The following is a 54951-nucleotide window of genomic DNA, read 5'->3' on the forward strand; positions in this document are numbered from 1 at the left end:
CCGGGCAATGACCTCCATCCGCCCCATCTCCTGACCTCCTTCTGGACTCCAGAAGGAGACCACCACAGGTCAGGACATCAACGGCTACGCGACAGTCGGCAACACGCGGCTAACCGGACGGTTACGCAAACGTGGACCGGTAGACGATCGAGCTTTTTGACGTTCGGCTGATCGTTGGATCGGTTAGATAACGCTCGCAAACCTCGGCGAACGTTAAGCTGCACGACGTAAAAGAGGTGCGGCAAACCGGGCTAGGTTTCGCGATGACGACCCGGTCTTGAACGGTAGCCGCGCCACCTGCTTGCCGAAGAGCATCAAACTGCCTTTCGATGTCGCAAGCAATTTCCCTGACTGATCGTCTGGCCACAGCGAGAGAGGCTGTCTTCAACGATCGATTTATCCGGGGCTTGCCAACGATGGCGATCAGGTCAGCCGGAACGCGCGTTCGATACTGATAAACCGCACCTCGACGCCACAAGCCGCACGGCAGTCGATTGGGCGACACCTCGGGGCTACAGTTTGCCTTGCCATTTTGTGCGCGATTAGAGTCGTTTAACCCATGGTCCGCAAAGGTGATGGGCGACACCAGCGGGCTACAATCGGCACGAGGCTGTTGCTCAAGCAGTTGTTTTTTTGATGTTTTCGGGGAGATGGTGCCGCTTACAGGACTCGAACCTGTGACCCCCGCATTACGAATGCGATGCTCTACCAGCTGAGCTAAAGCGGCACGTGATCGATCGAACCGGCTGGTGTCCGGTCGAGGTGGGCGCGCTTAACAGGTCGTTGGGGGGCTGGCAAGCGTCTTTGCGATCTTTACTCGGGGTTAACTATAGGTCGGCATGACCATGGCATGGCCAGGAAGACCGTCACGAACAGCCCGTCGCGCCCCGAAACCCCCATCGGCGGGGATCGGTCGGAGGATCGAGGCGAGGATGCGCTGCTCGACCTGGGAGTCGTCGAACGGCGATTGCATGCGCGGGCCTATCATCACTGGGCCTCGTTGCTCGGGGATGCGCGTTTTCCGGTGATCGGATCGCTCGAGTCCGATGCGATCGGGGATTTCGCGGCCAATTCCGTCCTTCTGGACTTTCGGGGCGATCGGCGCGATCCCGCCATCGCTTATATCGGCCAGGCGCTTCGCGAGGAATGCGGCATGGCGGGGGTGGCGAAGCGGGTGTCCGATGTGCCCGAACGGTCGCTGCTCGCCAGGATGACGGGGCACTGCGACCAGATTTTGCGGGATCAGGCCCCGGCCGGGTTCGAGGCGGAGTTCGTGAACGAGCGGGGGCGCACCACCCTCTATCGTGGGATTCTGCTGCCCTATTCGTCCGATGGGTTGATGATCGACTTCGTGCACGGCGTGGTCAGCTGGAAGGAACTGGCGGACCCGCTCTTGCAGGCGACGCTCGATTCGGCCCTGTTGCGATCGGCGAGCCGCCGGGCGGAGTCGGTGGCGCAGGAGCCGGCCGCGGCCTTGTGGAATTCCGCGACTGCCAAGCCGACTGCGGAACCCAGCGTGATCGGTCATGTCGATTTCGCGGTCGATGCCGCACCGGGTACGCCGGTGGTGCTGGTCGGCCATGTCGATGCTGCGGGCGGCGTGGCGATCACCGGTTCGGTGACGGGCGATCCACGGCTGGCCGAAAGGGTATTGCGCGCTACGCGCTGATAATTGCGCTGCGGCGTAATATCTTTTCTCTTGCGGCAAAGGGTTGAGCGGGGCGGAACGCGGGCCTAGGACTTGCACCCATGGCACCGAATATGTCGCATCCGATGGCCGACGCGATTGCCGCACGGCTGACCCAGGGCGCCCTTCCGGCGGAATTGCAGGGGTTCGGCCCCGCGGAGGTGGCTGCCGCGGCGGCCTTCGTCGCGGGTGTGGCCCGGCGGCGCGCGCCGGGCGAGCCGTCGATCGCGCTGGAGCCGATCTCGGGCGACGACACGCATCGCCGGATGCGGCTGGCCATCGTCAATGACGACATGCCCTTCCTGGTTGATTCGATCGCGGCGATGGTCGGTGCGGACGGGATCGCGATCGACCGGGTGATCCACCCCGTCCTGCCCGTGACCCGCGATGCGGAGGGCGAGCTTCAGGCGATCGGCACCGGCGGCCGGTCCGAATCCTTCATCTATCTGGAAATGGAACGCGCCGATGCGCGCGACCGGCGCGGGCTGGTCGACGATCTGCGCGCGGTGCTGGCCGATGTCCGCGCCGCCGTGGCCGACTGGTCGGGGTTGCAGGACGCGCTGGCCGCCGATGCGACGACGCTGGGCGAGAAGAATGGCGAGGGCGCAGCGCTGCTCCTGTGGTTCCTAGGCGGCAAGCTGACGCTGCTGGGCCATGAGAAATGGTTCGAGGACGGCCGTGACGCACCCGCGCTGGGCGTGGCGCGGACGCCGCACAAGGTGCCGCTGCTCGCTGACACCTCGCGTCAGCGGGCGCTGGACTATTTCGCGCAAGGTGGGGCGGCGCCGTTGCTGCTCAAGTCCAACGCGATCTCGACCGTGCATCGTTCGGTACCGCTCGACCTGGTGCTGGTGCCGGTGATGGAGGAGGGCCGCGTCGCTGGCCTGTCGATCCATGCGGGTCTGTGGACCAGCGCCGCGCTCGCCAGCCCGCCGCATGAGGTGCCGGTGCTGCGCACGCGGCTCGCCGCGCTTCAGGCCAAGTTCGGCTTCGACCCGCGTGGCCATACCGGCAAGGCACTGACCCATGCGCTGACCGCGTTGCCGCATGATCTGGTCACGGCCTTCCCGGCCGAGGCGCTGGAGCAGCTGGCGCTGACCGCCATGTCGCTGGCCGACCGGCCGCGGCCCGAGCTGGTGCTGATCCGGTCGGTGTTGCAGCGGCATCTGTTCGCCTTTGTCTGGCTGCCGCGCGACGAACTGACCACCGCGCGGCGCGTCGCGATCGGCGACATGCTGGGCGAGGCGGCGAACGGCTCGTTGCTCAACTGGTCGATCGCGCTGGAGGACGGCGTCGTCGCGCTGATCCGCTATACGATCGACCTGCGCCAGGACGGCCGCCTGCCCGATACGGCGGCGCTGTCCGAGCGGCTGCGCAAGATGGTGCGCGGCTGGATGCCCGATGTCGAGGCGGCGCTTGCCGAGCAGGTGCCCGCGCCCCGTGCGGCGCGCTTGGCCCTGCGCTGGGCCAATGGCTTCCCGACCAATTACCGCAATGTCAGCGACGCGGCCGAAGCCGCCGCCGACATTCTGCGTCTCGCGTCGCTGGAGAATGAGGGGAGCCGCTCGGTGCGCCTGTTCCCGGTCCAGCTGGGGCAGGATCGCCAGCTGAAAATCTACAAGCTGAACGGCGCGCTGCCCTTGTCGGACGCGGTGCCGGTGCTGGAGAATTTCGGCTTCCGCGTGATCGGCGAGCTGCCGACCCGGTTGCGCGACGATGCCGATCCCTTCGTCCACGACTTCATCGTCGAGACCGAGGCGACGACCGAGCCCAAGGGCGCGGCGGTGCTGGAGGGGGCGATCGCCGCCGTGCTGGAGGGCAAGGCGGAGAATGATGCGTTCAACCGGCTGATCGTCGATGTGGGGTTGAGCCCCCAGGCGGTGGTGCTGTTCCGCGCCTGGTTCCGTTATCTGCGTCAGGCGGGGCTGCCTTATGGGCTGACCACCGTGGTCGACGCGCTGCGCCGTGCGCCCAAGCTGGCGACTGCGCTGATCGAGCGGTTCACCGCCGCGCATGATCCGAAGGCGACCGGCGACCTCGCCGCCGCCGATGCCGCGATCGCGGCCGGGCTGGATGCCGTCTCTGCGATCGACGACGACCGTATCCTGCGCAGCTTCCGCGACATGATCGCGGCGACCCTGCGCACCAATGCCTTTGCTGAGGCGGGCAAGGAAGCGCTGGCGTTCAAGCTGGACAGCCACAGGATTCCGGGCCTGCCCGCACCGCTGCCGTGGCGCGAGGTCTGGGTCTATAGCCCCCGCGTCGAGGGTATCCACTTACGCGCCGGACCCGTCGCGCGTGGCGGTCTGCGCTGGTCGGATCGCCGCGACGACTTCCGCACCGAGATTCTGGGCCTGATGAAGGCGCAGCGGGTGAAGAACGCGGTCATCGTGCCCACGGGCGCGAAGGGCGGTTTCTACCCCAAGCAACTCCCGTCGCCCGTTACCGACCGCGACGGCTGGGCGGCCGAGGGCAAGGAAAGCTACCGCGTATTCATCCGCGCGCTGCTGTCGATCACCGACAATATCGTCGAGGGCGCGGTGGTGCATCCGGCGGGCGTGCGCGTGCTGGACGGCGAGGACCCCTATTTCGTGGTCGCCGCCGACAAGGGCACCGCGACCTTCTCCGACGTGGCCAATGCGCTGGCGCTGGAGCGCGGCTTCTGGCTGGGCGACGCCTTTGCCTCCGGGGGCAGCCAGGGTTATGACCATAAGGCGATGGGCATCACCGCCAAGGGCGCCTGGGTCTCGGTCCAGCGCCACTTCGCCGAGCGGGGCGTGGACGTGCAGAGCCAGCCCATCCGCGTCGTCGGCTGCGGCGACATGTCGGGCGACGTGTTCGGCAACGGGATGCTGTTGTCCAAGGCGATCAAGCTGGTCGCGGCGTTCGACCATCGCCATATCTTCCTCGATCCGAATCCCGATCCCGCGACCAGCTGGGACGAGCGGGCGCGGATGTTCGCGCTGCCCCGGTCGAGCTGGGCGGATTACGACACCGGCCTGATCTCGCCCGGAGGCGGCGTCTTCCCGCGTTCGGCCAAGACCATCCCGCTGTCGGACGAAGTCCGCGAGGCGCTGGGCATCACCGCCACCTCGCTCGAACCGGCGGCGCTGATCTCGGCGATCCTCAAGGCCCCGGCCGACCTGCTCTGGTTCGGCGGCATCGGGACCTACATCAAGGCGGCGGCGGAGAATAACGTGCAGGTCGGCGATCCGGCCAACGACCGGCTGCGCGTCGATGCCGAGGATCTGCGCGTCACCGCCATCGGCGAGGGCGCCAATCTGGGCGTCACCCAGGCCGCGCGCATTGCCTTTGCCGAGCGGGGCGGGCGGATCAACACCGACTTCATCGACAATTCGGCGGGCGTCGACTGTTCGGATAACGAGGTCAACATCAAGATCGCGCTGAACCGCGAGATGATCGAGGGCCGTCTGGCAGAGGGCGACCGCAACAGGTTGCTCGCCGCGATGACCGATGACGTGGCGCATATCGTGCTGGAGGATAACCGGCTCCAGACTTTGGGCCTGTCGATCGCCGAGGCGGACGGGGCGGGCGCGATGCCCAGCTATGTCCGCGTGATCGAGATTTTCGAGAGCGCCGGGCGGCTCGACCGCGCGGTCGAGGGGCTGGGCAGCAACGACGTGCTGCTGCGGCGCGGGCAGGACGGGATTCCGCTGACCCGGCCCGAACTGGCGGTGCTGCTGGCGACGGCCAAGCTGACCTTGCAGGACGCGATCGAGACCAGCCCGTTGGCGCTGGACGACGAACTGCGCCCCGATCTCCACGCGGCCTTCCCGCCCGCGATGCGGGAAGCGTTTGGCGAGGCGATCGACCAGCATCGCCTGCGCGGCGAGATCGTCGCGACCAAGCTCGCCAACCGGATCGTCAACCGGATGGGCATCCTCCACCCGTTCGAACTGGCGGAAGAGGAAGGCGCGGCGATGGCCGACATCGCGGCGATGTTCGTGGTGGTCGAGCGGCTGTTCGACCTGGGCGGGCTGTGGACCGCGATCGAGACGGCGGCGATGCCCGAAGCAGCGCGTATCGCCCTGTTCGACGAGGTGGCGCGGGCGACCCGTTCGCAGATCGCCGATTTGCTGCGCGCGATGCCGGCGGGCACCTCGCCCGGCGCGGCGCTGGAGCGGTTGCAGCCGGGGATCGAGCGGCTGGCGGCCGAAACGCCCGCGTTGCTCCGGGACGAGGCCAAGGCGCAGAGCGCGCGGGTGGTCGCCGTGCTCGAAGAGGCGGGGGCTCCGGCCGAACTCGCGGCGCGGGTGGTGCGGGTGTCCGAACTCGACGGTGCGGTGGGGCTGGCCGATCTGGGCCAGCGGCTGACGCTGGACGAGACGCGGTTGACCCATGCCTTTACCCGTCTGGGCCAGGCGCTGGGCCTCGACTGGGCACAGGGGCAGGCGGCGCGGATCAACCCCAGCGATCCGTGGGAGCGCCTGCTCATCGCAGGGCTGGCGCGCGATTTCCAGCAGCAGCGGCTCGACTTCCTCGGCCGGGCGGGCGCGACCGACCCCGAAGCGGCGGTCGAGGCTTGGCTGGAGCGCAATGCCGCGCGGGTCGGCCAGTTCAAGGCGGTGATCGACCGGGCCCGCCTGGCCGCACAGCCCAACGCCGCGATGCTGGCCCAGATTGCGGGCCAGGCGCGGGTGCTGCTGGGGCGGTAAGCGGAAAGGGAACACTGTTCCCCGGCGAAGGCCGGGGTCCAGTTTCTTTGCCGTGTGAGGCGCGCAAAACGCCGCGTGGGAGGCCTCTCCCGCGCGGCGTTTTTGTTCACGCGAAGCCGCGAAGGCGCGAAGAAGGTTGGTTCGCGCGGAGACGCGGAGACGCGGAGTAGAAATTTTATTCGCGCAGAGGCGCAGAGGGCGCAGAGAAGACATGACGCGCGCAGCGCCCTCTATCCTTGAGCGCCCGAGATAAGAGGGCCGCTGGCGCGGCAGGCGAGACACCTCCGCGCCTCCGCGCGAACCAACCTTCTTCTTCTTCGCGGCTTCGCGCGAAAAAATCAGACCGCCGCGCACTTCTCCAGCAACCAGTCGCGATCCGCGCCCTCCAGTTCCGGCGCCAGCACCTCCGCCACCCGCGCATGATACGCGTTGAGCCAGTCCCGCTCCCCCGCCGTCAGCAACTCCGTCACGATCAGCGTCCGCTCGATCGGGCAGAGGGTCAGCGTCTCGAACCCCAGCATGTCCCGGTCTGCGCCCGCAATCTCACGCGGTTCGACCAGCACCAGATTCTCGATGCGGATGCCATACTCGCCCGCCTTGTAATAACCCGGCTCGTTGGACAGCATCATGCCCGCGCGCAGCGGCTCCATCGCGGCGCCGCCGGGATAGTTGGGTGCGGCGATACGTTGCGGCCCCTCATGCACGGACAGGTACGCGCCGACGCCGTGGCCGGTGCCATGCGCATAATCCAGACCGACCTCCCAGAGCGGCCGCCGCGCCAGCGAGTCGAGGTGCCCGCCCAGCGTCCCGTCCGGGAACACCGCCGTCGCCAGCCCGATATGCCCCTTCAGCACGCGGGTGAAGCGGTCGCGCATTTCGTCCGTGGGCGCACCGATCGGCATGACGCGGGTGATGTCGGTGGTGCCGTCCTGATACTGCCCGCCGGAGTCGATCAGGAAGAGCTGCCCCAGCTCGATCGCCGCATTCGATTCCTCGGTGACGTGATAATGCGGGCTCGCGCCATGCGCCCCGGTGGCCGAGATGGTCGAGAAGCTGGTGTCCTTGAGCAGTCCCGTCGCCTCGCGGAACGCCAGTAGTTGCGCGGCGGCGGACAGTTCGGTCTGCCCGCCCTTGGGGCATTCGCTCTCGACCCAGCGCAGGAACTTCACCATCGCCGCGCCGTCCCGGACCGAGGCGGCCCGGTGCCCGGCGACCTCGGCGGGGTTCTTGATCGCCTTGGTCAGCACGACGGGATCGCGAAGCGCCAGCACCTTGGCCCCGCCCGCCTCCAGCGCTTGCGCGATCGCCGCCACCGCGCGCTCGGGATCGGCGACGACGCGCCGCCCCGCAAAGCCGGTCAGATAGCCCTCGAACGCCGCGCGGTCATGTAGCCGCACCGCATTGCCCAGATGCGCGCGAACCTCGGGCGTGATCTTGTCGGGCGCGACGAACAGGTCGGTTTCGCCATCCGCATGGACGATCGCATAGGACAAGGCGACCGGCGTATGCGCGACGTCGGTGCCGCGCACGTTGAGCGTCCAGGCGATCGAGTCCAGCGCCGACAGCACCACCGCATGGGCGCGCTGCTCGGCCAGCCATTCGCCGATCCGCGCGCGCTTGGCCGCCGCGCTCTCGCCCGCCACCGCATCGTCCTGCACCGTCATCACGGCGGGCGAAGGGGCGGGGCGGTCGGTCCAGATCGCGTCGATCGGATTGGCGCCGACCGCGAGCAGTTCCGCGTCGCGATCGGCCAGCGCGGCGGTCATGTCGGTGACCTGCTGGCGGGTGTGCAGCCACGGGTCGTAGCCGATCCGCTGGCCCGCCGCCGTCTCGCGGCCCAGCCAGCCCGCCACGCTGTCCTGCGGCACGGGGATATAGGCATAATCGTCGCCCGACACCTGCTCGCGCACCTGGAGCGTATAGCGGCCGTCGGTGAAGATCGCCGCCTTGTCCGCCAGCACAACCGCGCTGCCTGCCGAACCGCCGAACCCGGTCAGCCAGCCCAGCCGCTGCGCATAGTCGCCGACATATTCGCTCATATGCTCGTCGGTCAGCGGGACGACGAAACCGTCAAGGCCAAGGGATGCCAGTTCGGCACGAAGGGCGGCAAGACGGGCGGAATGGGACATGGGAAGCGGCCTGACAGCAATGGGAAACGGGGCCGGTCTAGCCCTGCGCCCGTACAGCGTCGAGCCTCTCCGGGGGCTTGAGGAATTTGTCAGACGATATACGATCCGCTGCGACGGGCATTTGGGAGGATCGGATGATAATCGACCGGCGGGACATGCTGGTGGGGGCGGGCGCGGCGGCGCTGATCGGGGGCGGTGGCGCGCGGGCGGCCGGGCTGGACGGCTTCCACCCCGGAGAGGTGTGGAACGACACGAAGGGGGTGGCGATCAACGCCCATGGCGGCGGGCTGTTGCGGCACGGCGGACGCTGGTGGTGGCATGGCGAGCACAAGACCGAGGGCGAAGGCGGCAATACCGCGCTGGTCGGCGTCCATGCCTATAGCTCGACCGATCTGGTGAACTGGCGCGACGAAGGGGTCGCGCTGTCCGTGTCCGACGATCCCGCCAGCCCGATCGCGCGCGGCTGTATCCTGGAACGGCCCAAGGTCGTCCATAATCCGCGCACCCGCAAATTCGTGATGTGGTTCCATCTGGAACTCAAGGGGCGGGGATATGGCGCCGCGCAGGCGGGCGTCGCCGTGGCCGACCGGCCGCAGGGGCCGTTCCGCTTCCTGCACGCGGGCCGGGTCAATCCCGGCATCTGGCCCGCCAACGCGACGGCCGAGGACAAGACGCCCGGCACGATCCTGTCGCGCGACTTTCCCGCCGGGCAGATGGCGCGCGACATGACCGTCTTCGTCGACGGCGGCACCGCGTGGCACATCTATGCCTCGGAAGAGAATGCGACGCTGCAGATCGCCCGGCTGGCGCCCGACTGGACCCGGCATGACGGCTATTATGTCCGCGCGCTGCCCGATGGCGGGAACGAGGCGCCCGCGCTCTTCAAGGCGAAGGGGCGCTATTATATGTTCGCATCGGGCCTGACCGGCTGGCGGCCCAATCCGGGGCGGGTCTATGTCGCGGACGCGGTCACGGGGCCGTGGCGCTCGCTGGGCAATCCGGTGCGCGGGAGCGAGATGGACCAGAAGACGACCTTCCACTCGCAATCGACCTTCGTCCTGCCCCTGCCGCCCGAGCGGCCGGGGGGCGAGCCGCGCTTCATCTTCATGGCGGATCGCTGGCGGCCGGAGAATGCGATCGACGGGCGCTATGTCTGGCTGCCGGTGGAATGGGAGGGCGAGACGCCGGTGCTCCACTGGCGGGATCGCTGGACGCTGGCGGACGGGTGGAAGGCCAGGTAACCCCGCCCTCCGTTCAGCCTGAGCGAAGTCGAAGGCCACGGGATTCCCTTCGTGGCCAAGCGCGGAACGTGCGCTTCGACTTCGCTCAGCGTGAACGGGAGGGATGGCATGAGAAAGAGCCGAGCCGCCGCCTCTTCCGGCAGACCCCAACCCTAGCTACATCCGGGTGATGACCGAACCCGTTGCGCTGACTCCGCCCGTTGCCGAAACCCGTGCCCACAGCTTCACCGCGCATGGCATCACCATCGAAGATCCCTATGCCTGGCTGAAGGACCCCGCTTACCCGGAGGTCACCGACAAGGACGTCCTGTCCTATGTCGAGGCGGAGAACGCCTATTTCGAGGCGGTCATGGCCCCGCGCCAGCCGCTGATCGAGCGGCTGTATGAAGAGATGAAGGGGCGGATCAAGGAGGACGAATCCTCCGTGCCGCAAAAGGATGGCGACTGGCTCTACTGGACCGCGTTCGAGACGGGCGGGCAATATCGCAAATGGTGGCGCAAGCCGGTCGCGGGCGGCCCCGACGAGCTGCTGCTCGACGAACCGGCGCTGGCCGAGGGCAAGGAATATTTCCGGCTGGGCGCCTTCTCGATCAGCAACAATGGCCGCTACCTCGCCTATGCGATCGACGACAATGGCTCCGAACGGTTCGAGGTGCGGATCAAGGACCTGACCACCGGCGAACACCTGGCGGAAGTCATTCCCGGCATGTTGTCGGAGATCGTCTGGACAAAGGACGACAGCGGTTTCCTCTACGGCGTGGCCAATGCCCAGTGGCGGACCGACAATGCGCGCTTCCACAAGCTGGGCACGCCGGTCGCGGATGATGTCGAGCTGTTCCACGAGAATGACGAGGGCTACCGCGTCGCCGTCGCCGAGACCTCCGCACGCAACTGGATCGTGATCGCCACCGGCGACCATGTCACCAGCGAGGTGCGACTGGTCCCCTCCGACAATGTCTTCGCCGAACCGATCCTGGTCGCCCCCCGCAAGGAGGGCCGCGAATATGATGTGGACGAGCATGACGGCACGCTGTTCATCCACACCAATGACGTGGACCCGCAATTCCGCCTGTGCACCGCCTCGATCGAGGCACCCGGCGACTGGCACGAGCTGATCGGGCCCAACCCGCATTTCTACATGACCGGGGTGGAATGCTATAAGGACTTCTTCGTGGTCGAGGGGCGCGAGGACGGTTTGGACCGGATCGCCATCCACCGCTACGACTCGCCGACCGTGCCACAGCGGATCGAATTCCCCGAGGCGAGCTACACGGCGGGTCTGGGCGACAATCCCGAGTACGACGTGTCGGTTCTGCGGCTGGGTTACGAATCCATGGTCACGCCGGGCACCGTCTATGATTACGACGTCGCGACCGGCGGCCTGACCGTTCTGAAGGTGCAGGAAATCCCCTCGGGCTATGACGGCGACAAGTACCGGACCGAGCGGCTGAAGATTGCCGCGCGCGACGGGACGATGGTGCCGGTGTCGATCGTGTACCCGAAGGATTTCCCGCGCGACGGATCGGGCAAGCTGTTCCTCTATGCGTACGGCGCCTACGGCTATGCGATCCCGCCGGGCTTCTCCACGGGCCGCATGAGCCTGCTCGATCGCGGCTTCGCCTATGCCATCGCGCATATTCGCGGCGGCGACGATCTGGGCCAGCAATGGTATCTGGACGGCAAGCTCGAAAAGCGCACCAACACCTTCCACGATTTCGTCGATGTCGCGAATGGGCTGATCGCGGGCGGCTGGACCAGCCAGGGGCAGATCGCGATTGCGGGCCGCTCGGCGGGCGGCGAGCTGATGGGCGCGGTGGTCAATTCCGACCCCGAACTCTGGGGCGCGGTGATCGCCGATGTGCCCTTTGTCGACGTGCTCAACACGATGATGGACGCAGAGCTGCCGCTGACGCCGGGCGAATGGCCCGAATGGGGCAATCCGATCGAGGACAAGGCGGCGTTCGAGCTGATCCGTAGCTACAGCCCCTATGACAATGTCCGGCGCCAAGCCTATCCGCCGATGTTCATCTCGGGCGGGCTGAACGATCCGCGCGTCACCTATTGGGAGCCCGCCAAATGGGCCGCCCGGCTGCGCGCGACCAAGACCGACGACCATCTGCTGCTGCTCAAGACCAATATGGGGGCAGGGCATGGCGGCAAGTCGGGCCGGTTCGAGAGCCTTCGTGAAGGCGCGGAGGAACATGCCTTCGTCCTGTGGCAGATGGGAGTGGAATCCTGAGCATCGAGGCGATCGTCGCGCGCTATGGCGTGGCGGCGATCGCGCTGGGCGCGGGGCTGGAGGGGGAGACAGCGGTCGTCACCGGCGGCATCCTAGCGCATCAGGGATTGATCGGCTGGCCCGCCACGCTGGTTGCGGCGGCGGTGGGGTCGTTCCTGGCGGATCAGATCTTCTTCACCATCGGCCGCCGGTCGCGCGACGGGCGCTGGGTGGCCAAGCTGCGCAAGCGACGGGTCTATGCGCGCGTGACGCGGATGATGGAACGCTATCCCGTCGGCTTCATCTTCGCCTTCCGCTTCCTCTATGGCCTGCGCACGATCAGCCCGGTCGCGATCGGGACCAGCCAGGTGTCGACCCGGCTGTTCGTCGCGGTCAACGCCGCATCCGCCGCATGCTGGGCTTCGATCTTCGTCGGCATCGGTTATCTGTTCGGCGAGGCGTTCCAGGAACTGGCGGCGCGCTATCGTCCCAGCCTGCGCCATATCCTGATGGCGGCGGCGCTGGTCATGGTCGCCGCCGCGATCGGCTGGGGCGTCCGCGCGCTGTGGCAAAGGTACAAGGACCCGAACGAACAGGCATGAGCCGCTTTTCGATCCAGATCACCGCAGGCCCCGACCATATCGACGAGCTGGGCCATGTGAACAACGCCGTCTGGGTCCAGTGGATTCAGGAGATCGCCACCGCCCATTGGGAAGCGGTCGCGCCGCCCGAACATGTCGCGGCGCATGTCTGGGTCGTGACGCGGCACGAGATCGACTATCGCGGCAATGTCGTAGCGGGGGAAACGGTGACGGCGGAAACCTGGGTCCCCAACCCGCCCAAGGGCGCGCGGTTCGACCGGCATGTCCGCTTTCTGGATGCCGAGGGGCAGGTGAAGGTGGAGGCGGTGACGACCTGGGCGCTGCTCGACCGCGCCACTGGCCGCCTGCTCCGCGTCACCGCCGAGATCGCCGCGCCCTTCATGGTTTGACCGCAAGAAGCGGGACGCGCGGGGCGCGGGGATCGGCTAGGGTCGGTCCCATGTTGAGCGAATGCACCATGGCCTCGCCGGTCGGCAAACTGACCCTTGTCGCCAGCGAGCGCGGCCTGCGCGCCATCCTGTGGGCCGAGGAACGGGCAGGGCGGGTCCGATTGCCCGAACGGCGCGACGATCCCGCCCATGCCGTGCTGGCCGAGGCGGTGCGCCAGTTGCGCGACTATTTCGAGGGACGGCGCCGCACCTTCGACCTGCCGCTCGATCCCGAGGGCACGGACTTCCAGAAAGCGGTGTGGACCGGCCTGAACGCCATTCCCTATGGCGAGACGCGCAGCTACGCCGCGCTGGCCGCCGCGATCGGGCGGCCGGGGGCCTCGCGTGCGGTGGGGGCGGCGAATGGCCGTAATCCGTTGTCGATCGTGACGCCGTGCCACCGGGTGATCGGCGCGAACGGGACGCTGACCGGCTTTGCGGGCGGGCTGGCGGTCAAGCAATGGCTGCTGGCGCACGAACGCGGCGAGCGGCAACGCGCGCTCGCCTGAGCGATCCACGACGGCCGCACCCGTCCGCGCGGCCGATCGAAGGGCTGCGGGCTTGGCCGGTCAAAGCCTGGGGGCGTATCCGTCCGCCGGCTTCCACCGGGAGAATCGGATATGCGATCGATGCTCTCGCCCGTAGCGGCCGCCCTGCTGACCGCCGCGAGCCCCGCGCCGACGCCGTGCAGCCGCAATCTGGGCGAGGTGCGAATCCGGCAGATCCTGGCGCCCATCCGCGAAAAGGTCGCGCGGCAGGGGGTGAACCCCGATGTGGCGGAGGCGACCTTCCGCGCGATGGTCGAGGGCTTCACCGCCGAGGAGGCGTGGTAGGTCGGGCGCTGAATTCCTTTCCGGCGGATCGACATTCAGCATTGCTTCTTCTTCCCCTCTCCCCTGGACAGGGGAGAGGGTTAGCGAAGCTTGCCAGCCTGCTGGCTAGCGCAGCTTGGGTGAGGGGTTAAGCGAGCCCAAAGGCTCGCGCGCTCACCAAGCGAGCGCCCACCCCTCACCCAGCTCCGACTAAGCCTTTGCTTTCGCAAAGACCAAGTCTGCGCAACCCTCTCCCCTCTGCGAGGGGCGAGGGAGGAAGGGCATCGCTGTGGCCTGCCATCTCCCCGCGCCGGGGAGGAATGAAAAAACAACGAGGCGTCAGTCCTCGTCCCACAGAATGGCGATCGGCGCTTCGATGCCCAGCACCGCATGGACCGGACAGGCCGCCGCCGCCGCTTCGAGCCTTTTGCGCTGGGCCGGGTCATAGTGGCCCGGCACGCGCACAGTCACGGCCAGCGTCGTGATCCGGCGCGGGGCGTTGCCCATCTCCTTGGTGACGGTCGCCGTCGCGCCCGCCAGCTCCAGCCCGGCGACGCGCCCCGCCATCGCCATGATGCTCAGCACGCAACCGCCCAGCGACACCGACAGCAAATCGCTCGGCGAAAAGCCCTCGCCGCTGCCCCCCAGTTCCTGCGAGGCATTGGTGACCAGCACCGCGCCGGAGTCGGGATGCTCGGTCCGGCAGCGCAGGCCACCTTCGTACCGGACCACGAAATCGGTCACGTTCTTACCCGCTGTTGCGCAGCGCGGTGGCGATGCCGTTGATCGACAGCAGGATGCCCTCGCCGATGCGCGGATCGTCCTCGCCCGCGCGGTGGCGCTTCATCAACTCAATCTGGAGCAGGTTCAGCGGCTCGATATAGGGCAGGCGCAGGCGGATCGACGCCTCCAGCGCCGGGTTGTCGGACAGCAGTCGCGTCTGCCCCGTCACGGTCAGCAAGCCGTCGCGTGCGCGGTGCCAGCCGTCATGGATGCGCCCGAAGATCGACTCGCGCAGGCCCTCATCCTCGACCAGCCCGGCATAACGGCGCGCGATGCCGATGTCCGACTTGGCGAGCACCATCTCCATATTCGCCAGCGTCGCGGCGAAGAACGGCCAGTTCTTGGCCATGTCGGCCAGCAGCGCCTTGTCCTCGAAATTCGCGATGGCGGTGCCGACGCCGAACCAGCCGGGCAGCATGACGCGCGCTTGCGCCCAGCTGAACACCCAGGGAATGGCGCGCAGGTCCTCGATCGCGTCGGACTTTTTTCGGCTGGCCGGGCGGCTGCCGATCTTCAGGCCCGCAATCTCCGCGATGGGGGTCATCTGGCGGAAGAAGGTGCGGAAACCCTCGGTGCCATAGACCAGGTCGCGATAGGTCGTGAAGGCGGTCGCCGACATCTCCTCCATCGCGGTGGTGAAGCGCGCATTGTCCGCCGCCGACAGCCGGTCCGGCTCCAGGCTGGCGAGCAGCGTCGCCGATGCCATCGCCTCGAGATTGGTCAATGCGGAATCGCGCGTGCCATATTTGCCCGCAATCACCTCGCCCTGTTCGGTGATTCGGATGCGGCCCTGCACCGTATTGTGCGGCTGGGCACGGATCGCGGCGAAGGCGCTGCCGCCGCCCCGTCCCACCGCGCCCCCGCGCCCGTGGAACAGCTGCATCCGAACGCCCGCTTCCTCGAAGACCGGGCGGAAGGCGCTCGACGCCTTGGACAGCGACCAGGTGGAGGTCAGGTAACCGCCATCCTTGTTCGAGTCCGAATAGCCGATCATCACCTCCTGATGCCCGCGTGCGCGAACGATGGCGGCGATCTCGGGCAGCGCGAAATAGGCGCGCATGATCTCGGGACCCGCCTCCAGATCCTCGATCGTCTCGAACAGGGGGACCGCCATGATCGCGGCAGTGGCGGGTTCGCCGGGACGATAAAGGCCGAATTCCTTCAGCATCAGGTTGATTTCGAGCAGGTCGGACACCGACTTGCCCATCGAGACGATATAGTTGGTCAGGCACTTCGGGCCGTATTTGGCATGCGCATCGGCGGCGGCCTGAACGATGGCGAGTTCGGAGCGGGTCTCGTCCGAATAGTCCGCATAACGGCTGAACAGCGGTCGGGCGTTGGCGAGTTCGCGGCGGAGCAGCGCGATGCGCGCATCCTCGTCCAGCGCCAGATAATCCGCCTCGACCCCAGCCACCTTGAGCAGTTCGGCGACGACGCGTTCATGCACCGCCGAATTCTGCCGCAGGTCGAGCGTGGCGAGGTGGAAGCCGAACGTTTCGACCGCGCGGATCAGCCGCCCGAGCGCGCCGCCGCTCGCCAGCGCGCCGTCGCCGCGCGCCGCCAGCCCGCGCGCGATCGCGACCAGATCGGTGCGCAGCGCCTTGGGATCGGGATAGGGTTCGCCGGTCAGGCGGCCGGGGCGCGGCGCGGGCTTGCCGGTCAGCGCCTGATGCGTCGCGGCGAGCCGCGCATAGATGCCCGACAGCGCGCGGCGATAGGGTTCGTCCGAGCGGCTGAGCGCCTCGTCGCCGCTCGCCTCGGCCAGTGCCAGCACCGCCTCGTCTACCTCGGCATGGCCGGTCGAGATCGACAGCTCGGCCCCCAGCGCGTGGATCGCGTCGCAATAATGGCCCAGCACCGCCTCGGCCGCGCGCGCCAGCGCGGTGGTCAGCGATTCGGCGGTGACGAAGGGATTGCCGTCGCGGTCGCCGCCGATCCACGATCCGGTGCGAAGGAAAGCGGGGACGCGCGTGCCGAACGCCTTGTCCCAGCGCTGATAGAGCGCGGGCAGCACCGGCAGGAAGACGTCGCGCAGATAGGACAGCGCGGTCTCCACCTCGTCGGTGACATAGAGCCGCTCGCGACGCAGCACGCGGGTCTGCCACAAAAGCGCGATCTGGCGACCGATCGCCGCCTCCACATCGTCGCCATCGGGGGTGACGTCGCGGCCCGCATCGCGCATCGCCAGCAATTCGGCGATTCGGTTGCGGTGGTCGATCATGCTCTTGCGGCGCACCTCGGTCGGGTGCGCGGTCAGCACGGGGACAACGAGCGCGCGGGCCAGCAACTCCATCGCCGCCTCTCGGTCGATGCCCTTGGCCGCCAAAGTCTCCAGCACTTCGCCAATATCGGTGCCCGGCTCGCGCGCGATCCCCTGCCGATCCTCGGCCAGATTGGCGAGCATCGAGAACAGCATGAAACCGCGCACGAAATCCAGCGTCTCGTCGAGCGCCAGCCGTTCGAGTTGCAGGTCGACAGAACCGTCCTCGCCCAGCCCGCGATAGCGGTCGACCGACGCACGGCGAATCGCCTCGGTCGCCTCGAACAGCGCGTCTCCACCATAGCGGCGGATCACATCGCCCAGTTGCGAGCCCAGGAAACGGATATCAGCGTTGTTCGCGATGGGAGGCAATTTGTTCATGCGCGCATTGCTGCAACGCAATAGGCCGGGCGTCAACCGATTGCAGATGGCAATGTTCATATAATATCTTGTGCCGTCATGCCCTAAAGTTGCGTTTAAGCGAATCGGTTCGCAGCTTCATCGATCGGGGCAGCGGCAACAGCAAGATTTCCTCACACATTAGCGAAGATATGTAATATCATTAACAATATGGGTTGGCGTGGTTTGCAACTGGCGGAAGCGCGATCGCGCAGGCGCCGGACGACACCACGATCATTAGAGAAAGGTAGGGGCTATGTTTACCGAAGAGCTGGTCCACACGGCGTTACAGACATGGTGCGACAATGTGGTGGCGGTCGGCCGGGTTCATGCCGAAGGCGGCGACGTCGTGGCCTTCGCCTCCCGGATCCTGAGCGACAATTATGATTACGACCATGGCAAGGTGCTGTTCAAACCGACGCTGACTTTCGGCGCGAAGACCTATCGACCGACCAAGGAGGGCGCGCTCGCCTATTTCATCGGCGGCAATGCCGACTTTCCGGACGACAAGGGGTTCAAGCTGAAGCCCTGGGTGAAGGCCTGGTACAGCAAGCTCGACTATATCTTGCACGGCGATCTGGCGATCGTGCAGTGCAACGTCCACTTCATCGGCGAGGATGACAGCCACATCTTCGTGAACAAGAGCTTCGTGTTCAAGCAATGCGAGGATGGGAAGGTGCGGATCATCCTTCACCAGTCGTCGCTGCCCTATCAGCCGTAGCGCGGGGGCGATGACCGCGATCGGCATGGCGCGGCGGGTCGCCATCGGTGGCGATAGCGCGCTGCTCGATCATATCGCGCGGCCCGATACGGCTTTGGCCATCTGGTGGCGTCGGTTGCCCCCGCCGCTTCGGGCGGCGCTGGACGCGCTCGACCTGAACGGTGTCGACAGCCTGTCGGTCGAGACCGATCTCGGTGGGTCGGTCGAGGCCTCCTTGCACGCGGCGGGATATGCGCGGGCGGTGTGCGAGATGCTGGGGGCGGACATCGACCGTCTCGTCCGGCGTCTCGCCGCGCTGAGCGGCGAGGATCGCCTGCGCGTCCGGCTCGCGGTCGGCCACGGAGGGGACGGCTATCAGTTCCACGCCGACCGCCCCCCCCTCGCGCTGCGATGCACCTATATCGGCCCAGGCATCCAATGGTGCTGCGTCGATGGGCTGGACGCGATCTGCGAGGTTCCGACCGGGGCGGTGGGCGTGTTCAAGGGGCGGATGCTGCTGGACCCGCCCATGATCCTTCACCGTGCGCCGCCTGGCGGTGATCGTCGCCTCGTGCTGGCGATCGAGCCGGCGCATGGTGGAGAGTGGGAGCGATCACTGCCGATCCTTCCCAGCGCCGATCCCTGTTGAGGGGAGAGTTGCACGGCGAACGATCCGGCGGCGGCCCTCGTTCGGCTCAGTTCATATTCCCTGGTGCGCCGTTGGTGGCCCCCGTCGCCACCGGGTTGGTCGGCGCGGCGGGGCGTTCGGTGCGCGAGGCTTCGCGTTCCTCAGATGTCACCGTGCCGTCGCGGTTCAGGTCCATCCGGTCGAACCGCGCCAGCATCCCCTCGAAAAATTCGCTTTCGGTGATCTCGCCGTCTTTGTTGCGGTCCAGTCCCCACAGACGCGAATTGGTGGTGGGCATTTCCTCGGCGGTGATGATGTCATTGCCGTCGCGGTCCAGTTCGCGGAAGCGGCGCGCCATCATGCCGCCGAAATCGACACGGCTGGTCACGGATGGCGGAACGAAGCCGGCCTTGGCGGCGGCGCGATCGGCTTCGGCACGATTCTCTTCCTTCTTGCCGCACGCCGCCGTCGCCATCATCGCCACCAGCCCGAGGCCTATCGCCCAATCCCGCATTCCCGACTCCCAACGGTTCGTTACGCTTCCAGCTCAACGTCCCAGTACAGCCAGTCGTGCCATGTTTCATGCAGATAATTGGGCGGGAAGCTGCGGCCATGCTCCTGCAAATGCCAGTTTGTCGGGCGGATCGGCTCGATATGCAGCGGCATTCCGGCCTGTCGCGGCGTGCGTCCGCCCTTCTTCAGATTGCAGGGCGCACAGGCGGTGACGACATTTTCCCAGGTCGTCCGGCCGCCTTGGGCGCGGGGAATGACATGGTCGAAGGTCAGGTCGCGGTGCGATCCGCAATATTGGCAGGAAAAACGGTCGCGCAGGAACAGGTTGAAGCGAGTAAAGGCCGGGAATTGCGACGGCTTCACGAATTGCTTCAGCGCGATGACCGAGGGCAGCTTGACCTTGGCGGTCGGGCTGCGCACCTCGCGCTCATAATGGGCGACGATATCCACCCGGTCGAGGAACACGGCCTTCACCGCGGTCTGCCAGGGCCAGACCGACAGCGGGTAATAGGACAGCGGCGTATAATCCGCATTCAGTACGAGCGCCGGACAACTATCCGGGTGTCGGATCAGGTCGGGATGAAACACAGCTCCTCCCTTCGTGGTACTGCTGCGCCTTTCGCCCAGCAGCGTGACATGGCTATGACAGTCCGGGCTATGACAGCATGGGACGGGAATCGCGGTCAAGGGGGTGGGCGATGAGCGGAGTGGGTCCCGTGACGCGTTTCGCGCCCAGCCCGACCGGGCGGCTGCATCTGGGCCATGCCCTGTCGGCGGTTCGCGCGCATGATCTGGCGCGGCGCGGCGGTGGCCGTTTCCTGCTCAGGATCGAGGATATCGACGGCACGCGCAGCCGCCCCGAACATGTCGAGACGATCTTTCGCGACCTGGAATGGCTGGGGCTGGAATGGGACGATCTGTCCTTCCAGTCCGAACGACTGGATCATTATGCGGCGGCACAGGGGCGGTTGGCGGACCTGCTCTATCCCTGTTTCTGCACGCGCGCCGAAATCGCCGCCAGCCTGTCCGCGCCGCATGGGGCCACGCCGCTCTATCCGGGGACGTGCCGCCATCTGTCGCATCAGGAGCGTGGCGCGCGGATGGGGGACCCGCATGGCTGGCGGATCGACATGGCGCGTGCGGTCGAGCGGGTGGGAGCGCTTTACTGGCATGACGAACGCGCAGGGGCAATCGTCGCCGATCCGCTGAGCCATGGCGACGTCATCCTGGCGCGCAAGGATGCGCCCGCCAGCTATCATCTGGCGGTGACCGTGGACGACGCGGCGCAGGGCGTGACCGACGTGGTGCGCGGCGTCGACCTGTTCGAGGCGACCCATGTCCACCGGCTGCTACAGGCGCTGCTCGGTCTGCCGACGCCGCGCTATCATCACCATCCGCTGATCGTCGGGGCGGATGGACAACGTCTGGCCAAGCGTCACGGCGCGCCCGCGCTGGCGGCGATGCGAGAGGGTGGCGAAGATGGGCGCGCACTGGCGGATGCGCTGCGCCGCAATATGCTTCCCGCTGGATTTCGGCTGGGGGAGGCGTAAGCTTCGGGGATGAGCACTTTCCTCGTCATCCTGCTGATCGCGGCGATGATCGCCACCGTCGTCGCGCTGGTGCGCGGCATCATCTCGTTCCTGCAGGAGGCCACGGCCGAGGCGAAGGGCGAGGGGCCGGCCGCGTCGCAGCTCAAGTCCAACCGGATGATGCAGCAGCGCATCTTCTTCCAGGCGCTGGCGATTACCATCGTCGTGCTGCTGCTGTTCCTGGCAGGGCGGACCTGATCCCTTGGTCAAGCTGACGAAAATCTACACCCGTACCGGCGACGAGGGCACCACCGGCCTGGTCGACGGCTCGCGCCGGTCCAAGGCGGATGCGCGCATGGTCGCGATCGGCGAGGTGGACGAGGCGAACAGCGCGATCGGCGTCGCCTTGCTGGCGATCGACGGGCCGCTGGCCGCGTCGCTGACGCATATCCAGAACGATCTGTTCGATCTGGGCGCCGACCTGGCCACCCCCGGCGACGTCCAGGGCGCCCTGCGTATCCTGCCCGAACAGGTCGTGCGGCTGGAAAAGGAGATCGACGCGATGAATGCGCGCCTGTCGCCGCTCACCAGCTTCATCCTGCCCGGCGGCACCAGCGCGGCCGCGCATCTGCATCTGGCCCGCGCCATCGCCCGGCGAGCGGAACGGGCCAGCGTGGCGCTGGGCGAGGAGGAGGCGATCAATCCGCCTGCGCTCGCCTATCTCAACCGATTGTCGGACTGGCTGTTTGTCGCGGCGCGGGTGATGAACCAAAGCGGCGCATCGGACGTTCTTTGGGTTCCAGGAGGGGTGCGCACGGAACGGTAAAGGGCCGGCCGGGTCCCCCGCTATCCGGGGAGCGCCCTATGCCGACTACAATACCGTCCCCCGTGACGGCCGTGACGCCTGCCGATCATCTGGCGTCCCGCTATCGGTCGGTGCGCGCACTGACGCTCGCCCTTGCCGAGCCTTTGTCCGACGCCGATGCGACCGTGCAGTCGATGCCCGACGCCTCGCCCGCCAAATGGCATATGGCGCATACGACCTGGTTCTTTGAAACCTTCGTGCTGCGCGACCATGTGCCGGGCTATGCGCTCCACGATCCGCGCTTCCCGTTCCTGTTCAACAGCTATTACGAGGCCGAGGGCAAGCGTCATGCGCGCCACCGCCGGGGGATGATCACCCGCCCGACGCTGGACGAGGTGCGCGCCTATCGCGTTCATGTCGATGCGGCGCTGCTCGCCGCGCTGCCCGACCTGCCCGAGGCGGCGCGCGAGCTGGTGGCGCTGGGCTGTCATCATGAGGAACAGCATCAGGAACTGTTCGTCACCGACATCCTCCACCTCTTTTCCGAAAACCCGCTGGAGCCCGCGCTCTATGCGCCCCTGCCCAAGACGCCGGTCGCCATGCCGGGCCCGATCGGCTGGATCGCGGGGCGGACCGGCATCGTGCAGATGGGGCATGACGGACAGGGTTTCGCCTTCGACTGCGAAGGGCCGCGTCACGATGCGCTGCTCCATCCCCATGCGCTGGCGGACCGCACCGTCACCAATGCCGAATGGATGCAGTTCATCGACGATGGCGGCTACCGCGATCCCTGGCTCTGGCTGTCGGACGGCTGGGCCTGGGTGAAGGCGGAAGACGTCGGCGCGCCGCTTTATTGGGAGATGCGCGACGGCGGCTGGACCCGGTTCGGGCTGGACGGGCGGCGCGCGGTCGATCCGGCCGCGCCAGTGACGCATGTCAGCTTCTACGAGGCGGATGCCTTTGCCACATGGGCCGGTGCGCGGCTGCCGACCGAGATGGAATGGGAGGCGGCGGCCTCCAGCTTCGACGCTTCGAGCGGCAATCAGATGGACGCAGCGGGGGCGATCGAGCCCCGCCCCGCCACCGATGGCCCTGCCTTTTTCGGCGATGTCTGGGAATGGACCGGCAGCGCCTATCGCCCCTATCCCGGCTTCCGCGCCGTAGAGGGCGCGGTCGGCGAATATAATGGCAAGTTCATGAACGGGCAGTTCGTCCTGCGCGGCAGCAGTTGCGCGACCCCGCGAGGGCATGGCCGCGCCAGCTACCGCAACTTCTTCTACCCCCATCAACGCTGGCAGTTCACCGGCGTCCGTCTGGCAAAGGACCTGTGACCATGTTGAAGCCTGAGATCGAGGACGGGCAGATGTCCCTGGCCGACCCCGCCTTCCGCGCGGACGTGCTTGCCGGACTGGAGCGTCGCCCGCGCGCCATTCCCGCCCGCTGGTTCTATGACCGGCGCGGTTCGGAATTGTTCGAGGCGATCACCGACCTGCCCGAATATTATCCCACCCGCACCGAAACCGCGATCCTGAAGTCCATGTGCCCCGAACTGGTCGCGCATGTCGGCAAGGGGCGCGCGGTGGTCGAGTTCGGATCGGGTTCCTCTACGAAGACACCCGTTCTGCTCCGCTGCGTCGAGCCTTCGGCCTATATACCGATCGACATTTCCGGCGACTTCCTGCGCGAATCCGCCCGCAATCTGCAACAGGCCTTTCCCGATCTTCCCATCCATCCGCTGGAGGGGGATTTCATGCGTCCGCTGACGCTGCCCGCGATGGTGGCGGACGCGCCGAAGCTGGGCTTCTTCCCCGGTTCGACCATCGGCAACATGACGCCCGCCATGGCGACCGACCTGCTGCGCGCGATGCGCGGATCGCTGGGCGAGGGGGCGATGCTGCTGATCGGGATGGACCGCGCCAAGCCCACCGATATTCTCGTTCCCGCCTATGACGATGCCCAGGGGGTGACGGCGGCCTTCAACCGCAATCTGCTCGACCGGATCAATCGCGAACTCGACGGCACCATCCCGGTCGAGGCCTTCCGTCATCGTGCGGTGTGGAACGACGACCGGTCGCGGATCGAAATGCATCTGTCGGCGGAGCGCGACGTGGACTTCACCGTCGAGGGTCGCCCCTTCGCCATGGCGGCGGGTGAGACCATCCATACCGAGAACAGCCATAAATACGGCCCGCGTGACGCCCGCATCCTGCTGCGCGCCGGCGGGTGGACACCCGTAGCGCAATGGAGCGACCCGGACGAACTGTTCGCGGTCTATCTGGCGGAGGCGCAATCGGTCAGGCTGGCTCCGTAAGCGGCCTGCCTACAATTTTTATGGCAAAAGCATTTATTTAACAAAAGTTGCGTCTTTTTTTTCGGGGTCACGTTTCGCTTCATGGTTCGGCCGAAAACTTTGCATGCGAAGTCTTCGGCCATACCCCTTTATGAGATCTTCTGACGGTAACTCAAATACAGAAGCTCTCATCTTGGTTCCTTACTGGGAGGAGCATGATGACGGAAAGCGCACAATTGCTCGACGCGTTCGACGCGCGGGTCGAGCGCCGCAATCGGCGGCGCGACTTCTTCAAGACGGCGATCGGCGCGGCGGCGGCGGGCGTGACCGCCTTTACCCTGACCAGCCGGGCCGGAGCGCAGGCAGCGATTACCGACACCGATATTCTGAACTTCGCGCTGAACCTCGAATATCTCGAAGCGCAATTCTATGCCTATGCCGCCAACGGCACGGGCCTGCCCGCCAACCAACTGACGGGTACGGGCACGCAGGGTGCGGTGACCGGCGGCGCGCAGGTCAATTTCGCGACCGGCAACAGCGGCGACGCGATCATCGGCCAATATGCGCGCGAGATTGCCGCCGACGAAGCCGCCCATGTCGCCTTCCTGCGCACCGCGCTGAGCAGCGCCGCCGTGGCGCAACCGGCGATCAACATCTCCGGCGATGCCAATGGCCCGTTCACGGCGGCGGCTCGCGCGGCGGGCGTGGTCGGTGCCAACGAGACCTTCAACCCCTATGCCTCGCCCACCGCGTTCCTGCTGGGTGCGTATATCTTCGAGGATGTCGGCGTGACCGCCTATAAGGGGGCGTCGCCCCTGATCAGCAACAAGACCTTCCTTCAGGCCGCTGCGGGCATCCTGGCGGTCGAGGCCTATCATGCCGCGATCGTCCGCACGACGCTTTACGGCCTCGGCTATGACATGACCAACCCGCAGTCCTCGCTGATCACCGCCGCAGGCCGCATCTCGGATGCCCGCGACAGTCTGGACGGCTCGACCGATCTCGACCAGGGGATCGCGCAGACGACCGTCAATGGTCAGCTCGTGTCCAACATCGTGCCGCTCGACAATAACGGCATCGCGTTCAGCCGGACGCCGCAGCAGGTGCTCAACATCGTCTATCTGAACAATGCGGCGGCGACGCTCGGGGGCTTCTTCCCGGCGGGCGTGAACGGCACCCTGCGCGCCAGCGCGGCGAACTAATCCCTTTTTCCTCGTTTCGAGAGGATTATCATCATGAGCGAAGAACGCTTCATTCTCGACGTCATCGACGAAGCCTCGGCCAAGCGCCGGGCCGATCGCCGCCGGTTCATGCGCATGGCCGCCGGGGCGGGGGCCGTGGGCGGGCTGGCGATGCTGGGCGCCTGCAACAATGACGATGACGACGTGATCGTCGTCCCCACCCCGACGCCGACCACCGCCCCGACCGGTTCGGTGACCGATGCCGACGTGCTGAACTTCGCGCTTCAGCTCGAATATCTGGAAGCGCAATTCTACAGCTATGCCGCTTTCAACACGGGCCTTGCCGCGTCGTTCCAGACGGGTACGGGCACGCAAGGCGCGGTCGCGACCGGCACGAGCGGCCAGCCGCGCGGGGTCGCGTTCAAGGACCCGATCGTCGCGCAATATGCGCGCGAGATCGCCCTGGACGAGATCGCGCACGTCAACTTCCTGCGCACCGCGCTCGGCACTTCGGCGGTGGCGCAACCGGCGATCAACCTGTCGGGCGATGCCAATGGCGCCTTCACCGCGGCGGCGCGTGCCGCCGGTGTGATCGGCGCGAACGATACCTTCGACCCTTATGCCTCGGACGAGAATTTCCTGCTCGCGGCCTATATCTTCGAGGATGTCGGTGTGACCGCCTATATGGGCGGCGTCACCCTGTTGAGCAACAAGACCTATGTCGAGGCGGCGGCGGGCATCCATGCGGCAGAGGCCTATCATGCAGGGCTGGTCCGCTCGGTCCTGTATCGCAAGGGGCTGACCACCTCGTCGCTGATCACCGCGGCGGGCCAGATTTCGGATGCACGCGACAGCCTTGATGGCTCGACCGATCTGGATCAGGGGATCGTCGCGACCGTCAATGGGCAGCAGGTGGCGAATATCGTGCCCGCCGATGCCAATGCCATCGCCTTCACCCGCACGCCGCAGCAGGTGCTGAACATCGTGTATCTGAACAAGGCGGCGGTGACCGGCGGCGGCTTCTTCCCCAACGGCCTGAACGGCAACGTCCGGACCAGCGCCGCCAGCGGCTGATCGCCTTTATCCTTCCCAAGGATCCCTGCCCCGGTCGGCCGTCTTCCCCTGCCCGATCGGGGCTTTTTTTGTCGTTCGCCCCGGCGATGGGGCGCTCCGCGCAAAACCGCTTCTTATCCGTCGCAAATCCGCTTATGCAGGGACTATCCCCGGGGGAGCGCTGGCCTGCGCTTGAGAGGGGGGCAAGAGCCCCCGACCCGCTGAACCTGATCCGGCTGACACCGGCGTAGGGAGGGAGCGGCCCCATCTCTCATGGTCCGCTTCCTCCGCATGGAGTGGACTATGGCAGATATTCCCGCAAAGGCTGAAATTGGCGTCACCACCGGCCCCATTCGTGGGTCGAAGAAGATTCATGTCGGACCGCTGGATGTCGCGATGCGCGAAATCCATCTCGACCCGTCCTCGGGCGAGCCGCCGCTTCGCGTCTATGACACGTCCGGCCCGTACACCGATCCGAACGCCCGCATCGACATCATGGCGGGCCTTCCCCAGCGCCGCCGTGCCTGGATCGAGGGGCGCGGCGATGTCGAGGCCTATGACGGCCGCGAAATCCGCCCCGAGGATAATGGCCAGCTCGGCCCCGACCGGTCGGGCGGCGTGCCGCAATTCCCGCGCACCGGGCTGAATCGCCCGCTACGCGCCAAGCCGGGCATGAATGTCAGCCAGATGCACTATGCCCGGCGCGGCATCATCACGCCCGAGATGGAATATGTCGCGACCCGCGAGAATCTGGGCCGCGAGATGCTCAAGGACTATGTCCGCGACGGCGAGAGCTTCGGCGCGAGCATCCCCGATTATGTAACCCCCGAATTCGTCCGCGACGAAGTGGCGCGCGGCCGGGCGATCATCCCCAACAACATCAACCACCCCGAATCCGAGCCGATGGCGATCGGCCGCAATTTCCTGGTCAAGATCAACGCCAATATCGGCAATTCGGCGGTCGCCTCCAATGTGGCGTCCGAAGTCGACAAGCTGGTCTGGTCGATCCGCTGGGGCGCGGACACGGTCATGGACCTGTCGACGGGGCGGAACATCCACGACACGCGCGAATGGATCATCCGCAACTCGCCCGTGCCGATCGGCACGGTTCCCATCTATCAGGCGCTCGAAAAGGTCGGCGGCATCGCCGAGGAACTGACCTGGGAAATCTTCCGCGACACGCTGATCGAACAGGCCGAGCAGGGCGTCGACTATTTCACCATCCATGCGGGCGTGCGCCTGCCCTATATCCCGCTGACCGCCAAGCGCGTCACCGGCATCGTGTCGCGCGGCGGCTCGATCATGGCGAAGTGGTGCCTGGCGCATCACAAGGAGTCGTTCCTCTACGAACGCTTCGACGAGATCACCGAGATCATGAAGGCGTACGACATCGCCTATTCGCTGGGCGACGGCCTGCGCCCCGGCGCGATCGCCGACGCCAATGACGAGGCGCAGTTCGCCGAACTCTACACGCTGGGCGAGCTGACCAAGCGCGCCTGGGAACAGGACGTGCAGGTGATGATCGAGGGCCCCGGCCATGTGCCGATGCACAAGATCAAGCAGAATATGGACAAGCAGCTTGAGGCGTGCGGCGAGGCGCCCTTCTATACGCTCGGGCCGCTGACCACCGACATCGCGCCGGGCTACGACCATATCACCAGCGGGATCGGCGCGGCGATGATCGGGTGGTACGGCACGGCGATGCTCTGCTACGTCACGCCCAAGGAGCATCTGGGCCTGCCCGATCGCGACGACGTGAAGGTCGGGGTGGTGACCTACAAGCTGGCCGCCCATGCCGCCGATCTGGCCAAGGGGCACCCGGCCGCCAAGATGCGCGACGACGCGCTGAGCCGCGCCCGCTTCGAGTTTCGCTGGCGCGACCAGTTCAACCTGTCGCTCGACCCCGACACGGCGGAATCCTACCACGACCAGACTCTCCCGGCGGAGGGCGCCAAGACCGCGCATTTCTGTTCGATGTGCGGCCCGAAATTCTGCTCGATGAAGATTACCCAAGAGGTTCGGGAATTCGCGGCCAAGCAGAACGCCCCGGTCGAAACCTTCGTCGCGGCCGAGGATGCCGAGGCGGGGATGCAGGAGATGAGCGAGAAATTCCGCGAGAAGGGCGGAGAGGTTTACCTTCCGGCAGAGTGAGGCTGTTTGATCAGTCTGGATCAGACAACATTGAATGCCGCTTTTCGGCGGATTGATATTTGGCCGGAAGGGGAACCCCTTTCGGCCAATATCCTATTCCCTTCAAATTCAAAAAGCGCTTTGAACGCCAAAGGTTTGTGCCGAAAACCTTGGTTTTGTCGGTGCCTGGAAAATGAAACCCTTGGCTTTCGAGCCGATCCATCAGCTCACTGCGCGATAGCGGTTTGCCCGCCTCGGCGATAACCGCTTCGGCCGCATCCATCACGTTGTTCAGCTCTGCGCCCGTCAAGCGCTGACGCGTGGACGCAGGTGCTTCCAGGGATAGCTCATAATTAGCGGGCTTTGCGCGATTGAGAGTGTGAGCCTCGAGTCGTAGATAATCCGCAATGAGATTTTCTACGAGTTTGAGTTCCTGGCGGAGTCTCTCTCGGCGTTCATATGCTTGGCGCAGAAGCTCGTCCATGCTCATTCCCTCGCAGCCAATGCCTAATAGGGCCTAAAAGTCACACCTTGCAAGATTTGGACTCGAAAGAGTGTTGACGTGAGTGCTGCGTAATGTATGTATGAGTCGGGTTATCAGATTATTAAGGAGTGCCCGAAAGGTCAACATGGAAGCCCGGCAATGCCGGAGAAGCGAAGAGGGCCGACCTTTCGGCCGGCCTTCCCGATGGCTCAACGTCGATGCGACGCGAAACCTCTGTAGTGGAATACTGAGAATCGCACGCTCCGACGGTTGGGTCAACCCCAATCCAATCACGGAGACGTTCCATGGCCGATCAGGCAATGCGTGACGACGGCAAGACGTATATCTTCCGTCAGTGCATCACGCTTCGGAACGGGAAGCGGATTTGCAAGCCTAACGGGCAAGCATTCCGCATCCCGGTGGACAATAACGAGGACAAGTAAAATGTTGAGTCGACGTCGTATGACGTCGGCTCAATAATGATACCGGCACTGTGCCACTTGCAGCACCTGCTCGTCGCGGCTGCCCGCCACCCGGTACACCAGACGATGTTCATGGCTGATCCGGCGCGACCACCAGCCGGATAGGTTGCCGCACAGCGGTTCGGGCTTGCCGGTCCCCTTGAACGGGTGACGGCGACATTCCTCGATCAGCGCATGGAGCTTGTCGCAGAGTTTGGTGTCGTGTTCCTGCCAATGGCGATAATCGTCCCACGCCGTCGGCCAGAACGTCACTCTCACGGAAAGGGCACACCTTCGTCGCCCGCTTCAAAGCCGCGCACGGCGTCCAGCAAGCGCTCGGCATTCTTGGGCGAGCGCAGCAGGTACAGCGTCTCTTCGATCGACGCCCATTCGCTGGCGGAGATCAGCACAGCCCCTTCGCCCCGCTGGCGGGTGATCGCCACGGGGGCGCGGTCGGCGACGACCTTGTCGATCATCGCCTTCAGATTCTCGCGCGCTTCGGAATAGGAGACAGCCTGCATACGTGTAGAATTGTACAATCACCTGTCCAATGTCAAGGTTCACCGCTTCCGCACAAACTCCGCGCGCAAGACCAACCCCTTGATCCCGTCGAACTTGCAGTCGATTTCCTGTGCATCGCCGGTCAGGCGGATCGACTTGATGAGCGTGCCGCGCTTCAGCGTCTGGCCTGCGCCCTTGACGGTCAGGTCCTTGATCAGCGTCACCTGATCCCCGTCGCTCAGCACATTGCCGACCGAGTCCCGGACGACCACCGCATCATCCTCGCCGACCGAACCGGCCTTGGCGGCGGCGTCGGATGCGCTGATCCATTCGCCGGTCGCTTCGTCATAGACATAGTCTTCGTCGGCCATCGCCGTTGGTCCTTATCATATCTGCGAAATGGCGGCCCCTATGCGCGCTCGCAGAAACTGATGCCATAGCTATTACAGATCAGGACAACGGCGGCAGCGCCCAGTCGATCGGCTCGCGGCCATGTTCAACCAGAAAGGCATTGGCGCGCGAAAAGGGCTTCGACCCGAAAAAGCCGCCGCGTGCCGACAAAGGCGAGGGGTGGACCGAGGTCAGGACGCAGTGCCGCCCCGCGCCCAGTTCGCGAACGAACCCCGCCTTCTTTTGGGCATAGGCGCCCCAGAGGATGAAGACGACCGGCTCGGGCTTGGCGGCGACGGCGCGGATCACCGCGTCGGTGAATCGCTCCCACCCGCGCCCCTGATGCGAGGCGGCCTGGCCCATCCGCACGGTCAGCACCGAGTTGAGCAGCAGCACCCCCTGCCGCGCCCAATGGTCGAGCAGGCCGTGGCCGGGCGGGGCGATGCCCAGGTCGGTCGCCATCTCCTTGTAGATGTTGACCAGGCTGGGTGGCGGGCGAACGCCCGGCTGGACCGAGAAGGCCAGGCCGTGCGCCTGGCCCTCGCCATGATAGGGGTCCTGCCCCAGGATCACGACGCGCACCTCGGGCAGCGGTGTCAGGTCGAGCGCGCGAAACCATTCGGACGGGCGGGGGAAGATGCGCTGGCCACTCTCGCGTTCCTGGGCCAGGAAGGTCTTGAGCGCCTGCATATAGGGCTCGTCGAACTGGTCGCGCAGGACGGCCAGCCAGCTTGGATCCAGACGGATGTCGCTCATCGCTTCCTCTTGCCTCTCGTGCGATTGCCGCGCAACCGGCTTGGCGGATAATCGTTATGCACCCGATACGGTCGTCAACCTGTCGGCCGGGGAGCCTTTTGGAGGATCATGGTCATGAAGCGTTCGACGATCACCCTCGCCGTGATGACGGCCGCATTGCCGCTGGCGGCCTGTGGTTCCTCGACCGAGCCGACCGGTGCCAACACGACCGCCGCCATAAGCAATGGCAGCGTGATGAGCGCCGATGCGCTGGGCGCCAAGATTCGCGCCTTGCCCGAGGGGCAGCGTCGCGGGGTCCTGTTCCGCGCGATCCGCGATGCCGGCCCGAGCGGTGCCGGCTGCCAGTCGGTTACCGCTATGAAGGAAGCGGCGGCGGTCAACGGCAATCCCACTTGGAATGCGGTCTGCGACAACAGCACGCAATGGACGATCGTGCTGACCGCCGATCAGTCGGCCAGCGTAACCGGCCCCGGGCCCGTCACGATCAAGTGAGTGGACTGGCGAGTGATCGACCTGGCGACAGGCTCAGCGATGATGCGCGTCATCATGCGCGCCGGTCGAGCCTCGCCAGCGTCGCCTCGTCGTCAACTCCGCCGAAGAACCGGTCCAACCCGGCGCGGAACGGTGTGGGGTCGTCGGCCACTGCCGCGAACAGCGTCAGCGACGAACGCAGCTTCATCGCATCGATCCCGCCGAACACCGCCTCTGCCGATCCCGGTGCGGCGATGGCGGTGCGAACCGCGTCCAGCAGGCGGGGCCCCAGGATCGGATGCGCCAAATAGGCCTGCGCCTCGCTCGCATCGCGGATCGCATAATGTTGCGCGGTGGCACTGCGGCCCAGCCCGGCGATCTGGGGAAAGATGAACCACATCCAATGGCTCCGTTTTCGTCCCGCACGCAATTCGTCCATGGCAGTGGCGAAGCTGTCCGCCTGGGCCGCGACGAAGCGGTTCAGCGCGGGATCCGGGGCGGGGAAGGCTGTCATGTATTGGCAACCGGCCATGCCGTCGAAGCGTTCCCGCCAAAAGCAATTGATTCAGGAGAGAGAGATGCGCCGTTTCGCCTTCCTTGCCCCTATGGCCCTGCTGGCACCGGCGCTGGCCTTGGCGCTGGCGGCGTGCGGCGGGAAGGCGGAGGAGGCCGATTCGGATGTCGCGCCGGGCAACTTCACGCCCCCCGGCACCGCCCGACCCACGCCGATCGCCGGGGTGGCGCAGGTCAATCCGCTGACCGCCTATATCGGCCATTATCCCAATGACGCCGTGGACGGCGTGACCTTCTTCGACCGGACCGAGGTGGCAAGCGCGCTGCACGATGCCGTGGGGAACCAGCAACTGGTTCAGCGGATCATGTCGCGCGGGGCGGTGACGGTGCCGATCTTCCGCAAGGGCGAGCAGGTGATCGCGGCGCATGGCTGTACCCCGCACGACTGCGCCGACAACAACTGGACGGTCGAGGTCGATACCAAGGCGTCCAGCGCGCGGGTCTGCTATCATGACCGCGAAACGATGGGCGACCGCAGCCAATGGTATATGGGTGGTGCCCCGGTAACCCAGCCCGGGGAATGCCCGCAGGAATGAGGCGGCTATCTCCGAGGTCCTGAAGCTAAGGGGGTGTCACGCCCTCGACGGCGCAACACCCCTCGACCAGCTTCGCCTGTACCTCCCCACGTGGGGGAGGGGGTTTTCAGAAGGTATAGGCCACACCCAGCGCGCTGAGCCACTGGCCGCGCGAACCGGCCTGCGAGACGATCGGGCTGTCGGCGAAATCATTGACCATGCGACCATAGGTCACGCCGCCGACCAGCTTCCAACCCTTCAGCAAATTGCCGGTGATCGAATAGGTGGCGAGCCCGCCGACCGACCAGTCCTTCCACCCCGACCGGGCATTGTAGACCGGCAGGCCGCTCGCCACGCTCTGGTTCGGGTCGATCGAGAAATAGCGGCGGGCATAGCCGCGCCCGGCATGTTCCGCCGTGGCGAACAGGCCGACCGCCGCCTTGGTCGACAGCGGCGTGAAATAGTTGACCGAGGGCTGCCAGATGCCGCTGTCGTGCACGCCGGTCACGTCGTGGCGATAGCTGACCGAAACGGAGAGGCGGTCATAGGGGCTGGTCACCACGCCGACCTTGCCGATGCCGACATAGCCGCCCAGTTCCACCGCCGCGCCGATCTTGCCCAGCGCGCGGACGCGGGGATCGTCGATGCGCGACGGGGCGGTGCGATCGAGATTGACGACGCCGATCGGCCCCGCCTGGAAATCCCAGTCACGGTTGTTCTTGTCGCCGATCAGGTCGACCGACAGGCGGTTGCCGATCAGCGTGATCGTGTGCCCGTCGATATAGGCCAGCGCAGCGGGGGCGGGCGAAAAGGAATAGTCGTTTGACCCCTCATAATCCGGGAGATAGGCCGCACCCAGACCGATGGTGATGGTGTTCTTGCCGAGCTGACCCGCCATTTCGGCGGCGGCGGGATTGGTGGCGACGGTCGTGTCCTGCGCCAGGGCAGGCGCCGCCAGGGACAGCGCGCCCGCGACGGCCAGCGGGGCGATGACGCGCGACGATAGGCGCGAAAATGAACGCAAGACGGAAAACTCCCCGATTGGATTATCCGAAATGGAACGCCAGGGTGAGGATTTCGCTCCGGTTCCGCCGTTCAGAAAATGTAACGCATCCGAATCTGTTGTGTTTCGGCAACAGAATCCAGGGTGAACCGCGCGGCCGTGAAGCGCGGCGGGCCGAAGCGGATCGCCGGATTGCGCGAGAAACCAAAGCCTTCGCGCGGGATGCCGGCCAGCGTGTCCAGCTTGGCATTGCCGTTTTCGTCATGGATGACGGCGGCGGCGTAATCGCCATGCGGCAGGCCGTCGAGGTGCAAGGCCTTCTGCCCCGCCGGTACCGAGCGCGTCATCGCGCGCGCATCATCGACACAGGCGGGGAAATTGTCCGGATCGGCGGTCAGGCAGAGGCGGATCATTCCCTTGGCCGAGCGCATCTGGTCGATGCCGATGTCCAGTCGACTAACCGGTGCGGCGCTCATCAGCGGCAACGCGGCCAGGACCAGCGCCAGCCCCCGCAACGCGGCGCGCCGCCTGCGCATGGGCGCGTTCGAAATCGCCAAGACCCCGGTCGGTCCCGCACAGTCGATCCCAGAAGCGGAAATAGAGTCCATAGTTGCACCCATATTGCTCATGATGCCGTTGGTGATGGCTTGCGGTAATGAGCCACCCCCCCAGGTGCCCCTGCCACATGAAGCGGGGAAAGATTTCCCACCCCATATGGTTGGTGACGCCCATAACGGTCATGATCGTCAGGACCAAGCCGAGTGCGGCGACATGGATCGGAATCACGAAGACCAGTAGCGGAATGGCCACAGCACCGGTCACCGCCTCGATCGGGTGAAAGGCCATGGCGGCCCAGGCGGTGGGCGGACGGCTGGCGTGATGGACGGCATGGGCGCGCTTGAAGATCGCCGGGCGGTGCATCCAGCGATGCGTCCAGTAGAACCACGTATCGTGCGCGATCAGATAGAGCAGCACCGAGACGGGCAGATACCAGAGCGGCCAGGCATGGACATCGGCATAGATTCGCGTCCACCCGCGATTCTGCCAGCCCCAGGCGACGATCCCGGCGGGCACCCCGTAAATGGCGGCGGAGGCGAGGCTCCACCAGATTTCGCGGCGGATCTGCGGGTCGAGCCCGGCATAGAGGTTGGGATGCCGCGCCCTGGTCGCCAGCGCGAACGCGCCAGAGGCGAGCAGATAGCGCACGCCGACGATCAGCGTCATGGCGATGGCGGAAAGGATCAGGGCAAGCGTCACGGGGGCAGTGTAACCCATTGGAGGCGGGGCTTGAACCGCCAACGTCGGGCGCGGGGCCTTTTGTTCGCGCGGCGGCGCGAAGGCGCAGAGAGGTTTGAGCGGGCGTCGGCGTCCGGTGCCTCTTCGTCCGTCGCCCCTGACGCACCGTCGGTGACGAGAAGCGGCCTTCGGTCGGAAATCTCCTCTCCGCACAAGCCATACCGCATGCCGTCCAGGCCAAGCGCGGTCGAAGGACTTCCGTCTTCCTCTCCTGCAAGGGGGCAGCGAAGCTGGCGGAGGGGTGTCACCCTATCGAGAGTGGGATACCCCTCCGTCAGGCCTGCGGCCTGCCATCTCCCCTTCCAGGGAAGGAATGGGCCGAGCGTCGGTCGGCGTCTCACCCCCGCTGGAAAATCCGAATCGGCCGGTCGTGATACACCCCCTCGACCGGCGCCGCATAACCCAGCTTGCCCGCCAGGCCGATCGACGCCGCATTGCCGGGATCGATGATGCAGCAGGTTCGCCTGATGCCTCGCGCATCCGCCCAATTGAGCACCGCGCGCATTGCCTCGGCCGCATAGCCCCGACCATGGGCCGCCGGGACCAGCGTCCACCCCACCTCCGGCACCGTCAGTTCGGGCCTGATCGCACGGCGCGATTCCAGCAGGCCCATATCGCCCAGCACATCGCCCGTCGCCCCGTCGCATACCACCCAGGCGCCATAGCCGAACACCGTCCAGCATCCGACCGACCGAAGCAGTCGAATCCACACATCCTCGCGCGGGCGGGGCTTGCCGCCGATCATGCCGTACACCGCCGGATCGGCCCACATCGCCGCCAGCGCGTCGAGATCGTCGGGATGGTGACCACGCAGGATCAGTCGCTCGGTGGTCAGGGTCGGGGCGGGGCTGGTGAAGGTCATGACGCGAGCGATACTAACCGGCGTCGCGGATCACCGCCAGAAAGGCTTCGCCATAGGCATCCAGCTTGCGCGCACCGATCCCCGACAGCAGCGATAGCGCCGCGCGGCTGGTCGGGCGCTGCGCCGCCATGTCGCGCAGCACCGAATCGTGGAAGATGACATAGGGCGGCACCCCCGCCTCCTGCGCCAGTTCGCGCCGCTTGGTGCGCAGCGCCTCGAACAGCGGATTGTCCGCCGGGTTGGCGGCGACCGGCGCGGCACGACGGCCCTTGCGCTCGCGTTTGGGCGGCACGACCAGCGACAGCCGCGCCTCGCCCTTGATCAGCGCGCGCGCGGCGGGGCCGAACTCCAGCCCGCCATGATGATTGGTGCGCAGCGCATCGCGCAGCAGCAGCGCGCGGTGGACCGGCTTGAGCAGCGCCACCTCGTCGCCGTCGACGATATTCCACACCGACAGCGCCTCATGCCCGTTCATCAGGCTGCGCTCGGTCGACTGGCCGGTCAGCACCTGCTCGATATAGCCCGCGCCGAACATCTGGCCGGTGCGGAACACCGCGGACAGGAATTTCTGCGCGGTCGTCGTTGCATCGACCGCATCGGGCGAGCCCAGGCAATTGTCGCAATTGCCGCAATCCTCGGGCAAATCCTCGCCGAAATGGCGCAACAGGATGCGGCGGCGACACCCGCCCGTCTCGACCAGCGCGCCCAGCGCCGCCAGCCGCGCGCGCTCGCCGGGCTGGCGTTCGGGCTCCACCTCGGCGATGCGCTGGCGGGCGCGGGCGAAGTCCTCCGCGCCCCAGAAGAGATGCGCGACCGACGGATCGCCGTCGCGGCCCGCGCGCCCGGTCTCCTGATAATAGGCCTCGATCGACTTGGGCAGCCCGGCATGCGCGACGAAGCGGACATCGGGCTTGTCGATCCCCATGCCGAAGGCGACGGTGGCGCAGATCACCATATCCTCGCTCGCCACGAAATCGGCCTGGTTCTTGGCGCGGATCGCGGGGTCCAGCCCGGCATGATAGGCGCGCACCGGCCGGCCGGGGCGGGCCAGCGCCTCGGCCAGCTTCTCGGTCGCGGCGCGCGTCTGGGCATAGACGATGCCGGGGCCGGGCGTGTCGGCGACCACCCGCGCGATCTGCAAGTTCACATTGGCCTTGGGACTGATCGCATAGCGGATATTGGGCCGGTCAAAGCCCGAGACGATCATCCCCTCGACCGGAATGCCCAGCTGCTTGGCGATGTCGGCGCGGGTATGCGCGTCGGCGGTCGCGGTCAGCGCGAGCCGGGGCACGTCGGGGAACGCATCCATCAACGGCTCGAGCAGGCGATAATCGGGGCGGAAGTCGTGGCCCCATTCGCTGACGCAATGCGCCTCGTCGATCGCGAACAGGCTGAGCGGTGCCGAGCCCAGCAGCTCGCGGAAATGCCCCGACGACGCGCGTTCGGGGGCGACATAGAGCAGGTCGAGCTGGCCGTCGCGGAAGCGCGCGACCGTCTCGGCGCGATTCTGGTCGACGCTGGTCAATGTGGCGGCGCGGATGCCGACCGCCTCGGCCGCGCGCAACTGGTCGTGCATCAGCGCGATCAGCGGGCTGACCACGACGCAGCATCCGTCCATCATCACGGCGGGAAGCTGGTAGCAGAGCGACTTGCCCGCGCCGGTCGGCATCACCGCCAGAGTCCGCTGGCGGTTCAGGACACGGTCGACCACCTGTTCCTGGACACCCCGGAACTGGCTGTACCCGAAAACTTCGTGGAGCTTGGCAAGGGGGTCGGCGACCATCGCCGTGCATGTAGCGACGCCGGGCGGATGGGGAAAGGGCGCGACGACGCGCGCCGGTCGATCCCGGCTCTCCATCGCGGCCGTTTCGGAAACATCGGCGGCCTTGCGGGTTTGACGCCCCAATCATTCCTGCCTCGTGAAAGGAGAAATTTCATGAACACCGACACGATCGACGGCGCAGCCACCAATTTCGGCGGTCAGGTCAAGGAAGGCCTGGGCGGCGTGCTGGGCGACAAGACCATGCAGGCCGAAGGCAAGGGCGAACAGCTGGGCGGCAAGACCCAGAAGGCTTTCGGCGACGCCAAGACCAGTGTCGACCAGGCGGTGCGTCCGCTGTTCGATCAGGTCCGCGACTTCGTCCGCGAGCGTCCGCTGGCCTCGGCCGCGCTGGGCGGCGTGGTCGGCATCGCGCTGCTCAACACGCTGCGCGGCAAGTAAGCGCTACGGCGGATCGACATTCAGTATTGCTTCTTCTTCCCTCTCCCCTGGACAGGGGAGAGGGTTAGCGAAGCTTGCCAGCCTGCTGGCTAGCGCAGCTTGGGTGAGGGGTTGAGCGAGCCCAAAGGCTCGCGCGCTCGCGGAGCGAGCGCCCACCCCTCACCCAGCTCCGACTAAGCCTTTGCTCTAGCAAAGACCAAGTCTGCGCAACCCTCTCCCCTCTACGAGGGGCGAGGGACGGAGAGGCGTCGCTGAATGTCGATCCGACTTGGTCCGAAGGATGTGACGGGCGATGCGGGGCGACCGCATTGCCTCTTTCGTCATGCGCCGACGGTGCCCGGCGGGCAGCGGCAGGCGGTTCGCCGTAACCCGCTTGCTCCGTCCCGCCCCATCGCCTAGCGCTCATCACCATGAAGCGATTGGCCATTTATTGCGGGTCGGCGACCCCCAGCGACCCCCTCTATATCGAAACGGCGCGGAGCGTCGGGCGCGGGCTGGCGGAGCGGGGGATCGGCGTCGTCTATGGCGGCGGACGGCTGGGCCTGATGGGCGCGGTCGCCGATGCGGCGCTGGCGGCCGGGGGCGAGGTGATCGGCATCATCCCGCAGGCGCTGGTCGATGCCGAGGTCGCGCATCGCGGCCTGACCGAGCTGCACGTCGTGCCCGGCATGCACGAGCGCAAAAAGGCGTTCACCGACCTGTCCGACGGCTTCATCACCATCGCGGGCGGCACCGGCACGATGGACGAGCTGTGGGAGGCACTGAGCTGGGCGCAGCTCGGCTATCATGCCGATCCGGTCGGACTGCTCAACACCGGCGGCTACTACGATCATCTCGTCGCCTTCTGGGACAAGATGGGCGAGGTCGGGTTCCTGCGGCCGCAGCACCGCGACTTGCTGATCGTCGACGATACGCTCGACGGGCTGCTCGACCGGATGGCGGCGCATGTCCCGACCCAGCCGATCGTGCGCATGAACGCGGGCGACCTGTGAGCCAGCCCGCCGCCCCGACCGAGCGGGCGGCGCTGGTGGCGGCGGCCAAGGCCTCGATCGCGCGTGGGTCTAAGAGCTTCGCGGCGGCCAGCCTGTTGTTCGATCCCGACACGCGCGAGCGCGCCTGGCTGCTCTATGCTTGGTGCCGCCGGTGCGACGACATCGCCGATGGGCAGGACCATGGCCATGGCATGACCCGCGTCGCCGATGCACCCGCCCGGCTGGCGGAGCTGACCGAGAAGACCGAGGCGGCGCTGGCAGGGCAGGTCGTCGGCGATCCCGCCTTCGATGCGCTGCGGGTCGTCGCGGCGGAAACGGGGATGCCGCATCGCTGGCCACGCGACCTGATCGCGGGGTTCGCGCTGGATGCCGAGGATTGGCGGCCCGAGACCGAGGAGGATCTCTACCGTTACTGCTATCATGTCGCGGGCGTCGTCGGCTGCATGATGGCGGTGACGATGGGCGTGGCACCCGATGACGAGGCGGTGCTCGACCGTGCCTGCGACCTGGGGATGGCGTTTCAGCTCGCCAATATCGCGCGCGACATCGCCGAGGATGCGGGGGCGGGACGGCATTATCTGCCGCGTGAATGGCTTGCCTATAAGAGTATCTCGCCCGACGCGATCATGGCGCCGTCGCACCGACCGGGCCTGAGCGCATTGGCCCGCCGCCTGACCGACCAGGCGGCCCGGTTCGAGGCGAGCGCGCGGATGGGCACGCCCGCTTTGTCCTATCGGTCGGCCTGGGCGGTCCTGTCGGCGGCGGCGATCTATGGCGCGATCGGGCGCAAGGTGGCGCGGCGTGGCCGGCGGGCCTGGGACAACCGCGTTGGGACCAGCAAGACCGAAAAGCTGCGTTTCATGGTGGCGGCAAGCATGCAGGCTGCGCGGCGGGCCCGGATGACGATCACGCCGCGCGACCCGACGCTATGGACGCGACCGCGTTAATCGTCCTTGCTCCCGTTCAGTTCGGGCGAATGGTAAGGGACGAAGGCAACCAAGCTGTTTAGTGGGGTTGATCCATTGTCTTCGGCTTCGCTCTGGCGAACGGGGAAAAGGGATATATGGCTCAGCCCCGCGACGGCTTGCGCTCGGCCTTCGCCGTTTGCGCGCCCATGCGACGGCAATCCGCGCCGATGACCGGGAAGGGAACATCGGTATTGGCGGCGATCCGGTTGGCCAGGTCGGCGCGGCACTGCGCCATGGTTTCATATCGTGCGGGGACCATGCGGGCCTCGGTGCAATCGATGCTGCCATCGCCGCAGCCCAGGATTGCCATCACATAGAAAATCGGTTCCATTCGACCGCCTCCACTCGATTTTGAAAACGCGGGGGTGCGCCAAGTTGTTCCGATTTTGCGCTTGCCGGGGCTTGGTGGCGCTGTCATGCTCGACCAATACAGTCCGTGGGTGGGAGCATGAGATGGTGTTGAAGGCTTTATTGGCGGCAGGAGCGGCGATGATGGTGGCGCAGTCGGCAATGGCGGCGGACGTGCCGCTGATCGAACGGACCAAGTTGTTCGGCAATCCGACCAAGATCGGCGGGCAACTTTCGCCCGATGGCAAGTGGATCAGCTTCATCGCGCCGCGCGACGGGGTGCTCAACGTCTGGGTCGCGCCGATCGCCACGCCCGACCAGGCCAAGCCGCTGACCGACGAGAAGGCGCGGCCGATCCGCCAGGCCTTCTGGTCGCCCGACTCCAAGTCGATCCTGTTCGTCAACGACAAGGGCGGCGACGAAAATTTCCTGCTCTACGGCGTCAATGTCGCGACCGGCGAGCAAAAGGCGCTGACCCCGTTCGAGAAGACGCGCGTCCAGATCGTCGGCACCAGCGAGACGATCAAGGACCGTATCCTGGTCGGCGTCAACAATCGCGATCCGCGCTGGCATGACGTGTACGAGCTGAACCTGACCAGCGGCGCGCTGACCAAGGTGATGCAGAATGACGGCTATGCCGGGTTCCTGGCCGACGACCAGCTGCACCTGCGCATGGCGGCCAAGGCACGCCCCGATGGCGGTTCCGACTATTACAGGGTCAATGGCACCACCGTCGAGGCGACGCCGGTCGTGCAGTTCGGGCTGGACGATTCGCTGACCACTTCGCCGCTGGGCTTCACGGTGGATGGCAAGACGCTCTACTGGATGGACAGCCGCGGCCGGAACACCGCCGCGCTGATGGCGCAGGACATGGGCAGCGGCAAGATGGCCGTGATCGGCGAAAGCCCCAAGGCCGATGTCGGCGGCGGGCTGTTCAATCCGAAGACCGGTCGGGTCGAGGCCTATTCGGTCAATTACCTCAAGCGCGACTATGTGCCGGTCGGCGACGCGGTGAAGGCCGACCTCGCCTTTCTGAAGGCGCAGAATAAGGGCGAGTTTTCGATCGGGTCGCGCACCGATGCCGATGACAAGTGGATCGTCACCTTCGATCCCGTGACCGCGCCCGCCTCGACCTGGCTGTACGATCGCAAGGGCAAGACGCTGACTCAGCTTTATGTCAGCCGCCCCGAACTGGCCGATGCGCCGTTGGTGCCGATGGAGGCGGTGGAAATCCCGGCGCGCGACGGGCTGACGCTGGTGTCGTACCTGACCAAGCCCAAGGGCGTGACCGGGCCGGTGCCGATGGTGTTGTTCGTCCATGGCGGCCCCTGGGCGCGCGATGGTTACGGCTATAACGGCTATCACCAGTGGCTCGCCAATCGCGGCTATGCGGTGCTGTCGGTCAATTACCGCGGCTCGACCGGCTTTGGTAAGAACTTCATCTCGGCGGGCGACCTGCAATGGGGCCGCAAGATGCATGACGACCTGATCGACGCGGTCGACTGGGCGGTCAAGCAGGGCGTCACCACGCCCGACAGGGTGGCGATCATGGGCGGCTCCTATGGCGGCTATGCGACGCTGGCGGGCCTGACCTTTACGCCGGAGAAATTCGCGTGCGGGGTCGATATCGTCGGTCCGTCGAACCTGTTCACCCTGCTCAAGACGATCCCGCCTTATTGGGAAGCGGGCAAGCAGCAATTCTACAAGCGGATGGGCGACCCCACGACCGAGGAGGGCCGCGCGCTGCTGAAGGAACGCTCGCCGCTGACCTTTGTCGATCGGATCAAAAAGCCGCTGCTGATCGGGCAGGGCGCGAACGACCCGCGCGTCAATGTGGCGGAAAGCGACCAGATCGTCGCGGCCATGGCGGCGAAGAACATCCCCGTCACCTATGTCGTCTTCCCCGACGAAGGCCATGGCTTTGCCCGGCCCGCCAACAACATCGCCTTCAACGCGGTGGCCGAGAATTTCCTCGCCCCCTGCCTGGGCGGCCGTGCCGAGCCGATCGGCGACACGCTGAAGGGCTCTACGGCCGATGTGAAGCATGGCGCGGACTATGTGAAAGGCTTGAAATAAGCCGTCACACCCGTCGCCCCGGCGCAGGCCGGGGCCTCTTTCGACATGGGATGATCGGTCGACGGAGATCCCGGCCTGCGCCGGGATGACGGGTGCACCATTGAACTTCGCCCCCGTTCCGCCGACATGGGGACGACATGCCGCCACTCGACCCCACCGCCGGTACGCCTGACCGGCCTCTGATCCCGACGCTTCGCCGTTTCCTGCCCTATCTCTGGCCCGCCGGAGCGCCTGCTCTGCGCGCGCGGATCGTGGCGGCGATGGCGTTGGTCGTGGTGTCCAAGCTCCTCCAGGTGCTGGGCGCGGCGTATACGCTGAAATATGCCGTCGACCGGATGGCGGGGGGCGATCGCGGCGCGGCGATGCTGATCGTCCTGCTGGTCATCGGCTATGCGGCGGCGCGGTTCGGAACGACGCTGTTCGACAATCTGCGCAATGCGGTGTTCGAGATGGTCGGGCAGGACGCGACCCGGCGGCTGTCCGCCGATGTGTTCCGGCATCTCCACCGGCTGTCGCTGCGCTTCCATCTGGAGCGGCGCACCGGCGCGGTGACCAAGGTGGTCGAGCGCGGGACCAAGAGCATCGACACCATGCTCTACTTCCTGCTGTTCAACATCGCCCCGACGGTGCTGGAATTGGCGCTGGTCCTGACGATCTTCGGAAAGAGTTTCGGGCCGGTGCTGGTCGTCACCACGCTGGCGATGGTGGTCCTGTACATCGTCTTCACCCGCAAGGTAACCGACTGGCGCAACGCTTTGCGCACGAAGATGAACGATCTCGACACCGGCGCGGTCGCCCATGCCGTCGACTCGCTGCTTAACTTCGAGACGGTGAAATATTTCAACGCCGAGGAGCGCGAGGCGAAGCGGTACGAGAATGGCGTCGCCGCCTATGCGCGCGCGGCGACCAAGTCGGAAAACTCGCTCGCCTGGCTGAACGTGGGGCAGGCGGCGATCACCAGCCTGATGCTGGGCTTTGCCATGGCCTGGGTCGTGCGCGAGTGGAGCCGGGGTGCCGCGTCGGCGGGCGACGTGGTGTTCGTCTCTACCCTGTTGTCGCAGCTTTTCCGGCCGCTCGACCTGCTCGGGATGGTCTATCGCACCATCCGGCAGGGGGTGATCGACATGGGGGCGATGTTCGACCTGATCGACACCCCCGCCGAGGTGGTCGACGCCCCCGGCGCGACGCCGCTGGCCGTCACGGGCGGGCATGTCTGCTTCGACCAGGTCGTCTTCGGCTATGAGCCCGATCGCCAGATCCTGAAGGGCTTGACCCTCGACATTCCGGCCGGGACGACGTGCGCGGTCGTCGGGCCATCGGGGGCGGGCAAGTCGACGCTCGCGCGATTGCTCTACCGCTTCTACGATGTGAACCAGGGCGCGATCACCATCGATGGACAGGCGGTGGCGCAGGTGACGCAGGATAGCTTACGGGCCGCGATCGGAATCGTCCCGCAGGACACGGTGCTGTTCAACGACACGATCGGCTATAATATCGGCTATGGCCGCGAAGGCGCCGACCAGGCCGAGGTGGAGCAGGCCGCCAAGGGTGCCGCCATCGCCGACTTCATCGAACGCCAGCCACAGGGTTATGCCACCCGCGTCGGCGAGCGCGGGTTGAAGCTGTCGGGCGGCGAGAAGCAGCGCGTGGCGATCGCGCGCACGCTGCTGAAAGATCCGCCAATCCTGATCCTCGACGAGGCGACCAGCGCGCTCGACAGCCGGACCGAGGCGGATATTCTTGCCACGCTCCAAGCGATCGAGCGCGGGCGCACGACCCTGGTCATCGCGCACCGGCTGTCGACCATCGTCCATGCCGACCAGATCGTCGTTCTCGACGGCGGCCGGGTGGCGGAGCGGGGGACCCATGGCGAATTGCTGGCCTCGGGGGGCCTCTATGCCGAGATGTGGGCCCGCCAGGCCGCCGAGGTGGAATCGGCCGAGGAAGAGGACGCGCTGCTCGCCTAGGCGATGTCAGCGGCAGCTAAGCCGTATCTGATGCGCGGGCTTGTCGAACACGATCGACGAGCAGCGGTCGAGCCGGTCCGCGCCGATCGACAGGCGGTCGCGCTTGATGTCGTGCTTGCCCTTGCCGGTTACCACCACCTCATTGGGGTCGACGGCTTTGTCGGCGTCGGCGATGCTATCCGTCTTGCCATTGTCCGTGGTCCGCACGCCCAATGATCCTATGGTGAGCGGCCCGACGATCAGCGGGGTCGCCAGCGTCATGGTGCGGATCGGGCGCTCGACGCCGAAGGCGATCTCGGTCGTGCGGGTCGACCCGGTCAAAGTGCCGCCATAGGCGCGGGCCAGCCGCACTGCCGCGCCCGCATTGGCCAGGGTGTAGGGATGGTGCGGATCGAAGCGGATGCGCAGCGGCTCTCCCTCTACCATGATGGTTGCGAACCGCTCGGCCCAGCCGCCGAACAAATCGCCTTGGTCGACCATGGGAAAGGCGATCGTGCGTTCCCCGGCGACCGGTTCGCGCAGACGGAAGCGGATAACGGGTTCGGGAAGACTGCCCGGCCCGAAGACTCCCGCAACGCCCGTGGCGAAGGGCTGTGGGGTAAAACCGATCCGCCGCTTCTGTGGCTTTTCCGAGCCGAACGTGACCCGTGCCACGGCGGTGCGACCTGCGATCAGCTTGGGTCCCACGCCATAGCCGACGCCGATCATGCCCGCTTTCATACCCGCCGCTTCGGCGAATTCCTGGGTGATGAGGGGCATGGCCGGAACGCCCGGATCGATGCGGACGATGCGCGTGACGCCGTTGATCGTGATCGGTTCCAGCCCATCCGGCGCGACAACCCGCTCCTGAGGGGGCGAGGACGCCGCGACTCCGAAGGTCGTGAGTGAAAGAATGGCAATCTTGGAAAAGTCAATGGCCACGAACACTTTCTCCCGTCATGTTGCGTATCGGCAACATTGCTGCGGATCGTGGCGCAATAAAGGCCGGATCGGACGAGCACCCGCACAAGGCCTCGGCTTCGCAAATCTTTCCCTTCATCCTGATGGGCGGGCAGCAGGTGGGCCGTCATCGCCGCCCACCATCGGATTAGTGCGGGCGTCTCATGCGCCAATGGACATAGGAAAAGACGATCGGGACCAGTGTGGCCCCGAGCAGCGCCGTCAGCGCGAGCCGCGTCTTGCTATCGTCACCGATCGGCAGCAAGGCGCTCAGGGCGACGACCGCACCCGCCACCGCGAACAACCATCCGCCCAGGCGGTGGGTTGCGATCCAGGTGTCGGTGTCGATGATCGTCCAGGGCGTACGGATGCCGACGAAGAAGCCAGGCCGCGACTTGGGCAGCATATTGCCGACCGCGATCAGGAACAGGCCCAGCGCGATCGGAATCAGGGTGGGGGACGGCGCCCAGCCCAGCACGGGGCCCGCAACCATCGCCTCGACCCCGATGAACAGGGCCAGCAATCCCGCCCAGACGGTACGGAGCAGCGTTGCACTACCCTCGAGATCGCGTTGCAGTGGCTCGATCCGGGGCAGGCTGGCCATGACTGCGGACAGGATGATGACCAGCACCACCGGCAGGAACAGCGCATAGCCCGGCTCGGTGAAGCGATCGGCCTGCCCGGCGGCGTTCCAGTGTGTCGGCAGCAACGTGCCCGGCGCGACCTGCGTCAGCGCCAGCGCGGACACCGCCGCCATGCCCCCCGCCACCATGGCGGACGCGACGATCAACGGACGGAAGGACATGATTTCGCTCCCTTGCTATCGTCTTCGCCCACGCCCAGCCGGGTCATGAAACCCATCAACACCTGCTCCAGCATCGACAGGTTGAGCGTGTAGAATATGCTTGTCCCCTGCTGCTCCGCCTGGATCAGGCCGGCGGCCTTCAGCTTGGCGAAATGCGCCGACATGGTGGGGCGGGACACGTTGAAGGCATCGGCGATCGCACCGGCGGACATACCCCCGCCACGCAGCATCTCCAGGATGCGGCGGCGCGTGGGATGGGCAAGGGCTTCGAACACCGGGTCCATAACCGGTGTTTAGCATAAAGACTAATTAGCGAAAAGGCTAAATAGGGGCCGGATTGCCCGCCCTCCATTCAACCCGAGCGAAGTCGAAGGCTACGCGCTGCGCTCACCCATGAGTGCCCTGCCGAGTCATCCCATGGCCTTCGACTATGCTCAGGCTGAACGGAGGCGGGTTACTTCCGCTCCAGCATCAGCGCCGCCGTCGCCTTGGCGCTTCCGACTACGCCGGGAATCCCTGCGCCCGGATGGGTCCCTGCGCCGACGAAATACAGGTTCGGGATCGAATCGTCGCGATTGTGGACCCGGAAATAGGCGCTCTGGGTCAGGATCGGCTCGAGCGAGAAGGCCGAGCCCATATGCGCGTTCAGGTCGGTGGCGAAGTCCGATGGCGCATAATGGAATTTGGTCACGATCCGTTCGTGGATGTCGGGGATCAGGCGGCGACCCACTTCATCCAGGATGCGCTTTTCCAGGATCGGCCCGACCTCGTCCCAGTTCATCGGGAACTTGCCCATGTGCGGCACGGGGGCCAGCGCATAGAAGGTCGAATGCCCCTCGGGCGCCAGGCTGGGATCGGTGACGGTCGGGTGGTGGAGATAGAGCGAGAAATCCTCGGACAGCACGCCGGTATCGTAGATGTCGGTCAGCAGGCCCTTATAGCGCGGACCGAACAGGATCATGTGATGCGGGATGCCCGGCCATGCGCCCTTGATCCCGAAATGAACGACGAACAGAGAGGGCGAATAGCGCTTGCGCTCCAGCGCATTGACCGTCCGGCGGGCCGAGCGATTGTCGGCCAGCAGATCGCGATAGCTGTGCATGATGTCGGCATTGGTCGCCACCGCATCCGCCTGGATGGTCAGGCCGCTCTTCGTCACCACGCCGGTCGCGCGGTCGCCCAGCGTCTCGATCCGGGTGACCGGATCGCCCAAGCGCAGCACGCCGCCGATCCGCTCGAACTGCGCGACCATCCCGGCGACCAGCCGGTTGGTGCCGCCGCGCGCGAACCAGACGCCGCCGTCACGCTCCAGCTTGTGGATCAGCGCATAGATCGCGCTGGTCGTCATCGGATTGCCGCCGACGAGCAGGGTGTGGAAGGACAGCGCCTGGCGCAGCTTTTCCGACTGCACGAATTTGGAGACCATGGCGTAGACCGAATTCCACGCCTGATACTTCATCAGCGACGGCGCGGCCTTGATCATCGACGCGAAGTCGAGGAACGCGACATGGCCGAGCTTTTCGTAACCCTCCCGATACACCCCCGCCGCATAGTCGAGGAACTTGCCATAGCCCCCAATGTCGTCCGGGTTCAGCTTGGCGATCTCGGAACGGAGCTGGGTATCGTCGTTGCTATAGTCGAAATTGGTCCCGTCGACCCAGTTGAGCCGGTAGAAGGGGGTCACTGGATCGAGTTGCACATCCTCCGACATGCTGCGCCCGGTCAGGCCCCAAAGCTCTTCCAGACAGGCGGGATCGGTGATGACGGTGGGGCCGGCATCGAAGGTGAAGCCGTCGCGTTCCCAATAATAAGCACGCCCGCCGGGCTTGTCCCGCGCCTCGACGATGGTGGTCTGCACGCCCGCCGATTGCAGGCGGATGGCCAGGGCGAGCCCGCCAAAGCCCGATCCGATGACGACCGCGCTCTTCATGACCGACCTCGCAGCGCGGCAATGGCGCGCAGGATCGGCACAGGCGGTCGCCCGGTCAAAATTCGTGCCTTGTCGGCCATGGTGGATTGCCCCGCATAGAATCGCCCGATCAGGTCGGGCGCAAGTCGATAGAAACGCTCGAGCACGCGGTATCGCTCATCGGGCTCTGCCGCCTTGAACAACATCGTGTCGAGCATACGATAAAAGCCGCGCGCATCCCAGGCGTCGCGCGCCATGCGATAGGTCGCGTCGTGCAGGTCGGGCCCGGCGAAATCGCGCCGCCGGGCCAGCATCGCCGCCATGCGGATCGCATCGGGCAGCGAATAGCCGGTGGTCGGGTGGAACAGACCGGCGCGCATCCCGGCCTTGGGCGTCTTGGCCCCGCCGCTGCGCCAGTAACCGTCGAAATCGCCGCCCATCGCGACCGGCAACACGCCCGCTTCCTCGCGCACCACCTCCGCGGTCTGCCAGTCGCGCGCCTCGGCATAGCGTTCGATTCGCTGCACGATGGCGCGGCGGTTGAGCTCGGACGAGGTGGAGTAATAGGTATCCTCGACGAAGATCCGATCCTCGGCAAAGGGCAGGGTGTAGACGAAGCGATAGCCGTCGAGTTGCTTGACGGTCGCATCCATCACCACCGGCCGCTCGCTGCCATGCGGACGGTCCAGGCGGAGTTCCTGGCCGACGAACTTCTGCCATCCGCAGGACAGCGAGGACAGGTCGCCCGCACCGCGCGCGTCGATCACCCCGGTTGCCTCCACCCGGTCGCCATCGGCGAAGACGGCGGCGGTCGCCGACACGGCCAGCACCTTGCGGCCCAGGATCAGCGCCTGCGGGGGCAGGACGCGTCGCACCTCGGCGTCGAGGCGGTGGCTTTCGATCGAGTAATAGGTCTGGTTGAGCGTGCGCGAATGGGCCGGGAAGGCCACGTCATAAGCACGCCAGCCATGGGCGACGAGCCGCTCGACGATCCAGCGATCGTCCTTGGTCACGTCGCTGCCGAAAAACGACCAGATATGGTTGCCGCCGATCGTCTCGCCCGCGTCGACGAGGCGGACGTCGAGCGAGGGGTGGCGCGCCTTGAGCGCCAGCGCGATCAGGCCACCGGCCAGGCCTGCGCCAATGATCGCGACATCGCAGGAGATTTTGGCAGCCATCGCCGCATCGCTACCGTAAAGCGCAGGATAGGCAAAGCCCAGTCGCCATTACAGAAGAACCGCCGTGTCGGGCGCGTCGCCGGTCGCAAAGCCGCCGGTGATTCGCCAGGTCGCCAGATCGATCATCGCGATCCGGTCATCCTCCAGCGCCGCGTAAATGGTCGAGGCCCCGGCGGGCAGGTTCAGACCCGGCGCGGCGGCGGGCAGCGGCAGTCGCGCCTCCTCGGCCAAGGTCGCGGGGGAATGGCGGGTCAGGCTCTTGTCCTTGCTATTGGACACGATCAGGCGGCCATCGGGCTGGACGATTACCCGCACCGCTTCGCCGCGAAGGGTGGTGCGGGCGCGCGGCTGGAGCGTGATCGCGTCGAGCGCGTGGAGCACCCCGGCCGGGCGATCGATGACATAGAGCGTCCGTTCATCCGGGCTGAGCGCCAGTCCTTCGGGTGCGGTGCCGATATGCTGCTTGACGGGGGCGAAGCTGGCATCGTCGGGGTTCACCATGATGACCATGCCGCTCATCGTGTCGGCGATATAGGCGCGGCTGCCATCGCCCTTCACCACGAAATAATGGCTGCGCGCGCCGCCGACCGGGATCATCCGGTCGGGGCTTTCGGCGGTGGCAGGCTGATCGAACCGGGCAAGCAGGCTGTCGCTCTCTGACAGGGCGTAGAGCCGTCCCCGGGCGTCCATCCGCATCCCGTGCCAGCGGCGATGCGGCGACAGGTCGATGGTGCGCGCCAGCTTGCGATTCGCCAGGTCGATCACCCAAAGCTGATGGCCGCCATCGCCGCCGAACTGCCAGCCCTTCACGCCATAGCCGCCGACATAGGCGAAGCGACCTGCCGGATCGGCCACCATCTCGTGCGGCTGCGGCCCCAGCGCGACGGTGCCGGTGCGGCGGCCATCGGGCAGGCTGTAGAAGGCGACGCGCCCGGCCCCTTTTTCCACCACCGCCAACGTCGCGGGGCCGGTGGCCGCCGCCTGCGCCCGACGCCAGGCCAGCGGCAGCGCGGTGGCCGCGCCCAGGGCGGCCAGACCCCAAAGACCCTGGCGGCGATCGATCAACGGCATGGGGCGGGCATCCTCGACGATAAACTAGCTGCATGCCAGACGTGGCGCCGCGCCCGTTGTTCCGCGCCATCGGTGGCGGGGCATCCCCGATCATGTCTTTTCGTCGCGATGGGGCCTTGCACCGGTTGCGGTGAAACGGCCCATTGAATAGGTGAATGGCATGATCCGCCCAATCAATGAAAGCGTCGCCGTCGCCCCCCAGATCCGGCCAGAGGATGTCGCCGCGATCAAGGCGGCGGGCTATTCGGCCATCGTCAACAACCGCCCCGACCATGAGGAGCCCGGCCAACCGACCGGCGATTCGATTCGCGCGGCGGCCGAGGATCAGGGGCTGGCCTATACCGCCATTCCCGTGACCCCCGGCGGCTTCAGCCACGAGATGGTCGACCAGATGACCCAGGCGCTGGTCGAGGCCAAGGGGCCGGTGCTGGCTTATTGCCGGTCGGGCACGCGAAGCTGCAATTTGTGGGCGCTGGCGGCGGCGAAGGCCGGACGCAATCCCGAGTTGATCGTGATGCAGGCCGAAGGGGCGGGATATGACCTGTCCGGCCTGCGTCCCACGCTGGAAACGCTGGCAGGCGCGCGGGGATGACCCTGCCGATCACCGGCGCGCTGTCAGGATGGGCGCTGGGCGGCGTAGGCGCCGGCGTGGTGCTGGGCATCGTCGCGATCGGCTGGCTGCTCCTGCGCCGCCGCGACCGCCGGGTCGGCTCGCCCGAAGAGGTGGCCGCCGCTGCCGAGGCCGCGCTGTCGGGCTTTGCCGTGGCGGGGGCGGTGGTCGGTGCGGACGGGCAGGGCGCGCTGGCGGTGGCGGCCGATGGCCGGGTCGCCGCGATCAAGCTGCGCGGTCGCCGGATCGAGGTGCGCGAACTTCCCTGGACGCGGATCCGCTCGACCGCCGAGGGCATCGTCGCCGAGGTCGAGGGACGTTTCGGCCCGGTGATGCTGGCGGGCGTCGATGTGCTGGATATTCGACGCCTGCGGGCGTGAATGCCATGTTTTCCTCCCCGCAAGGGGAGGAATGGTCGGCTCAGTCCCGCAACGCCCGTTCGCCCTCGTACATATAGTCGCGGGTCACCGGCACCGACATCCGCCCGCGCGTCAGCTGCACCTGATAGTTGCACAGCCCGCCATTGCGGAACGCCGCACCCGCGCCTGCGAGATAGAACAGCCACATGCGATAGAAGCGCTCGTCATAGAGCGCGACGATCCGGTCCTTCGCCGCCACCGTCCGGTCGTACCAGATGTCGAGCGTCCAGCCATAATGGCAGCGCAGCACCTCGACATCGGTCAGGAACATGCGCAGCCCTTCCTGCGCCCGGACGATCTCCGACAAAGCGGGGTTGTAGCCGCCGGGGAAGATATATTTGGTCGTCCAGTCGTCGGTGACGCCCGGCCCGCTCAACCGCCCGATCGTGTGGAGCAGCATCACGCCGTCCTCGGTCAACAGGTCGCGGCATTTGCGGAAGAAGGTGCGATATTGCGGCGGCCCGACATGCTCGAACATGCCCACCGAGACGATGCGGTCGAACCGTCCTTCCACCCGGCGATAGTCGATCAGTTCGAACTTCACCTTGTCGGCGACGCCCAGTGCCTCCGCCCGCGCCCGCGCGACCTTCAACTGCTCCTCGGACAGGGTGACGCCCAGCACTTCGGCCCCGCACATCTGGTGCAGATATAGCGCCATGCCCCCCCAGCCGCAGCCGATGTCGAGCACCTTCATCCCCGGCTCGATCGCCAGCTTGGCGGCGATATGCGCCTTCTTGTCGCGCTGTGCCCGCTCCAGATCATTGGCCGGGTCGGTGAAATAGGCGCAGCTATATTGCTTGTCGGTGTCGAGGAAGAGTTCGTACAGCGTGCCCGACAGGTCGTAGTGATGGGCGACGTTCTTCTTCGACCGGCGCTCCATGTTGATCCGGTCGATCCGATGCTTGATCGCGCCCGCCGCTCGCACCAGCCGGGACGGGTTGAGATTGGCACGGCCCGCTTCCCATTTGTCGTTGGCGGTCAGCAGTTCGACCAGATCGCGGACGTCGCCCTTCTCGACGACCAGGCGGCCGTCCATGAAGGACTCGCCGGCCGCCAGCGCGGGGTTGCGGACGATCTGCCCGGCGACCCGCGCATCGGTGAAGCGGATCGCGACATCGGGATAGCCCGGTTCGGACGTACCGAATTCGCGGACCGTGCCGTCATGATGGGTGAGGGTCAGGCGGCCCTTGCGGACCGCGCGCGACAGAAAGAGATCGATCAGCGCCATATGGCACCGACTAGTGCCTTAAATCCCGGCATACCAGTCATAATCGACATGGTCTTCCCAATAACCGCCCTTGCCCAAACCTATGTTGGACAGAGTTTCGACCGCATCGATCCGCATCAGGTATTTGGCGTGCTTGTACCCCAGTTGCCGCTCCACCCGCAGGCGCAGGGGGGCGCCGTGGCCGACATCCAGCATCCGCCCGTTCATCCCCCACGCCAGGATCGTCTGCGGGTGAAAGGCGTCGATCAGATCGAGCGATTCGTAATAGGGCTGGCCGCCATAGAGATCGGCGCAGGTGAAGACGACATAGCGCGCCCGGCTGCTGATATTCGCGGCCTTCAGGATATTGCCCAGCATCGGACCCATCCACTCGCCAATCGCGCTCCACCCCTCGACACAGTCGTGGCGGGTGATCTGGCGGCGTGCGGGGAATTCGCCGATCTGCCGAAGCGAGAGGGAAAGGGGGGTGCCGACCAGCCCGCCGACCTTCAACCGCCAATCTTCGAAACGGTTGGACAGCAGCGCGCCATATTCGGGCGTGCCCGGATGGCGCGTGCCGTTGGTCCGGAAATAGGGCGACATCTGGTCGCGGCGATATTCGGGGGCCAGCGCCCCCCGGTTCGTCAGCGCGCGTTGCAGCCCCTTCTGCATATCCTCGCCCGCGAACAGGATTTTGCGCGCGGTCGGCTGCTCGATGATCTTGTCGCAGCCCGCGAGGAGCAGCCCCGCGCCGCCCGTCAGGATGGTCCGACGCCGAATCATTCGGGTATCCTCCAACGGCCGGTGATCATCGATCGCACCTCGTTTCCCGCGCCCGCCAGGATGACGAGCACCAGATGGACGATGGTGAACAGCGCCAGCGCGCAGGCGGTGATGAAGTGGATCGACCGCGCCGACTGCCGCCCGCCCAATATTTCGAGCATCCAGGGCCAGGCGGCGTTCATGCCCGGCGACAGCGCGATCCCGGTCAGGATGGCGAGCGGCAGGGCGACGAACAGCACCATCGCATAACTCAGCTTCTGGAACAGGTTATAGGCACGCGGATCCTTCTCGTCATGGAAGCGGAAGGCCAGATGCCGCTTCAGATCGGTCCAGAGCGACGCGGGCCCCAGTTCGCGCGCCCGGATGCGCAGGTCGCGCTGGAAATGCCGGGTCAGCAGGCCGCCGATCATATAGGCGAGCAGTCCGAAGCCCAGCACCAGCGCGAAGAACAGGTGCCAGCGCCGCGAGATCGCCAGATTGTACCGCGCGGGAATCGTGAGCCAGCTCGGGAAATGCGGCAGGCTCCACCAGGCCGGATCGAAATTGGCGCCATAGCGACCCCAATAGAGCCGGGGATGCGCATTGGAGATCCCCAGGCCCGACCCCAGCAGGATCAGCACCGCCACCGCATTGACCCAGTGCCACAGCCGCGTCACCAATCCGTGACGGCGGACGACCGACACGCTCCGGAGTCTTTCAGGCTCTTGCGACGTTGGCGCTTCCATCCACACTCCTTTTCGGCGACCCGATTCATGATCCACGATTGGCACTTCTACGAACCCGTCAACGGCCATGGACTGGCGCATGATCCCTTGAACGCGATCGTCTCCCCCCGACCCATTGGCTGGATCGGCAGCCGGTCGGTCGCGGGCGTCAACAATCTGGCACCTTACAGCTTTTTCAACGTCTTCAACTACCGTCCGCCGCTGATCGGCTTTTCATCGCAGGGGTGGAAGGATTCGGTCGCCAATATCGCCGAGACCAAGGTCTTCACCTGGAACCTCGCCACCATGGCCTTGGCGGAGTCGATGAACGCCAGCGCCGCCGCCGTGGGCGCGGAGATCGACGAATTCGCCCTGGCCGGCGTGACGGCGGAGGACGGTCGCCTGATCGCCGCCCCGCGCGTCGCCGACAGCCCGGTGTCGTTCGAGTGCCGCCTGACCCAGTTGATCCGGCTGGAGACGAAGGAAGGGCGCGAACTCGATCAGTGGCTCGTCATCGGCGAGGCGGTGGGCATCCATATCGCCGCCGAGATGATCGAAAATGGCATCTACCAGACGGCCCGTGCCCGCCCCATCCTGCGCGGTGGCGGGCCGGTGGATTATTTCGAGGTGACCGAAGCCGCGCGGTTCGAGATGCGACGGCCGGATTAGAGCGGGGCCTCGCGGTCCGGCCGCTTTTTTCCATTAAAAGTTAATTTAGATTATCGCGTCAGAAGGCCCGCCGAACCGGGAGGCGTTCGATGATCCGATAGCATGAGGGCAATGATCACGGCTGCGGCGATTGCCCAGGCGTGACGATGCAGGACGGCCGGGGGTGGGCCGACCCTGCCGCGACCAGATTTCCATAGTCCATATCGCCCGGGTGGGGATCCGATGGGGCGATAAGGCAGACAATCCGATTTTGTCGAAAGGCACCCCGATGCTGTTCGAATGGCACGACATGCGCGCCGCGTTGACGCGCGTCATGACCGAACACCGCGCTTTGTGTAACGCGCCCGTACCCGATGTCACCGCAATCAGCCGAAGCCGCTGGCTGATCTCCAACGCCAGCCGGCAGCGCGCCGCCTGGTCCATGAAAACGGCGAGTCCGCTTGCCGAACGGCTGGCGCATACGCCTGGCGGGGCCGCCTGGCTCGCCTTACAGGCTGACATGCCCGCCTATCGCCAGCGCATATCCGGTTTCGTGTCGCGTTGGCCGACCGAGGCGATCGTCAAGGACTGGTCCAGCTATCGCCATGACAGCGCCGCGCTGCGCTTCGAGATCACCCAGTGGCTGCGCCTCGAGGAAATCGCGATCCGGGCGCTGGTGGCGGCGCTGGAAGCGGAGGCTGCGTCACCGTCCGAGCGCATCGCCGGTCAG

The 54951-nt window shown here is 66.2% G+C and carries 59 protein-coding genes, 1 tRNA gene, 1 pseudogene and 1 riboswitch (2 of these 62 cut by a window edge); of the genes and pseudogenes, 31 read left to right on the forward strand and 30 right to left on the reverse strand.

The window, feature by feature from the left end:
- Positions 1-121: 121 nt before the first annotated feature.
- Both NZL82_RS19835 and NZL82_RS13140 read right to left on the reverse strand, forming a co-directional pair.
- On the reverse strand, positions 122-586 hold the full coding sequence (locus NZL82_RS19835; RefSeq protein WP_405051377.1) for a DUF6538 domain-containing protein: 465 nt from the start codon (positions 584-586) through the stop codon (positions 122-124).
- Between the two features lie 65 nt (positions 587-651).
- Positions 652-727 (reverse strand) — tRNA-Thr (locus NZL82_RS13140).
- 123 nt (positions 728-850) lie between these two features.
- On the opposite strand from NZL82_RS13140, the gene NZL82_RS13145 reads away from it, so the two are divergent.
- Complete coding sequence (locus tag NZL82_RS13145) at positions 851-1669, forward strand: hypothetical protein (RefSeq protein WP_261270207.1); 819 nt, start codon at positions 851-853, stop codon at positions 1667-1669.
- A gap of 92 nt (positions 1670-1761) precedes the next feature.
- The gene (locus NZL82_RS13150; protein ID WP_261270208.1) at positions 1762-6363 is read left to right on the forward strand and encodes an NAD-glutamate dehydrogenase; all 4602 of its coding nucleotides are present in this window, start codon (positions 1762-1764) and stop codon (positions 6361-6363) included.
- Between the two features lie 338 nt (positions 6364-6701).
- On the opposite strand, the gene NZL82_RS13155 is transcribed toward NZL82_RS13150, so the two are convergent.
- Positions 6702-8492: an aminopeptidase P family protein gene (locus tag NZL82_RS13155; protein WP_261270209.1), complete on the reverse strand. Its 1791-nt coding sequence runs from the start codon at positions 8490-8492 to the stop codon at positions 6702-6704.
- A 134-nt stretch (positions 8493-8626) separates the two neighbouring features.
- Between NZL82_RS13155 and NZL82_RS13160 the strand changes: the two genes are divergently transcribed.
- The 6 genes from NZL82_RS13160 to NZL82_RS13185 all read left to right on the forward strand — a co-directional run bounded on the left by NZL82_RS13160 (position 8627) and on the right by NZL82_RS13185 (position 13814).
- A complete protein-coding gene (locus NZL82_RS13160) occupies positions 8627-9733 on the forward strand; it encodes a glycoside hydrolase family 43 protein (RefSeq protein WP_261270210.1) in 1107 nt (368 codons plus the stop codon).
- 169 nt (positions 9734-9902) lie between these two features.
- Positions 9903-11972, forward strand: coding sequence for a S9 family peptidase (locus NZL82_RS13165; RefSeq protein WP_261270211.1), 2070 nt, complete (start codon positions 9903-9905; stop codon positions 11970-11972).
- Positions 11948-12553, forward strand: a complete 606-nt coding sequence (locus NZL82_RS13170) for a DedA family protein (RefSeq protein ID WP_261270212.1) — start codon at positions 11948-11950, stop codon at positions 12551-12553. The genes NZL82_RS13165 and NZL82_RS13170 overlap by 25 nt, the downstream gene beginning before the upstream one ends.
- Positions 12550-12942: a thioesterase family protein gene (locus NZL82_RS13175; RefSeq protein WP_261270213.1), complete on the forward strand. Its 393-nt coding sequence runs from the start codon at positions 12550-12552 to the stop codon at positions 12940-12942. The genes NZL82_RS13170 and NZL82_RS13175 overlap by 4 nt, the downstream gene beginning before the upstream one ends.
- A 50-nt stretch (positions 12943-12992) precedes the next feature.
- Positions 12993-13490 (forward strand): methylated-DNA--[protein]-cysteine S-methyltransferase, encoded by a 498-nt coding sequence (locus tag NZL82_RS13180; protein WP_261270214.1) that lies wholly within the window; start codon positions 12993-12995, stop codon positions 13488-13490.
- Between the two features lie 111 nt (positions 13491-13601).
- The gene (locus NZL82_RS13185) at positions 13602-13814 is read left to right on the forward strand and encodes a hypothetical protein (protein WP_261270215.1); all 213 of its coding nucleotides are present in this window, start codon (positions 13602-13604) and stop codon (positions 13812-13814) included.
- A gap of 318 nt (positions 13815-14132) precedes the next feature.
- Here the strand turns inward: NZL82_RS13185 and NZL82_RS13190 are convergent, their stop codons facing one another.
- Both NZL82_RS13190 and ppc read right to left on the reverse strand, forming a co-directional pair.
- Positions 14133-14537, reverse strand: coding sequence for an OsmC family protein (locus NZL82_RS13190; RefSeq protein WP_261270216.1), 405 nt, complete (start codon positions 14535-14537; stop codon positions 14133-14135).
- Positions 14538-14541: 4 nt separating this feature from the next.
- Positions 14542-17217: a phosphoenolpyruvate carboxylase gene (ppc, locus tag NZL82_RS13195; RefSeq protein ID WP_261270217.1), complete on the reverse strand. Its 2676-nt coding sequence runs from the start codon at positions 17215-17217 to the stop codon at positions 14542-14544.
- Positions 17218-17491: 274 nt separating this feature from the next.
- Between ppc and NZL82_RS13200 the strand changes: the two genes are divergently transcribed.
- Together NZL82_RS13200 and NZL82_RS13205 are read left to right on the forward strand one after the other, a co-directional pair.
- Complete coding sequence (locus NZL82_RS13200) at positions 17492-17956, forward strand: hypothetical protein (RefSeq protein WP_261270218.1); 465 nt, start codon at positions 17492-17494, stop codon at positions 17954-17956.
- 10 nt (positions 17957-17966) lie between these two features.
- Positions 17967-18584, forward strand: coding sequence for a DUF1826 domain-containing protein (locus NZL82_RS13205; protein ID WP_261270219.1), 618 nt, complete (start codon positions 17967-17969; stop codon positions 18582-18584).
- Between the two features lie 46 nt (positions 18585-18630).
- Here NZL82_RS13205 and NZL82_RS13210 read toward each other — a convergent pair whose 3' ends face one another.
- Together NZL82_RS13210 and NZL82_RS13215 are read right to left on the reverse strand one after the other, a co-directional pair.
- Positions 18631-19077, reverse strand: a complete 447-nt coding sequence (locus NZL82_RS13210) for a hypothetical protein (RefSeq protein ID WP_261270220.1) — start codon at positions 19075-19077, stop codon at positions 18631-18633.
- Positions 19078-19097: 20 nt separating this feature from the next.
- Entirely contained in the window at positions 19098-19664 is a 567-nt protein-coding gene (locus NZL82_RS13215) for an HNH endonuclease (protein ID WP_261270221.1), read from the reverse strand.
- A gap of 110 nt (positions 19665-19774) precedes the next feature.
- On the opposite strand from NZL82_RS13215, the gene gluQRS reads away from it, so the two are divergent.
- From gluQRS to thiC, 8 genes are all read left to right on the forward strand, one after another.
- Positions 19775-20626, forward strand: coding sequence for a tRNA glutamyl-Q(34) synthetase GluQRS (gene gluQRS, locus NZL82_RS13220; RefSeq protein WP_261270222.1), 852 nt, complete (start codon positions 19775-19777; stop codon positions 20624-20626).
- Between the two features lie 9 nt (positions 20627-20635).
- Positions 20636-20863: a twin transmembrane helix small protein gene (locus NZL82_RS13225; RefSeq protein WP_261270223.1), complete on the forward strand. Its 228-nt coding sequence runs from the start codon at positions 20636-20638 to the stop codon at positions 20861-20863.
- A gap of 4 nt (positions 20864-20867) precedes the next feature.
- Positions 20868-21431 carry a cob(I)yrinic acid a,c-diamide adenosyltransferase gene (locus tag NZL82_RS13230; protein ID WP_261270224.1) on the forward strand — a complete coding sequence of 188 codons (564 nt, stop codon included), beginning with the start codon at positions 20868-20870 and terminating at the stop codon, positions 21429-21431.
- 38 nt (positions 21432-21469) lie between these two features.
- Positions 21470-22741, forward strand: coding sequence for an ergothioneine biosynthesis protein EgtB (egtB, locus tag NZL82_RS13235; RefSeq protein ID WP_261270225.1), 1272 nt, complete (start codon positions 21470-21472; stop codon positions 22739-22741).
- Between the two features lie 2 nt (positions 22742-22743).
- Positions 22744-23721: an L-histidine N(alpha)-methyltransferase gene (egtD, locus tag NZL82_RS13240; protein WP_261270226.1), complete on the forward strand. Its 978-nt coding sequence runs from the start codon at positions 22744-22746 to the stop codon at positions 23719-23721.
- 197 nt (positions 23722-23918) lie between these two features.
- Positions 23919-24902 (forward strand): ferritin-like domain-containing protein, encoded by a 984-nt coding sequence (locus NZL82_RS13245; RefSeq protein WP_261270227.1) that lies wholly within the window; start codon positions 23919-23921, stop codon positions 24900-24902.
- A gap of 33 nt (positions 24903-24935) precedes the next feature.
- Positions 24936-25955, forward strand: a complete 1020-nt coding sequence (locus NZL82_RS13250; protein WP_261270228.1) for a ferritin-like domain-containing protein — start codon at positions 24936-24938, stop codon at positions 25953-25955.
- Positions 25956-26096: 141 nt separating this feature from the next.
- A riboswitch (TPP riboswitch) is annotated at positions 26097-26205 on the forward strand.
- A gap of 32 nt (positions 26206-26237) precedes the next feature.
- On the forward strand, positions 26238-28085 hold the full coding sequence (gene thiC / locus NZL82_RS13255) for a phosphomethylpyrimidine synthase ThiC (RefSeq protein WP_261270229.1): 1848 nt from the start codon (positions 26238-26240) through the stop codon (positions 28083-28085).
- Between the two features lie 10 nt (positions 28086-28095).
- Here thiC and NZL82_RS13260 read toward each other — a convergent pair whose 3' ends face one another.
- Positions 28096-28548 carry a hypothetical protein gene (locus tag NZL82_RS13260; protein WP_261270230.1) on the reverse strand — a complete coding sequence of 151 codons (453 nt, stop codon included), beginning with the start codon at positions 28546-28548 and terminating at the stop codon, positions 28096-28098.
- A gap of 305 nt (positions 28549-28853) precedes the next feature.
- Between NZL82_RS13260 and NZL82_RS13265 the strand changes: the two genes are divergently transcribed.
- A complete protein-coding gene (locus tag NZL82_RS13265) occupies positions 28854-28991 on the forward strand; it encodes a hypothetical protein (RefSeq protein ID WP_261270231.1) in 138 nt (45 codons plus the stop codon).
- 30 nt (positions 28992-29021) lie between these two features.
- Here NZL82_RS13265 and NZL82_RS13270 read toward each other — a convergent pair whose 3' ends face one another.
- The 4 genes from NZL82_RS13270 to ung form a co-directional block, all read right to left on the reverse strand.
- Complete coding sequence (locus tag NZL82_RS13270) at positions 29022-29288, reverse strand: Txe/YoeB family addiction module toxin (RefSeq protein ID WP_261270232.1); 267 nt, start codon at positions 29286-29288, stop codon at positions 29022-29024.
- Positions 29285-29530, reverse strand: a complete 246-nt coding sequence (locus tag NZL82_RS13275) for a type II toxin-antitoxin system Phd/YefM family antitoxin (RefSeq protein WP_056435832.1) — start codon at positions 29528-29530, stop codon at positions 29285-29287. Before NZL82_RS13275 ends, NZL82_RS13270 begins: the two co-directional genes overlap by 4 nt.
- A 39-nt stretch (positions 29531-29569) precedes the next feature.
- Positions 29570-29881 carry an alkylphosphonate utilization protein gene (locus tag NZL82_RS13280; RefSeq protein ID WP_261270233.1) on the reverse strand — a complete coding sequence of 104 codons (312 nt, stop codon included), beginning with the start codon at positions 29879-29881 and terminating at the stop codon, positions 29570-29572.
- Positions 29882-29960: 79 nt separating this feature from the next.
- Entirely contained in the window at positions 29961-30656 is a 696-nt protein-coding gene (gene ung, locus NZL82_RS13285; protein WP_261270234.1) for a uracil-DNA glycosylase, read from the reverse strand.
- 114 nt (positions 30657-30770) lie between these two features.
- Between ung and NZL82_RS13290 the strand changes: the two genes are divergently transcribed.
- Positions 30771-31148, forward strand: a complete 378-nt coding sequence (locus NZL82_RS13290) for a hypothetical protein (RefSeq protein WP_261270235.1) — start codon at positions 30771-30773, stop codon at positions 31146-31148.
- A 52-nt stretch (positions 31149-31200) separates the two neighbouring features.
- Here NZL82_RS13290 and NZL82_RS13295 read toward each other — a convergent pair whose 3' ends face one another.
- Positions 31201-31641, reverse strand: a complete 441-nt coding sequence (locus NZL82_RS13295) for a DUF1810 domain-containing protein (protein WP_261270236.1) — start codon at positions 31639-31641, stop codon at positions 31201-31203.
- Between the two features lie 64 nt (positions 31642-31705).
- On the opposite strand from NZL82_RS13295, the gene NZL82_RS13300 reads away from it, so the two are divergent.
- Positions 31706-32236, forward strand: coding sequence for a hypothetical protein (locus NZL82_RS13300; RefSeq protein ID WP_261270237.1), 531 nt, complete (start codon positions 31706-31708; stop codon positions 32234-32236).
- 106 nt (positions 32237-32342) lie between these two features.
- On the opposite strand, the gene NZL82_RS13305 is transcribed toward NZL82_RS13300, so the two are convergent.
- From NZL82_RS13305 to recQ, 6 genes and pseudogenes are all read right to left on the reverse strand, one after another.
- Positions 32343-33173, reverse strand: a complete 831-nt coding sequence (locus NZL82_RS13305) for a MipA/OmpV family protein (RefSeq protein ID WP_405051379.1) — start codon at positions 33171-33173, stop codon at positions 32343-32345.
- Positions 33121-33231: pseudogene (locus tag NZL82_RS19840) on the reverse strand (hypothetical protein); the annotation flags it as partial. The pseudogene NZL82_RS19840 and the gene NZL82_RS13305, both read right to left, overlap by 53 nt.
- Positions 33232-33310: 79 nt before the next feature.
- Positions 33311-33754, reverse strand: a complete 444-nt coding sequence (locus NZL82_RS13310; protein WP_261270239.1) for a DUF2141 domain-containing protein — start codon at positions 33752-33754, stop codon at positions 33311-33313.
- Complete coding sequence (locus NZL82_RS13315; RefSeq protein WP_261270240.1) at positions 33675-34493, reverse strand: sterol desaturase family protein; 819 nt, start codon at positions 34491-34493, stop codon at positions 33675-33677. Before NZL82_RS13315 ends, NZL82_RS13310 begins: the two co-directional genes overlap by 80 nt.
- A 358-nt stretch (positions 34494-34851) precedes the next feature.
- Positions 34852-35376, reverse strand: a complete 525-nt coding sequence (locus NZL82_RS13320) for a GNAT family N-acetyltransferase (protein ID WP_261270241.1) — start codon at positions 35374-35376, stop codon at positions 34852-34854.
- Between the two features lie 13 nt (positions 35377-35389).
- Positions 35390-37159 (reverse strand): DNA helicase RecQ, encoded by a 1770-nt coding sequence (gene recQ, locus NZL82_RS13325; RefSeq protein WP_261270383.1) that lies wholly within the window; start codon positions 37157-37159, stop codon positions 35390-35392.
- Positions 37160-37312: 153 nt separating this feature from the next.
- Between recQ and NZL82_RS13330 the strand changes: the two genes are divergently transcribed.
- The 3 genes from NZL82_RS13330 (at position 37313) to NZL82_RS13340 (ending at position 39536) form a co-directional block, all read left to right on the forward strand.
- Positions 37313-37597, forward strand: a complete 285-nt coding sequence (locus NZL82_RS13330) for a CsbD family protein (RefSeq protein ID WP_261270242.1) — start codon at positions 37313-37315, stop codon at positions 37595-37597.
- A 410-nt stretch (positions 37598-38007) separates the two neighbouring features.
- Positions 38008-38589: a TIGR00730 family Rossman fold protein gene (locus NZL82_RS13335; RefSeq protein WP_261270243.1), complete on the forward strand. Its 582-nt coding sequence runs from the start codon at positions 38008-38010 to the stop codon at positions 38587-38589.
- Positions 38586-39536, forward strand: a complete 951-nt coding sequence (locus NZL82_RS13340; protein WP_261270244.1) for a phytoene/squalene synthase family protein — start codon at positions 38586-38588, stop codon at positions 39534-39536. Before NZL82_RS13335 ends, NZL82_RS13340 begins: the two co-directional genes overlap by 4 nt.
- Positions 39537-39657: 121 nt before the next feature.
- Here NZL82_RS13340 and NZL82_RS13345 read toward each other — a convergent pair whose 3' ends face one another.
- The gene (locus tag NZL82_RS13345) at positions 39658-39888 is read right to left on the reverse strand and encodes a hypothetical protein (protein ID WP_261270245.1); all 231 of its coding nucleotides are present in this window, start codon (positions 39886-39888) and stop codon (positions 39658-39660) included.
- 122 nt (positions 39889-40010) lie between these two features.
- On the opposite strand from NZL82_RS13345, the gene NZL82_RS13350 reads away from it, so the two are divergent.
- Together NZL82_RS13350 and NZL82_RS13355 are read left to right on the forward strand one after the other, a co-directional pair.
- Entirely contained in the window at positions 40011-41981 is a 1971-nt protein-coding gene (locus tag NZL82_RS13350) for a S9 family peptidase (protein ID WP_261270246.1), read from the forward strand.
- Positions 41982-42118: 137 nt separating this feature from the next.
- Complete coding sequence (locus NZL82_RS13355; RefSeq protein WP_261270247.1) at positions 42119-43948, forward strand: ABC transporter ATP-binding protein/permease; 1830 nt, start codon at positions 42119-42121, stop codon at positions 43946-43948.
- A 6-nt stretch (positions 43949-43954) separates the two neighbouring features.
- On the opposite strand, the gene NZL82_RS13360 is transcribed toward NZL82_RS13355, so the two are convergent.
- Positions 43955-44869: a hypothetical protein gene (locus NZL82_RS13360; RefSeq protein ID WP_261270248.1), complete on the reverse strand. Its 915-nt coding sequence runs from the start codon at positions 44867-44869 to the stop codon at positions 43955-43957.
- Between the two features lie 17 nt (positions 44870-44886).
- On the opposite strand from NZL82_RS13360, the gene NZL82_RS13365 reads away from it, so the two are divergent.
- Positions 44887-45039 carry a hypothetical protein gene (locus NZL82_RS13365; protein ID WP_261270249.1) on the forward strand — a complete coding sequence of 51 codons (153 nt, stop codon included), beginning with the start codon at positions 44887-44889 and terminating at the stop codon, positions 45037-45039.
- Here the strand turns inward: NZL82_RS13365 and NZL82_RS13370 are convergent.
- The 5 genes from NZL82_RS13370 to NZL82_RS13390 all read right to left on the reverse strand — a co-directional run bounded on the left by NZL82_RS13370 (position 45036) and on the right by NZL82_RS13390 (position 49850).
- Entirely contained in the window at positions 45036-45692 is a 657-nt protein-coding gene (locus tag NZL82_RS13370) for an SdpI family protein (protein ID WP_261270250.1), read from the reverse strand. The genes NZL82_RS13365 and NZL82_RS13370 overlap by 4 nt on opposite strands.
- The gene (locus NZL82_RS13375; RefSeq protein ID WP_261270251.1) at positions 45674-45976 is read right to left on the reverse strand and encodes a metalloregulator ArsR/SmtB family transcription factor; all 303 of its coding nucleotides are present in this window, start codon (positions 45974-45976) and stop codon (positions 45674-45676) included. Before NZL82_RS13375 ends, NZL82_RS13370 begins: the two co-directional genes overlap by 19 nt.
- A gap of 170 nt (positions 45977-46146) precedes the next feature.
- Complete coding sequence (locus tag NZL82_RS13380) at positions 46147-47622, reverse strand: phytoene desaturase (protein ID WP_261270252.1); 1476 nt, start codon at positions 47620-47622, stop codon at positions 46147-46149.
- Positions 47619-48779, reverse strand: coding sequence for a lycopene beta-cyclase CrtY (gene crtY, locus NZL82_RS13385; RefSeq protein WP_261270253.1), 1161 nt, complete (start codon positions 48777-48779; stop codon positions 47619-47621). The genes NZL82_RS13380 and crtY overlap by 4 nt, the downstream gene beginning before the upstream one ends.
- Before the next feature lie 48 nt (positions 48780-48827).
- Positions 48828-49850: a YncE family protein gene (locus NZL82_RS13390; RefSeq protein WP_261270254.1), complete on the reverse strand. Its 1023-nt coding sequence runs from the start codon at positions 49848-49850 to the stop codon at positions 48828-48830.
- A gap of 160 nt (positions 49851-50010) precedes the next feature.
- On the opposite strand from NZL82_RS13390, the gene NZL82_RS13395 reads away from it, so the two are divergent.
- Positions 50011-50442, forward strand: coding sequence for a TIGR01244 family sulfur transferase (locus tag NZL82_RS13395; RefSeq protein ID WP_261270255.1), 432 nt, complete (start codon positions 50011-50013; stop codon positions 50440-50442).
- Positions 50439-50840, forward strand: a complete 402-nt coding sequence (locus NZL82_RS13400) for a hypothetical protein (RefSeq protein WP_261270256.1) — start codon at positions 50439-50441, stop codon at positions 50838-50840. Before NZL82_RS13395 ends, NZL82_RS13400 begins: the two co-directional genes overlap by 4 nt.
- Before the next feature lie 40 nt (positions 50841-50880).
- Here the strand turns inward: NZL82_RS13400 and NZL82_RS13405 are convergent, their stop codons facing one another.
- Genes NZL82_RS13405 through NZL82_RS13415 form a run of 3 tightly spaced genes read right to left on the reverse strand, consistent with a single transcriptional unit; the run spans position 50881 to position 53594 of the window.
- Positions 50881-52107: a cyclopropane-fatty-acyl-phospholipid synthase family protein gene (locus NZL82_RS13405; RefSeq protein WP_261270257.1), complete on the reverse strand. Its 1227-nt coding sequence runs from the start codon at positions 52105-52107 to the stop codon at positions 50881-50883.
- An 18-nt stretch (positions 52108-52125) separates the two neighbouring features.
- Positions 52126-52869 carry a molybdopterin-dependent oxidoreductase gene (locus NZL82_RS13410; protein ID WP_261270258.1) on the reverse strand — a complete coding sequence of 248 codons (744 nt, stop codon included), beginning with the start codon at positions 52867-52869 and terminating at the stop codon, positions 52126-52128.
- Positions 52866-53594, reverse strand: a complete 729-nt coding sequence (locus tag NZL82_RS13415) for a cytochrome b/b6 domain-containing protein (RefSeq protein ID WP_261270259.1) — start codon at positions 53592-53594, stop codon at positions 52866-52868. The genes NZL82_RS13410 and NZL82_RS13415 overlap by 4 nt, the downstream gene beginning before the upstream one ends.
- 27 nt (positions 53595-53621) lie before the next feature.
- Between NZL82_RS13415 and NZL82_RS13420 the strand changes: the two genes are divergently transcribed.
- Both NZL82_RS13420 and NZL82_RS13425 read left to right on the forward strand, forming a co-directional pair.
- Entirely contained in the window at positions 53622-54242 is a 621-nt protein-coding gene (locus NZL82_RS13420; protein WP_261270260.1) for a flavin reductase family protein, read from the forward strand.
- A 289-nt stretch (positions 54243-54531) separates the two neighbouring features.
- On the forward strand, positions 54532-54951 hold the 5' portion of the coding sequence (locus NZL82_RS13425; RefSeq protein WP_261270261.1) for a hypothetical protein. Its footprint extends 6 nt past the window's final position; only the first 420 of its 426 coding nucleotides appear in the window; it begins with the start codon at positions 54532-54534; its stop codon lies beyond the right edge, outside the window.
- Positions 54948-54951 carry the end of a sulfite exporter TauE/SafE family protein gene (locus NZL82_RS13430; RefSeq protein WP_261270262.1) on the reverse strand. 755 nt of this gene lie beyond the right edge of the window, so 4 of the gene's 759 nt are visible here — the last part of the coding sequence; its start codon lies off the right edge, out of view — the gene reads right to left on this strand; it ends in the stop codon at positions 54948-54950. The genes NZL82_RS13425 and NZL82_RS13430 overlap by 10 nt on opposite strands.

The sequence above is a fragment of the Sphingomonas sp. LC-1 genome (assembly GCF_025371035.1).
GTDB classification, from domain to species: Bacteria; Pseudomonadota; Alphaproteobacteria; order Sphingomonadales; family Sphingomonadaceae; genus Sphingomonas; species Sphingomonas sanguinis_E.

Bases quoted from the DNA above. Each gene is read 5' to 3' on its own strand.
- NZL82_RS13145 (WP_261270207.1), top strand. From the start codon at position 851: ATGGCCAGGAAGACCGTCACGAACAGCCCGTCGCGCCCCGAAACCCCC.
- NZL82_RS13150 (WP_261270208.1), top strand. From the start codon at position 1,762: ATGTCGCATCCGATGGCCGACGCGATTGCCGCACGGCTGACCCAGGGC.
- NZL82_RS13155 (WP_261270209.1), bottom strand. From the start codon at position 8,492: ATGTCCCATTCCGCCCGTCTTGCCGCCCTTCGTGCCGAACTGGCATCC.
- NZL82_RS13160 (WP_261270210.1), top strand. From the start codon at position 8,627: ATGATAATCGACCGGCGGGACATGCTGGTGGGGGCGGGCGCGGCGGCG.
- NZL82_RS13165 (WP_261270211.1), top strand. From the start codon at position 9,903: ATGACCGAACCCGTTGCGCTGACTCCGCCCGTTGCCGAAACCCGTGCC.
- NZL82_RS13175 (WP_261270213.1), top strand. From the start codon at position 12,550: ATGAGCCGCTTTTCGATCCAGATCACCGCAGGCCCCGACCATATCGAC.
- NZL82_RS13180 (WP_261270214.1), top strand. From the start codon at position 12,993: ATGTTGAGCGAATGCACCATGGCCTCGCCGGTCGGCAAACTGACCCTT.
- NZL82_RS13185 (WP_261270215.1), top strand. From the start codon at position 13,602: ATGCGATCGATGCTCTCGCCCGTAGCGGCCGCCCTGCTGACCGCCGCG.
- ppc (WP_261270217.1), bottom strand. From the start codon at position 17,217: ATGAACAAATTGCCTCCCATCGCGAACAACGCTGATATCCGTTTCCTG.
- NZL82_RS13200 (WP_261270218.1), top strand. From the start codon at position 17,492: ATGTTTACCGAAGAGCTGGTCCACACGGCGTTACAGACATGGTGCGAC.
- NZL82_RS13205 (WP_261270219.1), top strand. From the start codon at position 17,967: ATGACCGCGATCGGCATGGCGCGGCGGGTCGCCATCGGTGGCGATAGC.
- NZL82_RS13210 (WP_261270220.1), bottom strand. From the start codon at position 19,077: ATGCGGGATTGGGCGATAGGCCTCGGGCTGGTGGCGATGATGGCGACG.
- gluQRS (WP_261270222.1), top strand. From the start codon at position 19,775: ATGAGCGGAGTGGGTCCCGTGACGCGTTTCGCGCCCAGCCCGACCGGG.
- NZL82_RS13225 (WP_261270223.1), top strand. From the start codon at position 20,636: ATGAGCACTTTCCTCGTCATCCTGCTGATCGCGGCGATGATCGCCACC.
- egtB (WP_261270225.1), top strand. From the start codon at position 21,470: ATGCCGACTACAATACCGTCCCCCGTGACGGCCGTGACGCCTGCCGAT.
- egtD (WP_261270226.1), top strand. From the start codon at position 22,744: ATGTTGAAGCCTGAGATCGAGGACGGGCAGATGTCCCTGGCCGACCCC.
- NZL82_RS13245 (WP_261270227.1), top strand. From the start codon at position 23,919: ATGACGGAAAGCGCACAATTGCTCGACGCGTTCGACGCGCGGGTCGAG.
- NZL82_RS13250 (WP_261270228.1), top strand. From the start codon at position 24,936: ATGAGCGAAGAACGCTTCATTCTCGACGTCATCGACGAAGCCTCGGCC.
- thiC (WP_261270229.1), top strand. From the start codon at position 26,238: ATGGCAGATATTCCCGCAAAGGCTGAAATTGGCGTCACCACCGGCCCC.
- NZL82_RS13260 (WP_261270230.1), bottom strand. From the start codon at position 28,548: ATGGACGAGCTTCTGCGCCAAGCATATGAACGCCGAGAGAGACTCCGC.
- NZL82_RS13265 (WP_261270231.1), top strand. From the start codon at position 28,854: ATGGCCGATCAGGCAATGCGTGACGACGGCAAGACGTATATCTTCCGT.
- NZL82_RS13275 (WP_056435832.1), bottom strand. From the start codon at position 29,530: ATGCAGGCTGTCTCCTATTCCGAAGCGCGCGAGAATCTGAAGGCGATG.
- NZL82_RS13280 (WP_261270233.1), bottom strand. From the start codon at position 29,881: ATGGCCGACGAAGACTATGTCTATGACGAAGCGACCGGCGAATGGATC.
- ung (WP_261270234.1), bottom strand. From the start codon at position 30,656: ATGAGCGACATCCGTCTGGATCCAAGCTGGCTGGCCGTCCTGCGCGAC.
- NZL82_RS13290 (WP_261270235.1), top strand. From the start codon at position 30,771: ATGAAGCGTTCGACGATCACCCTCGCCGTGATGACGGCCGCATTGCCG.
- NZL82_RS13295 (WP_261270236.1), bottom strand. From the start codon at position 31,641: ATGACAGCCTTCCCCGCCCCGGATCCCGCGCTGAACCGCTTCGTCGCG.
- NZL82_RS13300 (WP_261270237.1), top strand. From the start codon at position 31,706: ATGCGCCGTTTCGCCTTCCTTGCCCCTATGGCCCTGCTGGCACCGGCG.
- NZL82_RS13310 (WP_261270239.1), bottom strand. From the start codon at position 33,754: ATGCGCAGGCGGCGCGCCGCGTTGCGGGGGCTGGCGCTGGTCCTGGCC.
- NZL82_RS13315 (WP_261270240.1), bottom strand. From the start codon at position 34,493: ATGGGTTACACTGCCCCCGTGACGCTTGCCCTGATCCTTTCCGCCATC.
- NZL82_RS13320 (WP_261270241.1), bottom strand. From the start codon at position 35,376: ATGACCTTCACCAGCCCCGCCCCGACCCTGACCACCGAGCGACTGATC.
- recQ (WP_261270383.1), bottom strand. From the start codon at position 37,159: ATGGTCGCCGACCCCCTTGCCAAGCTCCACGAAGTTTTCGGGTACAGC.
- NZL82_RS13330 (WP_261270242.1), top strand. From the start codon at position 37,313: ATGAACACCGACACGATCGACGGCGCAGCCACCAATTTCGGCGGTCAG.
- NZL82_RS13335 (WP_261270243.1), top strand. From the start codon at position 38,008: ATGAAGCGATTGGCCATTTATTGCGGGTCGGCGACCCCCAGCGACCCC.
- NZL82_RS13345 (WP_261270245.1), bottom strand. From the start codon at position 39,888: ATGGAACCGATTTTCTATGTGATGGCAATCCTGGGCTGCGGCGATGGC.
- NZL82_RS13350 (WP_261270246.1), top strand. From the start codon at position 40,011: ATGGTGTTGAAGGCTTTATTGGCGGCAGGAGCGGCGATGATGGTGGCG.
- NZL82_RS13355 (WP_261270247.1), top strand. From the start codon at position 42,119: ATGCCGCCACTCGACCCCACCGCCGGTACGCCTGACCGGCCTCTGATC.
- NZL82_RS13365 (WP_261270249.1), top strand. From the start codon at position 44,887: ATGTTGCGTATCGGCAACATTGCTGCGGATCGTGGCGCAATAAAGGCC.
- NZL82_RS13370 (WP_261270250.1), bottom strand. From the start codon at position 45,692: ATGTCCTTCCGTCCGTTGATCGTCGCGTCCGCCATGGTGGCGGGGGGC.
- NZL82_RS13375 (WP_261270251.1), bottom strand. From the start codon at position 45,976: ATGGACCCGGTGTTCGAAGCCCTTGCCCATCCCACGCGCCGCCGCATC.
- NZL82_RS13380 (WP_261270252.1), bottom strand. From the start codon at position 47,622: ATGAAGAGCGCGGTCGTCATCGGATCGGGCTTTGGCGGGCTCGCCCTG.
- crtY (WP_261270253.1), bottom strand. From the start codon at position 48,779: ATGGCTGCCAAAATCTCCTGCGATGTCGCGATCATTGGCGCAGGCCTG.
- NZL82_RS13390 (WP_261270254.1), bottom strand. From the start codon at position 49,850: ATGCCGTTGATCGATCGCCGCCAGGGTCTTTGGGGTCTGGCCGCCCTG.
- NZL82_RS13395 (WP_261270255.1), top strand. From the start codon at position 50,011: ATGATCCGCCCAATCAATGAAAGCGTCGCCGTCGCCCCCCAGATCCGG.
- NZL82_RS13400 (WP_261270256.1), top strand. From the start codon at position 50,439: ATGACCCTGCCGATCACCGGCGCGCTGTCAGGATGGGCGCTGGGCGGC.
- NZL82_RS13405 (WP_261270257.1), bottom strand. From the start codon at position 52,107: ATGGCGCTGATCGATCTCTTTCTGTCGCGCGCGGTCCGCAAGGGCCGC.
- NZL82_RS13410 (WP_261270258.1), bottom strand. From the start codon at position 52,869: ATGATTCGGCGTCGGACCATCCTGACGGGCGGCGCGGGGCTGCTCCTC.
- NZL82_RS13415 (WP_261270259.1), bottom strand. From the start codon at position 53,594: ATGGAAGCGCCAACGTCGCAAGAGCCTGAAAGACTCCGGAGCGTGTCG.
- NZL82_RS13420 (WP_261270260.1), top strand. From the start codon at position 53,622: ATGATCCACGATTGGCACTTCTACGAACCCGTCAACGGCCATGGACTG.